We start from the raw sequence: 57671 nt of genomic DNA on the forward strand, positions 1-57671 counted from the left end.
TTTACCGTTCTAAATACAGCGCCAACATCATGACCTTATGCTTGGTATCTCCACACTCTCTTGATCAACAAGCACAATATGCGCAACATTTTTTTGCCAGCATTGTAAACCGTAACCTTACATCCAGTTATCCAGATACCGCATATTTAACTGATAATCAGCGACTTACCCATATCAACATTTCCCCGGTAAAAGACCAGAAAAGGCTGAACATCAGTTTTGCGCTACCCTCAATTGAGCAATTTTATAAGCGTAAACCACTCACTTTTATAAGTCATTTACTGGGTAATGAAAGCCCTGGAAGTTTGTTGTCATATTTAAAAGAGCAAGGTTTTGCTAATAACTTGTCTGCTGGAGGTGGCGTCAATGGCTATAACTTCAAAGATTACAGCATTAGTATCCAACTCACTGATAAAGGTTTAGAGCAACTCGATACCATTATCGAGTGCACGTTTGAATATATAAAACTAATCACTACTGATGGAATTGAATCATGGCGTTATCAAGAGCGAGCCAGCTTGTTAGCCACAGCATTTAAATATCAAGAACAAATCAAGGCGCTCGATCTGGCCAGTCATTTAAGCATCAATGTGCAGCACTATGACATCGAAGACGTCGTCTACGGCGATTATCGTATGGATGCAATGCATGCAGACGAGACTCTCGCGCTATTGGCATTGTTATCTCCTGACAACATGAGAACACAACTAGTTTCTAAAGAAGTGAGCACTAACCAGCAAGCACAATGGTACTTTACCCCCTACTCTGTTGAAAAAATTCCAGCAGAAAAAATTGCACAATGGGGACAAGTAACCCCAAGGAAAGCGCTAACGCTTCCCACTAAAAATCCATTCATAGTCGATAACCCAACATCAAGAGTAGAGCACAGTGAAAGTGATGTACCACTAGTGGTTGCAGAAGATGCAGGATACCGAATTTGGCACCGAAAGGACGATGAATTTAATGTCCCCAAAGGCCATATCTTTTTGTCATTAGATTCTGAAAATGCAAGCCCAACACCTAAACACGCAGCATTAACCAGACTTTATGTTGAAATGGTATTGGACTACATGACTGAGGCCACTTATCAAGCTGAGGTCGCAGGACTAAATTACAATATTTACCCTCACCAAGGAGGGATCACTCTACACTTAACAGGTTTCACCGGTAACCAAGAAACACTACTAGCATTGGTTATTGAAAAGGCTAGAGAAAGAAACTTCACACAAGATCGGTTTAAGCTAATTAAAAAACAACTACTCAGAAGCTGGACTAACGCCTCACAAGCTAAGCCGATAGCGCAATTATTTACCAGCTTAACGGTCACGTTACAAAAACGTTCCTATGAGCCTGCTCGCATGGCAGAGATGCTTGAGGACGTCACTCTCGATGAGCTTCACAACCATGTCAGCGCGTTTTACGAGAAAATATACGTAGAAGGTCTTGTTTACGGTGACTGGTTAGTTAACGAAGCCCAACAACTCGCTAAACGGTTAAAACAGGTATTGTCACTTGTCACTAAACCCAGCTCGGAATCGAGTAGAGAACTAATAAATATAGCAGGGCAAGGGACGTTATTACGTGAACTATCGGTTGAACATCAAGACAGTGCCATTATTGTTTATTACCAATCTAGTGACACTTCTGCTCATAAAGTAGGCTTATTTAGTTTGCTTAACCACACAATGTCGTCTACTTTTTTCCATGAGCTTCGTACAGAAAAGCAACTCGGTTATATGGTCGGAACGGGATATCTGCCACTCAATCGCCATCCAGGGATGATATTCTACATACAATCACCAACCACAGGTCCAAGAAACCTGCTTGAAGCCATTGATGAGTTTATTGCAGACTTTAATTATGCAGTGATGCAGATAACGAAAGAGCAATGGGAAGCGACAAAACTTGGCTTAATCAATCAAATACTTGAAAAAGATGCCAACTTAAAGAGCCGCAGCCAACGTTATTGGGTCTGCTTGGGCAATCGAGATTACGACTTTAAACAAAGGGAAAGAGTCGTTGAAGAGATTAAAAAGTTCACCCGAGCAGATCTCATCAAGTTTATTGTTACCAATATGCGCAGCAAGCATAGCGATAGATTAGTGATGTTCAATGCTGGAGAACAACATGATCATCTTGACCCCTTGCCTACAGCGACGAAAATTACTGACTTAAAAGGTTTTAAAGCGCAAGCAAATAAATTTGAGTTTTAGAGGGGCGACTGTCGAGCTTAAATTTTATTACAACTTTTACAAAGTATTTAAATCGACAGATAAAACAGCGAAAAAAACCGATTTTTAGCAGTAAAACAGTGATAATTGCGTAAAAGTTAAACGAGCAAGCACTTGCGTAGTATAAAAAAAGTACAACCGTAAAAAATATTTATTTTATTTACACTTACGATTTTTTGACAAAGTATTAACTTTCTGAAAAAGTGGAGTATTACCTTGAATAATTCTCGAATACAAAAGACAAAAGTATACTTTATATGCAATTACTAAGACGGTTGTTAATTTGTACAACTCTTTTAATCCAAAGCTTTTTGGGTTTAGCTTTGGCTGATTCAGGGACAAATTATGACCTTACACTCAGTACAGAAGTATACAATACTGAGGATGGCCTCTCTCAAGTAACAGTTACAAGTATTGCAGAAGATGCAGAAGGCTTTGTCTGGCTAGGGACTGTTAATGGTTTAAACAGGTTTGACGGCACAAATTTCAAACACTTTTTCGCTGAAGATTTGAATTCCAAATTGCCTAGCTCATTCATAAAAAGTCTCTTTATTGATAAGAATAACCGCCTAATAGTAGGTACTGATTCAGGCTTAGCATTGTACCGTGGAGATAAAGAAACATTCGAACCTGTTATTATTGATAACCAACCCATTACCCAATCAATATGGTCAATATCAGCCTTATCAAAAGGATTAGTCGTTGGTCTCGATAATAAGATAATTATACTTAATGAAGATTTAACTCGAGCCATGTGGGACTTCCAAAGTGAAGTTTTACAAGAAGTCAAAAAAGTAATAGAAGTTAATGGATCACTATATATTAGAAACTACAATGGTATCGTTTTTAAACTTGAAGAAGACCAACTTACAACAGTTGCCTTCGAATCTAATGATATTGGTATAATTTCTGATAAATTAATTATTTCCACTCAGGAAGGCCTGTTTAGTATCATTAATAACAAGAAGGAAAAAATTTCTGATGAAATTATGACCTACCTTGAGCCTTCAATATCAGGAAATGAACTAACATCAATTATTGACTCGGATATTGTTAGAATAAACTCTGAAAACGTGATCAAAAAAATTGGATTTATAGAGCAAGATGCAGCTAGAAAACGTCCATATATTAAAGAGACTAAATCTTCAATTTTCATTACTGATGTGAATTTAGGTGTTATTAAAATTGATCGTAATAGAAACTTAATTAAAAGCTCTAAATTCATAACAGACAATATTTGGGCAATAACACAAACTGAAGAAAATATATATTTAGCAACTGATTCTTTTGAAATCAGAGTTTTGGATAAATCACTTCAATATTCCCACTCTATTTCAATTAAAAATGCTTCAGGCCCAAAATCAATCAAGGTTCTCAACAAACATTTATATACTGGTAATATAACTGGTTTAACAATTACTGACCTCGAAACCTTAGAAACTAGCAAGATACTTGAGCGTCATATAAGTAATGTACAACTAAGTGAAGATAAAACTAAACTCTATGCCTCTACAATCAATGGGAAAATATTCGTCATTGAAGGTGATGAGGTTATTGAAACACTTACTACGGGTGAACGTTATCCAATTTTTGATCTCGTTGAGAGAGATAGTGCCCTATGGGTCGCAACTCAAGGTGGCCTATTTAAAATAACTAATGGGAATTCTGAAAAAATTTACTCAGAAAGCATGGTGACAACATTAAAATTTGACGAGAATTACCTTTATTTTGGTACAAGAAATTCATTATTACAGTTAGAAATAATATCAAACCAACTCAAAGAAATTTTCAAACATAATAAATTAGTTTACTCAATAGAGTTATTTAATAACTTTTTAGTTTCATCATCAGCAATGGAACTCAACATTACAAATAAAACAAACTTTAAAAATTTGAAATTGTCATCTAGAAATGGAGCTCAAGGTGACTACAACTCCCTAGCTTCAATTCGTTTGGATGATTACTCTTTATTTGGTGGTGCTAAGGGACTAAGTATTGTTAACCCCAATGAAATCTATAATGAAATACTTATTTCTGGAAGTACAGATGTTGCTTTAATAGATTTTTCATTATTTAACGTTTCTGAAAAAGTTGGCGGGGACATCCTGCAGCAACCGATTAATAAACAAGAAAATATTACTTTAAAATATTCTGACTACCCTTTCACATTTACTTTTGTAACTCCTGGTCAAGACTTAGATGAATTTGAGTTTTTCTATCAAATGCAAGGCCTAAACGATAGCTGGCTTCCATCTCAATATATTAACTCAGCAACTTATACCAACTTATCAGCTGGTGTTTATCAATTTAATGTTTATGCAATTAATAAACTTTCAGGTAAGCAAGGTAAAACGAAGTCTATAACAGTGACTGTTACACCACCGTGGTATTACTCTTTTGAAGCTAAACTAGCCTATACACTTCTGTTTTTACTATTTTTATTAGTCGTATCTAAAATTCTTTTACGTCGTCGAGAAATTCAAAAGCAGATAGCTCTCAGTGAAGAACGACTAAAACTGTCTCTGTGGGGAAGCGGCGATGAAATGTGGGATTGGGATATTGAAACGGGCGAAATCTACCGCTCTAACATTTGGGGAACCCTTGAGTTTCCGCAAGATGGTCGACGCTCAGGCAAACCCGGTGAAGAAAGTAATATCCACCCTCTTGATCAACATCGCGTCAAAACTGCGTTAAATGATCACTTCAAAGGGCTTACAGATCACTTCGAAGTCACTTACCGAGTTAAAAGTCGCGAAGATTTATGGATGTGGATCCTTGATAGAGCCAAGATTGTTGAAAGAGACCACAAAGAAAACCCTGTTCGAATGACAGGTACGATTAAAAACATCAATAATTTAAAACAAACCGAAGAACAATTACGTTTATTTGAGCGAGCCATTGAAAACATCTCCGAAGGCATGTTTATTCTTGATGAAAAGTACCGTTTTGTCGAAGTTAACGATGCCTGTTGTGTATTAACAGCACAGCCTCGAGAAGAGTTTATAGGCCAGCTATTTACCTTCGGTCGTTACCCAGAATCATACTCTAATCAAGTGCACGCCTCATTGTCCCAGCAAGGTTGCTGGAGTAATGAATTAGAAGCAGATAGAGGAGACGGTAGTCACTTCTTAATGGAGCTTACCGTTGATGCGATTTATAACGAGCAAGGTGAAACAACTCATTATGTTGGAGTGTTCTCTGATATTACTCGTCGTAAACAACAGGAAGAAGAGCTACGTAAATTAACCAATAGTGACTTACTAACTGGGTTGCCAAATCGTTCAAGCCTGCAAGTTACACTGAATAATTTGGTTAAGAAAGATATCCATCACACGTTAATGGTTTTAGATTTGGATAACTTTAAGCGAATAAACGACTCGTTAGGGCATCAGATCGGTGATGAGTTGTTAGTTGATGTCGCCAAGCGTATTCAAAACAATGTTCCTAAGCACGTTAGTCTTTATCGACTTGGTGGTGATGAATTTGCAATATTAGTTGATCAAAACCCTGATATCGGCTCTTGTGCTGCTATAGCATCAAGAATAATAGATTCATTAAAAGAAGAATTTAAAATTGATAGAGAGTCCTTAGTTGTTGGCCTCAGTATTGGTATTGTGCTGTATCCAGAAGATGAGCAAAATGAGCAAGCACTATTAAGAAAAGCCGATATTGCGATGTACCACGCGAAATCTGGCGGCGGCAATCGTTATCAGTTTTACTCAGAGTCTTTAAACCAAAATGCACTTCGTCAGTTAGAAGTTGAAAATCTCATTCGCGAAGGCTTAAAAGAAGACCTATTTGAGGTTTACTATCAACCCAAGGTCGATTTGAAAAATGATAACCTTGTTGGAATGGAAGCACTGGTTCGCTTAGTTCACCCAGACTTTGGCGTTATCTCTCCCAACGAATTTATTCCATTAGCAGAAGAAAATGGGTTGATTGTTGAGATTGGTGACTTAGTGCTCAGAAAAGCCTGCTTTGCAGCTCAAAAATGGCGTGAACAAGGCATCTTCACAGGCCGTGTCGCAATTAATCTATCTTCTAGGCAGTTTGCCCTACCAGATCTGCAACAACGCATTTCAACAGTATTACAGCTAACTAAATTACCCGCTTGTCATTTAGAGCTAGAGATCACTGAAAGCACCATTATCAAAAACCCTGAAAATGCTATCAAAGTCATGAATCAACTTTCTAAAATGGGCGTGACCTTGGCACTTGATGATTTTGGTACTGGTTATTCCTCTTTGTCTTATTTAAAACGATTCCCGATCCACTGTCTAAAAATTGACAAGTCATTTGTCGATGATATTAGTAAATCAGATCGCGATCTTAAAATGGTCGACAGTATTATTACCATTGCTCATAACATGGGGCTATCAGTCGTTGGTGAAGGTGTCGAGGACGATGCCCAACTCAATATACTCAAAGCACTCAAGTGTGAAGAGATACAAGGCTACATATTCAGTAAACCTGTTCCAGAAAAAGATTTTACTGAATTACTCAATATCAATTTCGATAAACAGGAATTAAAAGCACTACAAAGTTAACATTGGCACAACAAGTGCAACTAGCAGTTCAGACGTCAAATAAAAAACTTTTTTATTAACCCTGAACTGAGAGATTAATACAATGATTAACGGAATTATCATAGCTGCACTTTTAACTTCTACTTCTACTGCCGCTAATATGACAATGGAAGTTTCACAGTCAATTGAGTCAAATAACAATTACATTGTTGGTCTACCTAATATCAAGTTTATTGACACGCAAGTCGCTGGCCTACCGAATATTAAGTTTGTAGACACACAAGTTGCTGGTTTACCAAACATCAAGTTTGTTGATACCCAAGTTGCTGGTCTACCAAACATCAAGTTTGTTGATACCCAAGTTGCTGGTTTACCAAACATCAAGTTTGTTGATACCCAAGTCGCTGGTCTGCCAAACATCAAGTTTGTAGACACACAAGTCGCTGGCCTACCGAACATCAAGTTTGTAGATACACAAGTTGCTGGTTTACCAAACATTAAGTTTGTTGATACCCAAGTTGCTGGTTTACCAAACATCAAGTTTGTTGATACCCAAGTTGCTGGTCTACCAAACATCAAGTTTGTTGATACCCAAGTTGCTGGTTTACCAAACATCAAGTTTGTTGATACCCAAGTTGCTGGTCTACCAAACATCAAGTTTGTAGATACACAAGTTGCTGGTTTACCAAACATCAAGTTTGTTGATACCCAAGTTGCTGGTCTACCAAACATTAAGTTTGTTGATACACAAGTTGCTGGTCTACCAAACATCAAGTTTGTAGATACCCAAGTTGCTGGTTTACCAAACATCAAGTTTGTTGATACTCAAGTTGCTGGTCTACCAAACATCAAGTTTGTAGATACACAAGTCGCTGGCCTGCCAAACATCAAGCTTGTTGATAACCAAGTTGCTGGTCTACCAAACATCAAGTTTGTAGACACACAAGTCGCTGGCCTACCGAACATCAAGTTTACTGAAACACAAGTTGCTGGCCTGCCAAACATCAAGTTTGTAGACACACAAGTCGCTGGCCTACCGAACATCAAGTTTGTAGACACACAAGTTGCTGGTCTACCAAACATCAAGTTTGTAGACACACAAGTCGCTGGCCTACCAAATATCAAGTTTACTGAAACACAAGTCGCTGGCCTACCAAACATCAAGTTTACTGAAACACAAGTCGCTGGCCTGCCAAACATTAAGTTCAGCAACTCAAGCATCGCTTAGGAGATTCATTATGTTTAATTCTTTAAAGAAAGTACTTGGCATTGCGAAACCACAACGTAAAAGAGTTAAGTTGCCAGAAGGGCTAGAGCACTTAGAAGTGATTCCAGCAAAAGCTTGGTGGAGCTAATACTGCAATTAGCCACTTCATACAGACAATAAAAAAGGGAGCTTACGCTCCCTTTTTTTAGATCTACATCTATTTAAAATGAACGTTTATGTTCATTTGGGTTAGATATCTTCTTGGTTAATAAATACTTATGACTATTGAATAATGGATAAGCAAGCGGCCCCATAAGCATTCCAGCTACAGACCATCTTTTAACAGCCATCCCATTAACAAAAGCTTGATTACCTAGAAAATATCCTGATAAACACGAAATCAACAAGAGTAGAAATATCACTGAAACCTCAATAATTTATTCAGTTAACAACATTCCATTTTTTAATTCTTTATCAGCTATCTCACCCTGCCAATAACGGCGATATTATAACCAAGAACTAAGCTGTTAGCTATAAGAGTAGCAAATAAGACTATTATACTGGAAAGTAAAAAATAGACGTATAGGCTATTTATTAGGCTAAAATATGCCACTTTAGAATGAAAAAGCGGCAACATGTTGCCGCTTTGTTAATTTGAATCAGCCATAAAGTATGACTTACGACTAATAGAAAGTGCTGCCTGACTCAGCCATGTTGACCAACCTTTCACAAGGTTCAAATCTATCGCCATGTTGTTGTTGATACTGACGTAATTTTGACACTAAGTTAGCGATTCCCATACTGTCCATGTATTTAAATGGACCGCCTAAGAAAGGTGGGAATCCAATCCCGAAGATTGCGCCAATATCACCATCTCGAGCACTGGCAATAATACCCTCATCTAAACAGCGAACGGCCTCATTGAGCATTTGGACCACGCAGCGCATGGCAATATCACTACCCGAACCAGTAGATTGATTATTGACACCAAGTACCTGATAAACGGACTCATCAACCAATTTAGCTTTAGACTTCTTATTACCATATTGATAAAAGCCCTTGCCATTTTTACGACCTTTTCGATCGTCTGCTAACAACTTGTCAAACGCATCTGGGGCTTTGAACCTTTCACCTAACTCTTGGGTTAAGATCGGCGCAATTTTAGCTCCAACATCTATTCCGACTTCATCTAATAATGTAATGGGTCCCACTGGGAAACCAAATTTTACGAGGGCTTTATCTAAACTTTCTACTTTTTCGCCAGACAATAAAACTTGAGCGGCTTCATTCATGTATAAAGCAAGAATACGGTTCACATAGAAACCCGCACCGTCTTGAACAACAATCGGGGTTTTGCCTTGCTTACGCGCAAATGCAACCGTAGTTGCAATCGTCTCTGGTGATGTCGTTTTATGGGCAATCACCTCGACCAGCGGCATTTTTTCAACAGGTGAAAAATAATGAAGACCAATCACGTTTTCAGGACGGGAAGCTGCCTCTGCAATCTGTCCAATCGGTAACGAAGACGTATTTGAAGCGAAAATAGTATTTTCATGACATTCACGCTCAACATCTTTTACCATTTGGTGCTTAAGAGCTAAATCTTCAAAAACGGCTTCAACGACAATATCGGCATCCTTAACACCTTTATATTCAGTCGTTGTCGTCATCAATGCCATTAAATTATCTCTAACAGCTGGAGTCATATGACGACGCTTAACGCCTTTAGCCAATAATTTATAAGCATAAGCTAACGCGTTACTTAACCCTTTTTCATTAATGTCTTTCACACGTGCAGGGATTTTAGCTTTAGTCGTTGTCACAGAAGCAATACCGCCTCCCATCAAACCACCACCGATAACTAAGGCTTTATTAACCTTACGCGGCTCAGCTCCATCGGCACCTGTTTCTTTTTTCATTTCTGTCGTAGCAAAGAAAATGCTGCGAAGTGCTTCAGACTCTGATGACATGACTAATTCGGCAAAATGACTGGCTTCAACTTCAAGCCCTTTAATCATGCCTTTGTTCATGCCTTGTTTAACACAGTCAATAATTTTGGCTGGCGCTGGGTAATTACCTTGGGTCTTTTTAAGGACTTGTTTTGCAGCTTGATCAAAAATGATATCGCGAGTTGCGCTTGTTGATTCAAGCACCTTATTTAATGCACTTTTCTTAGCGACTTTTGCTGCGGACTTACCTTTTTTAGCCATTGAAATAGCAGTTTCTAATAAAATAGGCTCAGGTACTACGTCATCAACCAGTGCCATTTTAAGCGCTTGTTTAGGGCGAATTTGTTTGCCTGTTAGCATCATATCAAGTGCAGTGGTAATACCGACTTTTCTCGGTAAACGTTGTGTTCCCCCACCACCAGGCAGTAAACCAAGTTGCACTTCCGGCACACCCATGATGGTTTTTTTGTCATCAGTACAAACACGTAAATGACACGCTAACGCTAACTCTAAACCGCCACCTAGACATGCACCATTGATAGCTGCTACGACAGGAATCGATAAATTTTCAAGCTCATTGAATACAACATGCCCTTGCTGAGACAACTCTTTAGCAGCTGCAACGCTGGTGCATGCATCTAACATGCTGATATCTGCACCAGCAACAAATGAGTCAGCTTTACCCGAGATAACCACAAGCCCTTTCACACTGGCATCATGTTTGATTTCAGCTAGTATTTCGCTGATTTCAGGACCAAATTCTGCTTTTAAGGTGTTCATGGTTTCACCAGGAACATCCATTGTTAACACTGCAATTCCGTCTTCGCGGCGAGATAAATTAAATGTCTTTTCCATCAGAATTACTCCACTTCTACAATCATTGCTGCGCCAAGACCACCAGCAGCACATGCTGTAGCCAAACCAGTACCACCGCCACGACGTTTAAGTTCACGACATACTTGGGTAATTAAACGTGTTCCTGTTGCTGCAAATGGATGTCCATAAGCAAGAGAACCACCTAATACATTAAACTTGCTCATATCAATCTCACCAATGGCGCGATTTCTACCTAGCTTTTCTTCCGCAAATTTCTTAGAACCAAACATTTGCATATTGGCTAATGTTTGTGCTGCAAATGCTTCATGCATTTCAATTAATGTTAAATCTTCTAACTCCATGCCAGCACGCTTTAGTGCTAATGGTGTTGCGTATGAAGGTCCCATCAACATGTCTTGCCACACATCAATTGCAGTAAATGCATAACTTTTAATATAACCGATAGGCTCGTAACCCAATGCTTTAGCACGGCCTTCGCTCATTAGAATAACGGCAGAAGCGCCGTCGGTTAATGGTGTACTGTTTGCAGCTGTTACAGAGCCGTGTTTACGGTCAAAGGCTGGACGTAATTTGGCATAAGACTCTAATACTGAGTTTTCACGAATATTATTATCACGATCAATAAACTGCTTGTAAGGAGGAACATGGGCTGTCATTACCTCATCAGCAAGATTACCTGAATTCCATGTTTCAGTTGCAAGCGTATGAGAACGGTGTGCTAGCGCATCTTGATCAGCTCGGCTAATACCGTATGTTTTTGCCATTTGTTCAGCTGTTTGGCCCATTGATAACCCAGTTGAGTACTCAGCAACCGCCGGAGGTACTGGCATTAAGTCTTTTAAACCGAGTCGACGTGCAATGGCAAACTTTTGTTTAAAGGTACGTGCTTTATTTAAATCAACTAAGGCATGTGCCAGTTTTTTTGAAACGCCAATAGGTAAAACAGACGAAGAGTCTGCACCGCCAGCAATACCGATTTCAACATTACCAGTCATAATTGATTCAGCAACATTGACCGCTGATTGAAAACTTGTGGCACAAGCTCTAGTCACACTGTATGCATCTGTTGAGACATCCATACCCGTTCCCAGTACAATCTCACGTGCTATATTTGGCGCTGCAGGCATTTGAACAACCTGACCATATACCAGTTGCTCAATTGTTTTAGGGTCAAGTTCTGAGCGAGACAGCAATTCATTAACCACCATTTTGCCCATATCCAGTGCTGATACACCGTGAAAAGCAGTTGCTTGCTTTGCAAACGGGGTTCGAAGACCCGCCACAATAGCGATACGCTCCCCACGAGCGTTGGTTACTTGTTGTCTATCACTCATTGTTCACCCTCTTTTAATTGTTTAGCCTTATCTGGCTTGTCAGTGAATACTTAAATTATGTCAGACAGATCTGGTCTGACCATAAAAGTGTGATCTGATTCTAACTTTTAATTGCGAAGTTTTAAACATCCGTATGAAAAATAGCAGTAATTATCATCAAAATCACTGACCGAACCAATAAATAATCATTAATAATCATACAATTAAAATATAGAGCATTAACTTTAAAATATTCCTAATTTCGCTATATTTGCTCTTTCCCAATGAATAAATTCACAAAATATCACTCAGAATTAATTAAAAATGAAAATCTGTTAATGCTACTAGCCAAAGGCTAATGAAATTCATTAACATAGGTTTAATTAGATAAATTTCTGAAATTAATTGAGTATCATCATGCCTTTGAGTCGATTTCATTCTTTACGTGCCTATTTAGACAACGTCATTTTGGGACAACCTGTATTAACTGAAAACCTACTGATTGCATTGATTGCAGATGGACACTTATTAGTTGAGGGCCCGCCAGGTCTTGCAAAAACACGTGCTGTGAAAGCGTTATGTGATGGCGTTGAAGGTGATTTCCACCGTATTCAGTTTACTCCGGACTTATTACCTGCAGATTTAACCGGTACAGATATTTACCGTGCGCAAACAGCCACATTTGAATTTGAAGCAGGGCCTATATTCCATAACCTCATTTTGGCTGACGAAATTAACCGTGCGCCAGCAAAAGTGCAATCGGCGTTACTTGAGGCAATGGCAGAAGGCCAAGTTACGGTGGGTAAAAACAGTTACCCCCTACCAAATTTGTTTTTAGTCATGGCAACGCAAAACCCACTTGAAAACGAAGGGACTTACCCACTTCCTGAAGCACAACTTGATCGCTTCTTGATGCATTTAAATCTGGATTATCCAAGTGCCGATACTGAGCGTGAAATTTTAAGACAATCGCGCAAAGAAGCGATTACTCAAACATTACCGACTATTGAGCCTGTCGCCCAGTCAGATGTATTTGCCGCACGTGATCAAGCCATGGAGCTTTATCTAGCAGAGCCGCTAGAAAGTTACATTGTTGAGATAATTATGGCGACACGCCAACCTGAGCGCTACAGTCCAGAGCTAGCTAAATGGTTAGAATATGGTGTCAGCCCTCGTGCTTCAATATCATTAGAGCGATGTGCTCGAGCTAGAGCGTGGCTACAAGAACGTGATTATGTCTCACCGGAGGATATCCAAGCAGTTGCTCCGAATGTGCTAAGACACCGTTTATTATTAAGTTATCAAGCACAAGCTGAAGGAATTAATGCAGATCATGTCATTAGCCATATTTTAAGCCAAGTGGCTGTACCTTAAATCCGGACTGCAAAGATGCCATTTGAACAAGCACAAGTTTCCCCGTTACCGTTATTCAGTAATGGGGTCAATTTGACCGAGCAAGAGCTATTCAGCTGTCAAAGCACAGCTCGTGCAATGCCCGATAAACGCAGCCGTGCTAAAGCAAGTCAAGCAGGACACAGAAGTAGCTTGATAAAAGGTCGCGGAATGGAGTTTGCTGAAGTTCGTCATTATCAAAATGGCGATGACGTCAGAACCATTGACTGGCGAGTAACGGCAAGGACAGGAAAAGCGCACACAAAACTTTTTGTAGAAGAACGTGAACGCCCTATTATTCTCTTCATTGACCTTAGTCATAGCTTGTTTTTTGGTTCACGCCTATTAATGCAATCAGTACAAGCTGCACATGTCGCAGCAACACTAGGTTGGAATGCGATTAATCATGGCGATCGACTAGGTGCATTCATAGCCAGTGAAACTGAACATCTCGAGCTCAAGCCTCGAAGCCGTCGACAAGGTATATTGCAGTTAACATCAGCCTTAATGAAGGTACATGGTAATCAGTTAAATCATTTTGATGAGCTACCCCATGATCCTCAACACATACTCCGTGCTTGCCAACGCTTGCAACGTATCGCTAAACCAGGCTCATTAGTATGGATTATTACCGATGGCCAACATTTTACTCAAGAATGTTTAGCCGCATTAACTGAACTCAAACGCCATTGCGATGTCGGAGCATTTGTCATTAGTGATCCATTAAGGCAAGGCACGTTAGCACTTCCAAAGCGCTTTTCATTGCCAGTACGTGATGGAAAGCAGCAACTAACATTAACTCGTCATAGTTATGATACTTGGCTTGAAAACCAACTTAAAAATCAACAACAATTTATTGATTTAATGAAGATGATTAAAGTACCCACACGATTTATTGACGCAGGGAAACGATTAAGTGACCAATTGGAAGTACTACGCTAAATGAATTCAGCTCAAGCAAATCCAGCTTTAATGCAATTAGAAGATATCGTGCTGCCTCAGCAAATTTCTCAATGGCCAATGGCGCCAGGTTATTGGATACTTGCCGCACTCGTCATCGGTATCACCATAGCAATGGTGGTTAAGCTTAAACGAGATAAAAAGTACCATGCTCCAAGAAAAGCGGCCTTAGATGTATTAAACCAATTAGATATTGCCAGCCCACAGTATGCAACTGAAGTGAATAGCCTACTTAAACGAACAGCGATGAGTTATTTCCCACGACAAGATTTTGCCAAACTTGACGGCAACCACTGGTTTGCTTGGCTAGAGCTACGCTTACCAAAACAGCATCACGGTCAAATTGGATTATTGCTCAATAAACGATACCAATCGCAAGGCTTATCCCAAGCAGAAACGAAGCAATTGCAACGGCTTGCTCATGTGTTTCTTGCCAAATCAGCCCGCTTAACAGCGCTTAACCCTAACGAATTACCGCCATCTATGATAGCAAAGCAAAATGACAAGGAGGACTCATGTTCTCAATAACATGGCCTTGGTTGTTATTGCTTTTACCATTACCGTTTTTTATTAAATCTAAACAAGTTAGCAAGAATACTGGTGGTCATTTACAACTTCCAGGCATCAGTGAAGCTCAAATATCGGTATCTAGCACGCCTAAAAAACCTAATAGAAAAGCCTATTGGTTCATGTGGTTATGTTTAATTTGCGCATTAATTAGACCACAATGGCTCGGTGAGCCAATCGAGCTGCCCTCTGAAGGGCGAGATGTCATGCTGGCAGTGGACTTATCTGGCAGTATGCAGATTGAAGATATGGTGATTAATGGTAAAACAGTGGATCGACTCACCTTAATTAAACATGTTATTGGTGACTTTATTGAACGCCGTAATGGCGATCGACTCGGCCTCATTTTGTTTGCCGATCATGCATACTTACAAGCGCCGCTGACTCAAGATAGACGCTCTGTTGCACAATTCCTCGCTGACAGCGAAATTGGCCTCGTGGGCAAACAAACTGCCATTGGCGAATCAATTGCTTTAGCAGTAAGACGTTTTGATATGGTCAACGATAGTAACCGTGTGTTAATTCTCCTCACTGATGGTTCAAATAATGCTGGCAACATCGAACCTGAAGTCGCAGCGAGAATAGCGGCAAAACGAAACGTTACCATCTATACAGTCGGTGTCGGTGCTGAAGTATTAGAGCGTCGCAGCATTTTTGGCACCGAACGAGTTAATCCTTCACTTGATTTAGATGAAGAACAACTACAAAACTTAGCTGACATGACCAACGGCCACTACTTCCGCGCGAGAAATAGTGAAGAGCTGGCTCAGATTTATCAAAAAATTGATGAACTAGAACCCGTAAGCCGCGATCAACTCACCTATCGCCCTAAAAGTGAATTATTTTATTGGCCATTACTATTCGCTATTTTAATGAGTGTCGTAATAAGTATTCGCAGCCAATTCTCATTTAGCAAAATATCATCACGAGGGGGAAAATAATGGAATTACACTTCATTCGTCCTGAGTGATTACTATTACTTATCCCATTATTAGTGCTTGGGCTGCTCCTATGGCGTAGCCAAAAACAAAACCTAGCTTGGCAGCAATATATTGCGCCGCATTTGGCCAAAACACTGATTACAGAGGGTGCTCAGGTTAAAAAGCAGCCTAAGTGGGGATTAATTATCTGTTGGATAATTGCAGTCGTGGCACTTTCGGGGCCAGCTGTGAACAAACAGAGTTTACCTGTTTATAGTAATGAACAAGGCCGAGTATTAATCATGGATATGTCTTTATCCATGTATGCCACTGATCAAAAACCTAACCGCTTATCTCAAGCCAAATACCGTGCAACGGACTTTATTGGTAGTTTAACTGAAGGTGAAACAGGCTTAATCGCATTTGCTGGCGACGCATTTACCATTAGCCCGTTGACTCGTGATAATGCAACTTTACTCAACCTGCTACCGACACTTTCGCCAGATATCATGCCAGTGAGAGGCTCAGATTTATCTTCTGCACTCGCGTTAGCACAGCAATTACTAGCCCAGGGTGGGCATATCAGCGGCGATATTATTGTAATGACAGATGGGGTGAATCCTAGGCAATATGCCGATGCAGCTAATGCACTAGAAGGCAGTCGATATCGAGTTTCTGTGATGGCATTTGGTACTGCACAAGGTGCGGCAATTCAATTACCTGATGGTCAACTTTTACGAAATAATAGCGGTGACGTGGTTATCGACAAAACTGACTTTTCATTACTGGAAAAACTCGCTAAACCTACTGGTGGGATTATGATCCCTGCGACTGCAGATGGACGTTCGTTAACTCAGTTGCAAGATTGGTTAGCTAATGACGGCGATGCCAAAGCCACTGAGTTAAAAGGTGAAGCTTGGCAAGATTTAGGACCTTATATTGCAATATTGTTGCTTATCCCTGTGTTATTAAGCTTTAGGTTTACCCTATTACCCATTATGTCGTTTTTCACATTAGGTATGATGCTGCAACCGGCGCCAGCACAAGCTAATACTTGGGATGATTTATGGAAAACCTCAGATCAGCAAGCTAGCGAGCAATTTATGCAAGCGCAATCTGCAGAAGATTTTGCCCAAGCCGCTAAAAAGTTTAATCAGCCTCAATGGCAAGCCAGTGCCCAATATAAAGCTGGGGATTATGAAAACGCCCTCGCAGGGTTTGAGCAAGATAGCACAGCACAGGGGCTATATAATCAAGGCAATAGCCTGATGCAACTCAATCAACTAGATGAAGCTATTGCTCGCTATCAAAAAGCATTGACTCAACAACCGGACTTCCCACAAGCGCAGAAAAACCTGCAAATTGCTGAGCAAATGAAACAGCAGCAGGAGCAGCAAAATAGTAATAATGAAAATAATGATGACAGCCAGTCTGACAATAAATCAGATGGTTCTGATGCTAATAATCAACAGAATCAATCCAACAATTCTGAACAAAATCAGAGCGATGATAGTCAATCAAATGACCAATCACAGCAGAACTCAGACGACAGCGCATCAAAAGACCAGTCTTCACAAGAGCAGTCCCAAAATGAGCAAGATGGCCAAGATGCCGATTCATCTGAATCAGATCAGGCTCAATCAGACAACGCCCAAGAACAAGAAGATGCACAAAGCAATGCAACTGAGGATCCCAAGCAGTCTGCGAATAATGATGCAAAAATGGAGGCTAAATCGCCATCAGAGCCAGAACCGACTTCAGAAGATGCGTCAAATGAATCGACAAATAACGCTTCACAGCAAACGTCAACCACAACAGAACCTGAGCCTACTGATGATTCACCTAGTCAAGCTCAATCTGTTGCAGCCAGTGAGCTTACAGAAGAACCGTTACCAGCAGATTTAGAGAGAGCATTGCGTGCCGTTAGTGAAGATCCGCAAGTGCTTATCAGAAATAAAATGCTATTAGAATATCAAAAGCGTCGCCAAAGCGGCCAATTGCCTAAGGATACACAACAGTGGTAAACAGAATCGTTTTCGCCCTTCTTACTATTCTTTTTACGGGGCAAGTTTTTGCAGTCAGTCAAATTCAAGCAACAGTTGATAGAAACCCTGTCATGCAGGGCGAATATTTTGTTTTAAATGTCACTGCTGATGCTGATTTAAACGCAGGCTCATTAGATACGTCTGTGTTACTAAAAGACTTTGTTGTCGGCCGAACAAGCGTTGGCCGCAGTACAAAGATGGTTAATTTTGACACAACAAAAGAAACCCGCTGGCAAGTGTTATTGTCGGCTAAAAATGCAGGCACTGTGACCATTCCGCCATTTACAATGGAAGGTGTAAAATCTAATCCCATTACGTTAACCGTCGCCAAAGCGGGCAGCCAACCGCAACAAATGCGTAATTTGTTTATTGAAGGCGAATTAAGTACACAAGAAGCCTATGTCGGTCAACTTGTGACATACCAAGTAAAACTATTTTTAGCCGCTGAACTTCAACGAGGCGTCATCAGCTCACCTGAAATATCTGGCGCTGAAATAAAACAAATCGGTGAAGATAAAGATTCAGTTGAAATTGTTGATGGACGTCGATTTCGAGTTATCGAACGTACTTACTCAATCATTGCTGACACACCTGGTACTTTGGCTATAAAAGGTGCAGGGTTTTCAGGAGATATTTTAGTTGAAGCTCCAAGGCGTGGCGGGATGTTTGGTTTTAATGAAAGCCGCCCAATGCAAGCGAGTGCAGAAAACACTCAAATTGTCATTAACCCTATTCCTCAGCAATATCAAGGTGACTGGTTAGTCAGTGATTTATTAATTGCTAAAGAAGTATGGCCAGAAGAAAATGATAATAATGCGTTTGAAATTGGAACCCCAATCACCAGAACCATTAATATTGTCGCCTCTAATGCCGACAGTAACAGCTTACCAGATATAAAAATTACGATGCCAGAAGGCTTGAAAGCCTACCCAGAAAAACCAGTCAGACAAACCGTTGTACGTGAGAATCAAGTCATAGCTCAATACAGTTTAACCACTGCAATAGTGCCAACCCAACCTGGTACTTTTACCTTGCCTGAAATTTCAGTGCCGTGGTGGAATCCACACTTACGTCAGCAGCAGTATGCCACTATCCCCTCAAGAACTGTCACCATCACAGGTTCAGCCCCTATCACCCCTGTTCAACCTACGGTGGCAGAACAGCCACAAGCGACCTCCTCAACGGCAGGATTATGGCCTTGGTTAACCTTGTTATTTGCGACACTATGGCTAATAACCTTGGCACTTTGGTTAACAGCCAGACGTCAAAAGCCGTCCCAAATAGCCGATACCACCTCAGTACAAAGCGCTGTAAAAGCGGCAATTAGTTTACAAGATATAGAAGATGCTTGTGATAATAATGATGTATCGAAAGTGATTGCTTTACTACAGAAATGGTATGGAGCTCAGTTCAATAAACCGATAAATTTATCTGCTATAGCAAAATTATCGCCTGAGTTATCAGCGGCAATTGAACAATTGCAACAAGCCAAATATAGCCAAAACAGTGTCGTGATAGATAAACAGAAACTGATTAATGCGATAAAGCAAACTCAGTTAAATCAAACACAAAGCGATGTTTCACCTTTAAGTAGCTTGAACCCATAGCAGTAAATAAGCTTGCTATTCACAGCCAACCTTTTAAGCTATCGAACATAATATTTAACAATAAGTCATAAAATGTTCGATAGCTTGCGCAATAAAAAGTCCGAACCCACGGTCTTATCTGACATGCTAACTAAACAGCGACGATACGACAGCCTCGTCAGGGCACTTCATACTGATATCTACCGATATGCCTATTGGTTAATCGGCGATAAACATGTAGCTGAAGACGTCACTCAAGAAACGTTTCTACGCGCTTGGCGTGCTTTAGACTCTTTAAAGGATGATAAGGCCGCTAAAGCTTGGCTCATTACGATTTTACGCCGTGAAAATGCTCGCCGCTTTGAACGCAAGCAGTTTGATTACAGTGACGTAGAACAAGAGTTGCTAGAAGATGAAAAGTCTTCCACAACCGAAGAGCAAACCGAACAATATTGGTTACGCAAGCAAATAGGTCAATTAGAGGTTGAGTATCGAGAGCCACTATTACTGCAACTTATCGGTGGATTTAGTGGTGAAGAGATTGCTGATTTATTAGAGCTCAATAGAAACACAGTTATGACGCGATTATTTCGCGCCCGGAATCAATTAAAAGACGCCTTAGAGTCTCCTGAAGTTAGAGGTCAATCAAATGGATGATCTAAAATTTCGTCGCCATGCCTATGGTGACCCAAATAGCCAAGATGAAGAATTTTTGGCCCAGATTGAAGCGTCTGAGTCTGATGCTAAACTCGTCAACGACTTGAAAGCATTAGACAGTAAGCTTACCAGCGCACTGAATATCGATGTGCCTGATGATCTGGCAGAGAAACTGATTTTACGCCAACAATTAGGTAAACATCAGCAGCAGAAAAAGCAAACACGTTATTTAATGGCGATGGCAGCATCCGTTGCGCTCGTCATTGGCTTAAGTGTTAGCATGCTTAGATTTACGCCTGTTGCCTTAGCGGAACATGCATTAGAGCATGTATATCATGAACCTAAAGCATTATCAGTAGATCAAAATGTCGGCTTTGAAGACGTTAATTTTAAACTGGCAGGTATTAGCGGTTTAGAGAATGCGAAATTTATCCAACAACCAGGTAAAGTGTATTACACCTCTTACTGTGACTTCCAAGGCGTTAAAAGCTTACATTTAGTCATGGAAGGCGAACAAGGTAAGGTGACGCTCTTCATCGTCCCCGCTGAAAATCGTATGGTTACGGAAGAATCGTTCGCTGACAAAAACTATCAAGGTTTAGGTTTTCAAACTGCAGACACCTTCATGTTACTCGTTGGTGAACAGGATGCTGATTTGCAATTTGTGAAAAATGAAATCGAGCAAACTTTCATTTAATATTCACTCTTTTAAGTAACAAAACGGCTAGTGAATTTTCACTAGCCGGTCAATAACTCTTCACACTTCCTTTCAAAATTGTGCACTAGGTCAAACATCTGTTAGCATGTCGCACAATAATCAGAACAATACGGAAGTAGCATGGCAATTGAAGCTCCAATCCTCATTACCTTTATTGGTTATCTCGCCCTTATGATGGGCATAGGCTATTGGGCCTACCGCAAAACAGACACCGTTGACGATTATATTCTGGGCGGCCGAAAAATGGGTCCAGCAGTGACAGCATTAAGTGTCGGTGCATCAGATATGTCAGGCTGGTTGTTATTAGGTTTACCTGGGGCTGTTTATTTAGGTGGCTTAGGTGAAGCCTGGATTGGCATTGGTTTAGTTTTCGGTGCTTGGTTAAATTGGCTATTCGTCGCTCGACGTCTTCGTATCTATACTCAAGCAGCTGATAATGCACTTACCCTACCCGACTTTTTTGAAAAACGCTTTGAAGATAAAAAAGGCATTTTGAAATTAGTCTCTGCGTTTACTATCTTAATATTTTTCACCTTCTATACATCTTCAGGCATGGTCGGTGGTGCCATTTTATTTGAACAAATATTTGGCCTTGATTACACCATCGCCTTAATGATTGGTTCGATTATTATCGTGGCCTACACGTTTGTTGGTGGTTTTTTTGCTGTAAGTTGGACTGATTTTTTCCAGGGTTGTTTAATGTTACTTGCATTATTAATTGTCCCTGTCGCCATTTTCAGCAAACCAGATACACAAGTCGCATTAGAAACCTTAGACCCTAAAATGCTGTCGCTGCTACACAGCAACATGACCACTATAGGTTTAGTGTCATTGCTTGCGTGGGGCTTAGGTTACTTTGGTCAGCCACATATTCTGTCACGCTTTATGGCCATTGGTAGCCCTGATGACATTCCTTTGTCACGCCGAATCGCCATGAGTTGGATGCTAGTAGCATTAGTTGGTGCGTTAGCGACTGGTATTGCTGGCACTATCTATTTTGCTGATGCCCCTTTAGCTAATTCAGAAACCGTATTTATCCATTTAGCACAAGTGGCATTCAACCCTTGGATTGGTGGTATTTTAATTGCGGCAATTCTGTCAGCCATTATGAGTACTATCGATTCTCAATTACTTGTATGCTCAAGTGTTATTACAGAAGACTTCTATCGCAAATGGTTACGCCCCGAAGCATCGGATAAGGAGCTCATGTTAGTTGGTCGTTTTGGTGTTCTTGCCATTGCAATAATTGCTATCGTCATCGCCTTAAATCCTGACAGTAAAGTTCTCGATTTAGTCAGTTATGCTTGGGCTGGTTTCGGTGCGGCATTTGGACCGGTCGTATTGCTAGCATTATTCTGGAAAGGCTATAGCCGAAATGGCGCAATTGCGACAATCGTAGTCGGTGCGTTAACTGTTGTGATATGGAAGCAACTGTCAGGCGGATTGTTCGATTTATATGAAATTCTACCTGGATTCTTATTTGCTAGCATCGCTGGCTTTGTATTCAGTAAGTTGTCGCCTCCAACCGACAACATTAAGACTCAATTCGATAATTTCAAAGCTTCTCTTTAATCTTCAATAGACCCAATTATTGTGAGTTTTCAATAATTGGGTCTTTCAGCGTACATCTGTACCATTTTTTTAAAAATAATCTTGCTGCCCACTTGTTGCAAAATTAACCAGCTAGCAACATTTTAATTTATCAATAAAATCATAGAACCCATACAGTTCAGGCGTTATAGAGTATTTACTCAAATTCTATGAAATACTCGACTATGCACAATTAACCTAAAGTTAACAATAACTAGCAACTGGTCGGAGTTGCAGGGATGACAACTGTTACCTAATATGCCCGCATTATTAAAGTTGGTGTTAATTGGGGACTTAAACGGCAGCGTTTAGGAAATTAATAAACTGACGTACAACGATGAGAAAAAATGATGACTAAATTCAACAAGACCTTGCTTGCGATGGCAGTGACATTAGCTAGCACACAAACCATGGCAGCTGGATTCCAACTTAATAGCCAATCAGCTACAGGTATTGGCCGTGCAATGGCTGGTGATGCAATCATTGCAGATAATGCATCAGTTTTAGCACGTAACCCGGCAGCAATGGCATTGTTTGATGAGAAGACACTTTCAATTGGTGCTTCATACGCAGACGTTCAAGTTGAAGTGAGTGATGTTCAATATGGCGATAACCATATTGGAAGTATGGACAATGCTGCTGAGGCTAAGTTCATTCCTAACTTCTACTACATTAGCCCTATCAACGATAAATGGGCATACGGTGTTGCAGCCTTCTCAAACTACGGCACAGGTACTGATCTTTCATCACTAAATAGTGGTCACGACTTCAATACACCAATTGATTTATTGGGTAATACTGAAGTGACCACAATTAACTTCAACGCTAGCGTGTCATACCGTATTAATGATTCTTTAAGCTTAGGTTTAGGTCTTGATGCTGTATATGGTTCTGGAACATTAACGCGTAACGGTAATATTGATATCGGCCTTGGTGACATGCCGTTAAACCTTGTTGATGTTGAAGCTGACGGCTGGGCTGTTGGTGGTATTGTTGGATTAGCATATGAGTTTAACGAAAATAACAGAATTGGTTTGAGTTACCGCTATAGCCCACAAATGGAAGCTAGTGGTGACATCATGTATAACCCTTCTGTTTTGTTCCCTCAAAACTTTGACAGTATTGAAATTCCAATTGCTGATATCGCACAGCTTGCTGGTTTTCATCAGTTAACTGAAAAGTTTGCTATTCACTACACAGCCCAGTGGACCCAGTGGAGTTCATTTGACAACATCAGTGTTGTAGACGGTGATCTTGGCACTGCGAATGATGTTATCAAGCATTATAACTGGAAAGACTCTTGGTTTTTAAGCCTTGGTGCCACTTACGATATCAATGAAACTTGGACTGTTCGTGCAGGTATTGCAAGTGACCAAGGTGTGGTAGGTGAAGTTTCTTCTTTATCAATACCTGACTCAGACCGCATGTGGTATTCAGCAGGTTTCACTTATAATTTGAGTAATAAATCTAGTATTGATTTCGGCTACACTTTAGTTGCAGGTGAAAAGGTTCATGTTTTAGAGGAGAGTGCACTAGTCGGACAAGTGAGTGCTTATACCGAATCAGGCGCAAACTACTTCTCACTGCAATATAACCACACTTTCTAAATTTAACGATTCAATCGTTAACATGAATGCGATGAAAACGCCTAAGTTTACTTAGGCGTTTTTTTTTACGTTTAATTTGTAACATTGACACCTTCCATTAGATTTTTCTCATAAAGTGATTGCCACAGCATAAAAAGTCCATTAGAATTTTCTTATGGATAATTATTAATGGTGTCATCATGCTTTTAAAATGGGTTTTCTTTATTGGGCTATTTATAGGTAACGCTTCACTGTCCCCATCGCAAGCGAGCGACGATATCAGTTCAGAGCGCCATCCTAATCAATCCAGCATGCAGACATTAACAATAAGAACTGTTGAACAGGCTCAGCAGCTCTATTTTGATGGTCAAATTGAAGCGGTAAAAGCCGCAACAGTATCAGCTCAAACGGCAGGACGAATACTTGCGCTTCATTACGATATTAACGATTTAGTGCCTGCGGGTTCACCATTATTAGAAATCACCAGTAAAGAACAAGGCGCGAGTTTTGCTGCTGCTGAAGCTGAATTAGCAAGAGCGGAAGCTAAAAACATTGAAGCACAAGCTCAGTTCACTCGTTATCAGGCCCTTTTCCCCAAAGGAGCCATATCTAAAGGCGCAATGGATGAAGCCACCGCCAATGCTACTGCCAGCTTTCAAGCAGTTTCCGCAGCAAAAGCTCAATTAATTACCGCCAAAGAAACCTTAAATTACACCACTGTGAGCGCGCCATTTAGTGGACGAGTAACACAACGCTTTGTCGAGCAAGGGGAAACCGTTACTGTTGGTCAGCCACTTTATGCAGGCTACGCTATCGACGATATGCGCGCAGTATTTCAGCTTCCGCAGCAATATCAATCATATGTCACAACTGATACTAAGGTTACTATCGAGCTAGCTTCAGGCGTTATCATTCAATCAAGTGATATTATTCCATTCTCATTTTTGCAGTCGCCAAGTCAAACCTACCAGATCAGAGTAAATTTACCTGTTAGAGAAACAGAATACACAGCAGGTGAATGGGTAAAAATCGCGATTTCAGGCAAAAAGCAACCACACATTATCGTTCCAGAATCGGCCATCTTTAGACGGGGTGACTACACTGCAGTCTTTATGAAACAAGCTGACAACTTTGTGCAGACTCAAGTTAGGGTCAGAACTATGGCTAATAGCAGCGATAACCCAGGCGTAATTATTGATGCTGGATTGATGGATGGCGATATTATTCTTGCTCAAGCAAGCCAGTTCATACTCCAGTCTACCAACAACGATAAATAAGCTAGGAAGTAGCTATGACCAAATCACAGACTCTTGGTATTTCTGGAAAAATCGCTCAGGCTTTTCAGTCAAGCGCGATGACCCCATTAATTGCATTACTGGCAATATTACTGGGCTTATTCGCTATTGTTGTCACACCAAAAGAAGAAGAACCGCAGATTGATGTGACCTTTGCTGATGTCTACATTCCTTACCAAGGTGCCACTCCAGATGAAGTAGCAAGGCAAGTCACCTTACCGGCTGAAAAAATCATCTCTGAATTAAAAGGCATCGATACCCTTTACTCTTTTTCAATGAATGATGGCGCATTAATTATCGCTGTATTTGATGTCGGAGTACCTAGAGATCACGCTATTGTCAATTTATACAACCAGCTCCAATCAAACCAAGATAAGTTCAATCAAGCGGCAGGAATTGGTTCACCATTGATTAAACCGCGTGGAATCGATGATGTTCCGATTGTCGGATTAACGTTATGGTCGAAAGATGAAAATGTAACACCAGAATCTCTTACCATTGTGGCAACTGAGCTTGAAAATGAATTTAAGCGCATTAAAGGCACTCGCGAGATTTACTCAATGGGCCGCCAAGAGCTAGCAGTCAATGTCAGGCTTGATCCCATTAAAATGAATCATTATGGCATTAGCTTTTCCCAGTTAAGGCAAGTTATTACCAGCAATAATTATATTTCATCGCCAAGTGACTTAACCCAAAATAATCAACTTATTAAAGTACAAACGGGACAATTTTTACAAAGTGCTGACGATGTAAGAAATTTGGTTATTAAGGTGGCTAATCAAGAAGAGCATCAAAGCCCAGTGTATTTATCTGACATTGCCGAGGTTAACTTAGCAACTGATATTGCAACTCACCATGTCCTGCATCTAGATAAGTCAGGTGTTTACCCTGCAGTAACTATCGCTATCGGTAAACAAAGTGGCGAGAATGCCGTCGATATAACCGCTCAAGTTCTTGAACGTTTGAATAAAGTCGACAACCTGCTGATACCAAATAATGTCGAAGTCACGGTTTCAAGAAATTACGGAGAAACTGCAGGTAATAAAGCCAATACTCTGATACTGAAGTTAGTCTTTGCTACCTTAGCGGTTGTCATATTGGTGCTGATAACAATGGGAAGGCGTGAAGCAATGGTTGTCGGCATTGCTATTATTATCACCTTAGCCATGACCTTATTTGCTTCTTGGGCATGGGGGTTCACCCTCAATCGAATCTCGCTTTTTGCTTTAATTTTTTCTATCGGAATATTGGTCGATGACGCCATTGTCGTTGTTGAAAATATTCACCGTCATATGGCGTTAGGCAATAAAGACTTCAAAAACCTTATCCCTTTAGCTGTCGATGAGGTTGGCGGTCCGACGATTCTAGCAACGTTTACCGTAATAGCGGCACTTATGCCAATGGCGTTTGTTTCTGGCCTTATGGGGCCTTATATGAGCCCTATTCCGATAAATTCCAGTATGGGGATGCTTATTTCGTTAGTCGTTGCATTTGTTGTAACCCCTTGGCTGAGTTTAAAGCTATTAAGGCATGGAGCAAACCATCGCCAAAATCTAAGTGAAAACCTTAGCCCAAATAACAGTCATTCAGAGCCGAATAACCTTATTTCAGAACAGCCTGTGGCGAACAAGTTCGCAGACCAACAGCCGTTATCCACTAAAGGTAGTCAATTACAGCGTCTATTTACCTGGCTGATGACACCGTTTTTAATCGGCGAAAAAGCAAGGTTAGCCCGCTTAGGACTCACTGGTGCCATCATCTTTTTAATTGCTATAGCGGTTGCATTACCTGTTGGACAAGCAGTTATTTTGAAAATGCTGCCATTTGATAATAAATCAGAGTTTCAAGTCTTAGTCGATATGCCTGAAGGGACGCCTGTGGAACAAACACAGCGAGCACTAAAAGCATTGGGTGATCACTTGCTCACAGTTGATGAAGTTGACCACCTTCAGCTTTACGCTGGTACGCGTGCACCAATTAACTTTAACGGCCTTGTAAGGCATTACTTTATGCGCCAAAGCCAAGAGTTAGGTGATATTCAAGTCAACTTGGTCGATAAAGCTCATCGAACCCGAGATAGCCACCAAATTGCCACAGCCGTTCGCAGCCAATTACAACACATTGGTGCCCCTTACCAAGCCAATATCAAAATTGTTGAAGTCCCTCCAGGTCCACCAGTTTGGTCACCAATACTGGCTGAGGTTTACGCACCCACAACCGCACTGCGTGAACAAACTGCCAACAAGCTTAAACAGCGATTTGAACAAACTGAGCATGTGGTCGATGTGGATATTTACCTTCCTGCTCAAGCATCTCAATGGCGAGTGTATATTGACAGAAGTAAGGCGCAATTAATGGGATTACAGTATCAAGATATTGTAACCACACTTGCGAGTGCAATAGAAGGTGAGCATGTTAGTTACATTCGAAACCAAGACTTTCAGGTGCCCGTTCCCATTAAGCTGCAAGCTTCTGAGCAAGCTAAAATTAATTTACAACAGCTTCTTCAATTAACACTTAACAATAGTCACGGAGAACCTGTTCGCCTTAATGACGTAGTTAAGGTCGAGCACGGTAATATCAATACCCCTATTATCCATAAAAACATGCTGCCAATGATCATGGTCGTGGCTGATATGGCAGGCCCAACAGACAGCCCGCTATATGGCATGTTTTCTATGTATGCCGATATTGAAAAAGACAATCTAAGCGGCGTGAACCCTATCCCTGTACAGCAACATTTGATCAATCAACCAGATGGATTAGACACCGTAGCCATTTTGTGGGATGGCGAGTGGAAGATTACCTATGAAACCTTCAGAGACATGGGAATTGCCTATGCCATTGGCATGATTGCAATCTATTTGCTTGTTGTAGGACATTTTAAATCTTACTTAGTGCCTTTGGTCATCATGGCACCTATTCCACTGACCATCATAGGTGTTATGCCAGGGCATGCGCTGCTTGGTGCTCACTTCACAGCCCCATCGATGATAGGCATGATTGCACTTGCAGGCATTATTGTCCGTAACTCAATCCTATTAGTGGACTTTATCAAACTAGAAACGGCTAAAGGTGTACCACTTGAGCAAGCGGTTATTCAATCTGGTGCGGTCAGAGCAAAACCGATTATGCTCACCGCTTTTGCTGCGATGATTGGGGCTTTATTCATTATTGATGACCCCATTTTTAATGGATTAGCTATTAGCTTAATTTTTGGCATTTTTATATCCAGTTTACTCACGCTGATTGTTATTCCGATTTTGTATTACAGCGTAATGAAAAATCGACCATCAAACTAAGGAGATAAGCATGTCTTTGGAACGCATAATTATGGCTTTTGCAGGCTTTATGGTATTGCTATCAATGGCGTTAACGGCTTGGGTAAATCATAATTTTATCTGGCTAACGGTATTTGTTGGCGCTAATCTATTACAAAGTGCTTTTACTGGTTTTTGCCCTGCAGCAATATTATTTAAAAAACTCGGCGCTAAGCCTGCTGCAGAGTTGGCAATGACCGACAAACCATAGAGGATTCATTGTGCAACAACACCCTACACGCTTTTTAAATCAAGTCGCTTTACTCCTATTCGCTGGCTTAGCACTGGTGCTGTCGACAGTATCTATTGCTGATGAAATGCCTCCAGCGGTCGCTTGGGATAAAATTAATAATGGCGCCATTATCATTGACGTGCGTACAGAGCAAGAGTTTGCAGCTGGTCATTTAGATGGAGCGATTAACATTCCTTTTGAATTGGTACTAAAGCAATTAACCAAACAAAAGATTGATAAAGATACGGCGATTGTATTGTATTGCAGAAGTGGAAGAAGAAGCGGTATTGCCAATAACGACCTTGTGGAAGCGGGTTTTACCCAAACCTATAATGGCGGGGGCTTTGAACAGCTTATCGCACATCAGTAAAATAATAATATGGCCACAACAAAAAAAGCCTCACTAAGAGGCTTTTTTGTTTTGGGTTAATGATGAGTATACAGGCTGCTTCATAAGACTGTTTCATCACAGCGCTTCATCACAAGAGCGCTTTCGTCATAGGTAAGCAAGTTAATTCAATGCCTCTAGGCGAGTAAAAAATAGCCTCTCGCTGTCCTTCAAAACCGCAAGCACGATAAAAGTCGACAGCGTTGAGTGACGCATCCAAAGATAATTTTTTGCATTGTGCTTTGCGTGCTTGTAATTCAAGGTACTGAATCATCTGTTTTCCAAACCCTTGACCAATATACTCTGGCCGCACAAACATAGCATCGACCATACCTGTGGTTAGGTTTATCATCCCCACACCCACAATATTGTCATTCATAATGGATACATAGCCATTAGCGGCAAAGTCTGTCACAAAGTGTGCGGGAAGACTGCCTTCGGTCCACTTTTGTAAAGTTTCATCCTCATAGTGGCCTTTACATTGAGCTAAAATCGCAAGATTACGAATTTCAAATGCAACGGCAGCATCATCCTTGGTCGCTTTTCTAATGTGCATATATCATTTATTTAAAGGGCTTTATAATACGATATTATTTTTGCTCATTAAAAACAATACGTTGCTGATTAACTGGCAAGTTTAACTTTTTCAATGCTATCGAATATTTCCATAAAGCTTGGGTTTTGATTTACATCGATAGGAAGCTTGAGCTTTCTGACAATGTCATTTGCAGAAATAAGCCCTCTAATCACATTCAACTTATTATCAACCACCAAACAATGTTGATGTTGAGAGCGTTTCAGCGTCTCGATCACATCACTGATCCTCGCATTAAGAAGATCTTCAAAATGGATCGCTTTAAGCGCACTTTTGGGCAACATAAAGTCAGAAAGTAATAATTGCTCGCGCGGGAAGCCTTGAGCCACATGTTTTTGCATTTCTTGACTGTGGAGCATTTGTAAACTTACTAAGCCCATAAAGTGCCCTCTTTCATCGATAACAATTTTAAGCCTCACATGGGACTGCTTCATTAAGTGTTCAACATCTACTGCAGCAGTGTTTAACTTAATAACCAATGGTTTGAGTAATTTAAAATCAGTAAATACAGAGGTTGCTGCGGAAAATAAATTAATATGTTCTTAGACTTCTGGTTGGGCAAGAAGATCGATTTTATCGACCCCATGTAATGATAACGTCTTCATCGTCACTTCCTTAATAGACTGAACTAATACAAATTCCAATTCGTTATCGAGTCTTTTAGGTTGTTTCAATGTAAGTTGGCCTGAATCAGGTGATATAGATATGGTTGCAATATGCCTTTAATCAGTTAGTTAACGCTATCACAGTTATCATTAAACAATCACTTACTTCGATTGGTAGGCCATCGATTAATAATCCGAACTAACCTAGATTAAGATAAATCTAGGTTATTATTAAATCGGTGCTCGTCGTTTTACAAAGACTTGGTAACCTACAAATTATAGTCCAAATTTGCTGCGATATTATTTAAGCCGTTGTGGCAGGATCATCAGACTATTACTGTCATCAGATAGCCAAATTTCGCCATCACTGATACTGACTTGTAACTTCATATTGCGATTGACAAAAACTGCCATCGCTTTAACGGCTTCTTCGTCAATATTAAACACTGACAGATTTTTATAACGTTGTAATGCTTGCTCATTTTGCTGCCACCAAATCGGTACGCTGCGGCCAGCATAAGTAATTAACTGAACCTGTTTTGAGCGGCCACAAGCTTTACGCAGCCACTTTTCATCAGCCTGGCCAAACTCAATCCACAGGTTAATTTCATCAGATAAACTTTTTTCCCATAACTCAGGTTCATCATCAACACACAAACCTTTACTGAATTGAAGCGAGTCCGACGCATTCATAATAAAAGCCAAAATACGTACCATCATTCTGCTTTCAGTTTCAGAAGGGTGTTGTGCAATCGTCAACTGGTGGTCAGCATAATAATGTCTGTCCATATCAGCAATTTGAAGAGCGGCTTTATAAACGGTAGCTTTGGGCGCCATGGGGATTCCAATAAAATAAAAAAACCGAGTTTATACTGTTTAACTTCAGTATGAAACTCGGCTTGAACTTATCTCTGACTCGATCACCTAGCGTATTAACATGGTCAGTTATTGTCAGCGCTAAATAATTGGCAAGTTGTGATTAAAGAGCGCCTGGTTGCAGGTGTTTTGCCATAGGAAAATGTGCCTTTAATTTGTTTAACATACTGTCGTCGACCACCAGTAATACTTTATCACCATGATTATACTGTTCAGCTAATTGGCTTAAACTGGGAATGATTTCTCGACTTGCGTCTCGACGAACAAGCTCGTTAATTGTATTTGTCGACTCGTCTCGCTCTGCTTCGGTATAAAAAATGTCAATTTTTTGCAGTAATGGCATGGCCGCTATAGGCAGCAAATTGGCATCATCATGTTTATTGAACAGTAGAATTTCACCTTGATGAGATATTTGAGAAAACGCTTCTTGATAGTGACTTTCGGTGACGGTGTCATACCTGTCATTATTTTGCTGAAAAAAACGTTCCCAAAACAAGCGCCTCTCTTTACCTGATGTAATTCGCTGCTGTACTTCTACCCGCTTTGAGGCAACAAAATCAAATAAAGGGTTTAATGATTGCGGCAACATAGTTTCAAGGCGAGAACGAATGGTACGAGCAAATACAGGAGCAGCACCTGCAGTACTAATAGCAACGACTAATCGTCCTCTGTCGACAATCGATGGGGTGATAAAACGGCAATAGCTTGGATTATCAACAACATTTACCCAAATGCCTTTTTCACGGGCAATAACGGCATAATCCATATTCAGCTGCGCATTAGCTGTAGCCATGTAAAGTAAATCATAACCTGTCATATCATCCGTATTGACACTTCGCTGAAATAATGAAATTCGACCTCGCTTTTGATAGGCCTTTACTTCATCAGCAATTTCAGGGGCAATAACGTCAATATGGGCTTCGGTGCGTGATAGTAAATCTAATTTACGAGTAGCAACTTCACCAGCGCCAACCACTAACACTTTTAATTCTTTTGTATCCACAAACAATGGAAAGTATTGCATTTATCACTCTCAAAGAAATCACAATGACTGAAAACAGTCGTGAACAATATCACTCACTATCCCATTAACTGACTCAGTTGTCCTAGTCAATTTTGCTATCAAGAATAATGATTGATTATAGATTAATTATGAGGAGTACTTTGTGGGGAGCTGCATTGCCAGCATAATTCAAAACTGCCCTCATTCATTTCATGGCATTGTAAGCATTGCCATTGTGGACGTTCCATATCATGGGACTCTAATAAGTTACGAGCTTTTTCAACTTGATGTTGATTCACCCATAAATCGACAGTTTGCATTTCAGTTGGTAACTCACCAACACCACCGACAAGCGCTTCACCCGTGAGTTCTACCATAATGCCATGGGTCTCGAGTAAGCCTTTCCACGTATGGGCTTGAAGTAAGTTTCCACCGGTGAGTAATACTTTTCTATCTTCCATTATTATTCCTACAGCTATTGCTCTGCTGGCAAATTTTTAATCATCCTACTTGTAAATGGTTCTTAATGTCGAGCATTGATTAAACTTTATACTCAATATATGCTCAACAAGGTACTTAAAGGAGTGCACTCAAAGGAGATTGGTATGACACTTCATATATCAGGCATTTTTCAAATAACCAGTTGGGATGAAACCACTGATATTCAGCACCCAGATGGAGCAAAGCAGACATCAGCCAGTATAACCCAAATGTATTCTGGTGATCTTGAGGGCGTCAGTCAGCCCAAGTACATTATGTGTTATACAACCGATGCCCAAGCGGTATTTTGTGGCTATGAAAATGTCGAAGTCACTATCAACGGCAAGTCTGGTAGTTTCGTGTTGCAGCATAACGGTAAGTTTGAGCAAGGCGTCGCAATCAGTAGTTTTATCATCGTGCCGAATTCAGGACAAGGAGAGCTAGCGAATATTGACGGCAAAGGCAGCTTTACCTCTGGTGAAAAGGGGCAAGCTAACTACCAAATGGAAATAACCTCACTGTGATACCTTTCAATATCAGTCGATTGCACACAGAAGTCGGAATTGTGCAATTAAACGGACATTGGGTGCCAAACTCAGATTACGAACAAAAGTCTGCCTTACACATAAATCGTTTATCACAACTTTCAACAGACGGTTGGGTAGAACTTGATATCAACCACAACGGCAACATAAAATTCATTCAACAGCTACAGCCGTTTGTCGTGCAGCACTTAGTAGCGCAACAGCAGTGCTAATTGAGCGCTAATTGCAGAACATAAATGGCAAACAGCAACACACTTTAGCCATCAAAAACCTTAATTTATATACAAAAAAGCCACTCAATAGAGTGGCTTTTGTAGATTAATACCGTTTACGGCATCATTGAAGGTTGGTCAGCACCTTCTTTTTCAATCTCAACAGGCATCATGTGCTCACGACAGATACCCAGTTTAATTGCAAGGTAACTTGCCACATAGATTGAAGAATATGTACCAACGAAAATACCGCATAATAACGCTGTCGCAAATCCGTGGATCATACTACCGCCCTTTAGGAACAAGGCGATGACAACAACCAGCGTAGTACCTGTGGTGATAATGGTACGGCTCATTGTTTGGGTAATAGACGTATTTACCACTTCATTTGGTCCGCCTTTACGCATCTTAAGGAAGTTCTCACGGATACGGTCATAAACAACAATAGTATCGTTTAATGAGTAACCAACAACGGTCAATAAGCCAGCCAGAACTGTCAAATCAAACTCAAGTTGTAAAATTGAGAAAATACCTAATGTTACGATAACGTCATGGGCAAGTGCGGCTACAGAGCCCATTGCCAAACGCCATTCGAAACGGAAAGATACATAAATAAGAATACAGATTAATGCTACGATAACCGCAAGGCCACCCTGCTCTGCAAGCTCTTTACCCACTTGTGGACCAACAAACTCAACTCGCTTTTGAATAACACCAGCATCGATAGTTTGTGCGCCATCCATTACAGCTGCAACTTGAACTTCACTTTTCAGATCCTCAAGTACAGGTAAACGGATTAACACATCTCGGCTTGAACCAAAGTTTTGAACCACGGCACCACTTGCGGCATCAGTTTCGTACTGAGCACGAAGTTCAAGTAGATCAACAGGTTTCGAAAACTCAAGTTCTACGACAGTTCCGCCAGTAAAATCAAGTCCCCAGTTAATCCCTTTTACACCTAAAGAGGTTAAAGAGGCGATAACCAAAAACATTGAAAAAATACTGATGACTTTCGCATGCTTTAGGAAGTCGATCATTTTGGTAACTGAAAATATTTGTAACATGGTCAACTCCTCCCTTAGATAGATAGTTTCTTAACGCGTTTACCACCCCACATGAGATTCACAATTACGCGAGTTCCCACAATAGAAGTAAACATAGACGTTGCGATACCAATCATTAGAGTTACAGCGAAACCTTTTACAGCACCCGTACCCACAGCAAACAAAATCAAGGCTGTCATAAAGGTGGTAATGTTCGCATCAGCAATAGTAGAAAATGCGTTACCGTAACCTTCATGAATCGCTTGTTGCACACTACGGCCTGCCAGTAATTCTTCACGAATACGTTCGAAAATAAGGACGTTACCATCAACCGCCATACCGACAGTCAGTACCATACCAGCAATACCTGGAAGCGTTAGTACCGCTCCAGGAATCATTGACATCACACCAACAACCATCACTAAGTTAGCAGTAAGCGCTAAGTTAGCAATAACACCAAATGCACGGTAATAAACCAGCATGAAGATAAGTACGATTGCCATACCCCAAATCATTGCCATTTTACCGTTTTCGATGTTTTCAGCACCTAGACTTGGACCAATTGTACGTTCTTCAACAATCGTCACAGGCGCAATCAAGGCACCGGCACGTAACAATAATGCCAGGCTTTGTGCTTCGGCGTGATCAAGACCATTAATCACAAAGTTACGACCAAGACGCGCCTGAATCGTAGCAACAGAAATGACTTCTTCAATCTTAGTCATTTTTACCGTGCCGTCAGGATTACGTTGCCCGCTATCTTTATATTCAATGAACAACGTTGCCATTGGCTTGCCAATGTTATCTTTGGTCACGTTAGAGAAAATATTACCGCCTTTCGCATCTAAGTTAATAGACACTTGAGGACGACTGTATTCATCAAAAGAAGGTTGTGCACCGGTAATATGATCACCCGTTAACATGACTTCTTTTTTCAATACAGCAATACCGCCAGAGCGACGAGGGTATACTTCAGAAGAGGCTGGTACTCGACCATTTGCAGCTGCTGCTTGATCCGCATTTTCGTCAACCATACGAAATTCAATCGATGCTGTTGCACCAAGAATTTCTTTTGCACGAGCAGTATCTTGAACACCAGGAAGCTGTACAATGATGCGCTCAGCACCTTGACGCTGCACCACGGGCTCAGCTACACCTAGCTCATTAACACGGTTACGGATAGTCGTAATGTTTTGCTGAAGTGCTTCTTCCTTAATTTGCTTAAGGTATACATCACTCATATTTGCGTGAAGCATATAGTTTTCACCAACACTGTTGTCGGTAAATACCATATCGTTACTTAATGATTTTAAGTAGCGCTCAGCTTTTGCCAAGTTATCAGCGTCACGGAACTTAATTTCCAATCCTTTTGCTGTTTTTCTGACACCAGCATAACGAATCTTTTGCTCACGTAGTTGACTTCTAAAGTCAGCAATTTTGGCTTCTTCCATCTTGCGGATGGCTTCCCCCATGTCCACTTCCATTAAGAAGTGAACACCGCCACGTAAATCTAGACCTAGCTTCATTGGCGTTCCGCCAACAGCTTCAAGCCACTCTGGAGTAGCAGGCGCTAGATTTAACGCAACGGTATATTTATCACCTAAACTTTCAGCAATGGCTTCTCTTGCTAACAATTGCTGTTCAGCATTTTGAACACGGACAATTAATTGCCCGTCTTCGAGCTCAGCGCGCTTAACCGCAATGCCTTTACTCTCAAGTAATCCATTTACTGACGATAGTGTTGAAGCCGTGACTTCCGCGCCACGAGTCGCTACGACTTGTACCGCATGGTCCTCACCAAAAAGGTTTGGAATTGCATAGAAACCACCAATGGTGATGACAAGCAACACCATGATGTTTTTCCACATTGGGTATTTATTTAACACACCTGAGCCCTCTTGGCTTACAACGACTGGATAGAGCCTTTAGGCAATACCGCTGCAACATAATCCTTTTTAATAGTGATTTGGCTAGTTTCATTAATGCTTAATAAAACGTAATCACTGTCGTCACTGATTTTAGCAATCTTGCCTAAAATGCCGCCGCTTGTTAGCACTTCATCACCTTTACTTAATGCTGACATTAAGTTTTTGTGCTCTTTAACGCGCTTAGACTGAGGACGGAAAATCATGAAGTAGAAGATCAAGCCAAAAACTACTAGCATGAAAATCAGTTCCATAGTGCCGCCACCTTGTGGAGTGCCTGCTGCGTTTGCGTATGCATTTGAAATAAACATATTACTCTCTTCTTGTTTTCTAAATTAAAAATCAGTCTTTTAACTCTGGTACAGGTGGAACTTCACGACCTAACTTGGTGTAGAAATCTGTCACGAAGGCGTCTAATGTACCCGTCTGAATAGCACCACGCAAACCTTCCATCAAAATTTGATAGTAACGTAGGTTGTGAATGGTGTTTAAACGAGCACCTAGAATCTCATTACAGCGATCTAAGTGATACAGGTAAGCACGTGAGTAGTTCTTACAAGTATAACAATCACAGCTTTCATCTAATGGCGATGTATCATCACGATGGCGAGCGTTTCGAATTTTAATCACGCCTTCTGATGTGAATAAATGGCCATTACGGGCATTACGTGTAGGCATTACACAATCGAACATATCAACGCCACGACGAACACCTTCAACTAAATCTTCAGGTTTACCTACGCCCATTAAATAACGAGGTTTATCTTGTGGTAACTGAGGACATACATGCTCAAGGATGCGGTGCATATCTTCTTTAGGCTCACCAACGGCTAACCCACCAACAGCATAACCATCAAAGCCAATGTCAGTTAGCCCTTTAACGCTTTCATCACGTAAATCTTCGTAAACACCACCTTGAACGATGCCGAACAGCGAATTAGGGTTTTCTAAGCGATTAAACTCGTCACGTGAACGTTGTGCCCAGCGCAATGACATTTGCATCGATTTACGCGCTTCATCATGTGTTGCTGGGTAAGGAGTACATTCATCAAAAATCATCACAACATCACTGCCTAATGAGTTTTGAATTTGCATCGACTTTTCTGGATCTAAGAAAATCTTCTCACCATTAATTGGTGAACGAAAGTGCACACCTTCTTCGGTGATTTTACGAATATCACCCAAACTGAATACTTGAAACCCACCCGAGTCGGTTAAAATAGGACGTTGCCAATTCATAAAGTCATGTAAATCACCATGCTTACGCATGATTTCTTCACCAGGACGTAGCCACAAATGGAACGTGTTACCCAATAGAATATCAGCACCCGTTGCACGGACTTCTTCAGGTGTCATACCCTTTACAGTACCGTAAGTACCAACTGGCATAAATGCTGGGGTTTCAACCGTGCCACGTTCAAAAACTAAACGACCGCGACGTGCGCGTCCGTCTGTTGTATCAAGTTCAAAATTCATATTTCACCTTGCCAGATAAACAGTCTGACTCGTTGTTGTTGCATAAGACATGAGGGCATTAGCGATAACTTCAAGGTTAAAGCAAAAATTAACCCAAAAAAATACCCACCTCTGTGGGCGGGTATTTTAGATCAAAATCAAACGTTACGGGGCTTTTTTAGTTAAAAACATGGCATCGCCATAGCTAAAAAAGCGGTATTTTTGTTCGATCGCGTGTTGATAGGCATTCATCACATTGTCAAAACCCGAAAATGCACTAATTAACATAATCAACGTCGACTCGGGTAAATGGAAATTGGTCACCATTGCGTCAATCACTTTAAATTCGTAACCAGGAAAAATGAAGATATCCGTATCGCCTTTGAACGCGGCAAGAGGAGCCTCCCCACTTGCTTTAGCTGCGCTTTCAAGTGAACGAACCGAAGTGGTTCCTACGGCAATCACGCGATTACCCGCAGCTTTGGTTTCAGCGATTAAATCGACAACTTCTTGCGAGACTTCAGCCCACTCAGAATGCATCACATGCTCGTCAATCGAATCAACTCGAACTGGCTGAAAGGTGCCAGCACCGACATGCAAAGTAACAAAAGCAATGTTAACCCCTTTATCTTTTAACGCCGCAAGCATGGCATCATCAAAATGCAAGCCTGCAGTTGGCGCTGCGACTGCACCAGGGGTTTGATTATAAACCGTTTGATAGCGCTCTTTATCGGTATCTTCGTCAGGGCGGTCGATGTATGGCGGAAGCGGCATGTGGCCCACTTCTTCTAACACTTCTAAGATTGTTTTATCAGCGTCTAATTCAAGTTCGAATAATGCGTCATGACGCTTGAGCATTGTCATTTCATAACCGCCATCTAAGATAACGATTGAATCAACTTTTGGGGATTTTGAGCAACGCACATGGGCTAAAATACGCTTATCATCCAACATTCTTTCGACAAGTATTTCTAACTTTCCACCTGACGCTTTTTGGCCAAACAAACGTGCAGGAATAACGCGAGTGTTATTAAACACCATTAAATCGCCACGATTAACCTTTGATAATACGTCAGTAAATTGCTGATCCTCTAATGCACCGCTATTTCCATCAAGCGTTAGTAATCTTGATGCATTACGTTCTGCCATTGGGTAACGAGCAATAAGTTCATCAGGTAAATCAAAAGAAAAGTCAGCAACGCGCATATCTATACTCTATTCAAAGGACAATAAAAACGGGCGCTAGTCTAGGACTACCAGCCGTTAATATCAAGTTTATCGCAATAAATAGTGCTTGAAGAATACACAGTAAATCCGATGCCCGAATATTAATCATCGGCTTGAGTGAAAAGCGAGTAACAGCCAAAGCCGTTAATACAATGAAGTCTACTATCTATGAGTGAATCGTTATTTGGAATTAGGTGATTTAAATTGACTCACATTACTGTCTAAATCAGGGATACCGGAATGGGTTTTAATTGAATCGTTGTCTTCGGCAAGCGCTTGGGGTTCAGGGCGAAAGGATTGCTTTTCAAAGCGGAGATCAATTTCGATTTTTGTGCGTTTACGATTAGGTTGCTGTCCCAATACTGACATTATCCAGTTTTTCATCATCCGTGATCCTTAAACCGATTATTTATTATGTCGCAACGTCCCTTAGAAATAATAGCAATGACATTTGAGTAGAAATCTATATGATTGATTCTAGACTTATAAAAAATGCTAATTGATGGTTAATTTCTGTCTGCGTGGTTTAGCATCATACTGAAAAACTCAAAAATTAAAAGTACAAAATATGAACTTTCTTGCACACCTACATCTAGCCGATATTAGTGATACTCATTTGGCAGCCAATCTCGCTGGTGACTTTGCAAAAGGCGATATAAAACACTTCCCAAAACATCTTCAGCAAGGAATTTGGCTACATAGACAAATTGATAAAATTACCGATAGCCATGAAATAATTGTGGATTTAATTAAATTGTTCCCTAAATCCTCTAAAAGAGTTGCTCCCATCCTTATCGATTTAGCATTTGATCATTACTTGGCTTTTTATTGGGAAGAATACCATCAAGACTCACTTGCCGATTTTACTAAGAAGGCATATCACAGTTTAGACACCACAGAAGAGCTGCCTGAAAAGCTGCAACTTATTGCTCCTAGCATTATCGAACAAGACTGGTTATCCGCCTACCAAACTAAACAAGGGATGAATAAAGCCATCGAAGGGGTTAGCCGACGCATATCAAAGCCAGAACTCTTTAAAACGGCCATCAAAGATGTCGATAAGTTGTATGTTGATATTGAAATCGCATTTAGAACCTTCTACCCGCAGTTAATGGCATACAGCCGTATTTACAGCCGAAAAACACCAGAACAATACCTGCCATAAATACTCACCTCACCTCTAAGTTGCAATTATTACCCACATGCTGTGTGTTTAAGCGTTACTGCACAGCTAAAAGTTTGCTAAAATAGCCGATTATTCTTGTAAACCGACGCCACTTAATGCAAATTTTTGATTACCAACCTCCTAGTATCCCTTGGCTTGATATTCGCTACAAAGACCGCGATATCATTGTGATTAATAAGCCTGCTGGGTTACTTGCTAATCCGGGTAAAGCACTAGCAACCCACGATTGTGCTATCACACGTGTTCAAAAGCTGTTCCCCGAGGCTATTTTAGTACACCGCTTAGACTGCGATACTTCAGGCATTATGGTGTTTGCACGTAATAAAAAAGCTGAATCTCATTTAAAAACCCAATTCCAAGACCGTAAAACCAAGAAGGTCTACATCGCTGAGGTGAAAGGACGAATTGAAAATGATTCAGGTACGGTCGATTTAGCATTAGCTGCAGACAAAAGTAATCCGCCATTTCAGGTTGTTTCAGAAACTGGCAAGGCCGCAATTACCCATTACGAAGTCATTGAAAGGCATCCAGAACATACCCTAGTTAAATTAATACCGGAAACGGGCAGAACTCACCAGCTGCGTGTTCATATGCTTGCACTCAACCACGTGCTCCTTGGTGATGCGTTTTATGCAGATGAGCAGACTATCGCACTAAGGGATAGGTTAAGTTTGCATGCGCAAATGCTAACCATAACCCATCCGTACACCCAAAAGCAGCGCACCTTTTTCAGTAAGCACCCTTTTAGCGACTAAGTATATTCTTAGATGTACTAACTAAGCTGTAGAAAAACTGTAAACTCAAAAAAAACCGCTCATACGAGCGGTTTTTTAATGCTTACAATAAGCTTTAGCTGTTTTCTTTTGCTTCAGCAGCTTCACATGCCGCAGCAGTGAATACCACGTCAGTAGAACTATTAAGCGCGGTTTCAGCTGAGTCTTGAACCACACCAATAATGAAGCCCACTGCAACCACTTGCATTGCAACGTCGTTCGAGATACCGAATAAACCACATGCTAATGGGATCAGTAACAATGAACCACCTGCAACACCTGAAGCGCCACATGCAGAAACTGCCGCGACTACACTCAATAACACAGCAGTTAGAAAGTCTACTTGAATACCTAAGGTATTTGCAGCAGCTAACGTCAGCACTGTAATCGTGATTGCCGCACCGCCCATGTTAATGGTTGCACCTAACGGAATTGATACTGAATAAGTGTCTTTATGAAGCTTTAACTCTTCACATAAGGCCATGTTGACAGGAATGTTTGCCGCACTTGAACGAGTGAAGAATGCCGTCACACCACTTTCGCGTAAACACTTTAATACTAATGGGTAAGGATTACGGCGAATTTTCAGATACACAATAATTGGGTTAACAACTAATGCAATAAACAACATCGCGCCAACGAGTACGGCTAATAACTGTGCGTAACCTGCTAATGCATCAAATCCCGTTTCTGCGATAGTGCCTGATACTAAACCAAAAATACCAATTGGGGCGAAACGAATAACAAAGCGAACAATCTTAGTCACACCATCACTTAAATCCGACACGACTTTTTTAGTTGATTCACTAGCATGATGTAACGTGATCCCCAGACCCACTGCCCATGCCAAAATACCAATGTAGTTGCCTGTTAATAATGCATTGACTGGATTATCAACAATTTTAAATAACAAAGTATTTAACACTTCGGCAATGCCTTGTGGCGGATTAGAACCTTCAACACCGCCAGCCAACAGTAACGTTGTTGGAAATGCAAAACTAAATGCCACAGCCGTTAATGCCGCCGCTAAAGTACCGACTAAATATAAGCCAATAATAGGGCGCATATTAGTTTGGGTATTTTTCTTTTGATTTGCTATCGATGAAGCAACGAGAATAAAGACTAAAATAGGTGCAACCGCTTTCAGTGCTTCAACAAACAAACTTCCTAAAAAAGAAACTTGTGTGGCTGCTGAAGTCGAGAAAGTGGCTAAAATAACACCTAGAATAATACCGGCGAGAATTTGTAGCACTAAGCTACCGCTAGCGACCCGCGCTAACAGAGATGGATTTTGATTCATTGCTTGACCTATGATTATTATATTTATGGCTTTTAGTAAGCTCTAATATTTGTGCGGCTTTTAATAAGCTCTGATAGGTATATATCGGATGAATTGGCTAAAGTCTAGTCTAGAGAAGAAATGATGCGCTAATATTACTCGCTATTACCAAACAAACCACATTTAGCCAACATGTGACTAATTATGATGCAGTGGGTTAAATCATTTAAAAATTGTTATTTCGCCCCTCTTAGCATGGCTTCGATTAATTCATGGGCATCAAATTTGGTTAAGGCTTCGTTGGCGCCAACTTGATGTGCCTGACTCACACTTATCTCACTCGATAATGACGTGTGTAAAATGATATAGGCATCAGCCAAATCAGGATTGTTTTTAACTTCAAATGCCAACTCGTATCCATCAAGCCCCGGCATTTCAATGTCACTAACTAAGATATTAATTGGTTTTTGTTGGTTGGCCGCTTCTTGCATAATGGTCAATGCATCATGACCATCAGCGGTAACGTCATAAGCAATGTTGATTGAATCAAGGGCGTCAGATAATTGCTTTCTAGCGACTTTTGAGTCATCGACAAGCAAAATCCGCATTGGCTTTAATCGCTCACGCTGAACATCGGTGAGCATTGCGCGGCTTGTTGCTGGATCTTGTGGGAATAGTTTTGCCATAAGCAACTCAACATCCAGCAACTGCACTAGCTTATCATCCACTCGGGTTACCCCGGTTAAAAAAGCGGAATGACCTAAATTAGCCGCTGGCGCTTCAATATCACGCCAATTACATTCAATGATCTTATCAATGCCACGAACCAGAAAACCAATCACCATACGCTGACAATCAGTAATAATCACATAACACTTTTCTTGTTCAGATTTAGCGATCGGTTTAAACCCAATTGCACCTGCCATATCAATAATGGCAATGGTTTTACCACGCACAGTTAATGTGCCAAGAATATAAGGATGAGACCGAGGGATTTTCGATAACGCGCTAAAAGGCACTATTTCACGAATTTTTAAAGTACCGAGGGCAAACTGCTGCATTTGGGTTAAATGAAAAAGGAGTAACCCTTGTGACTGGCCTGCTTTGCTCTTCATATACCATCCAATAACAACTGTGCTAAGTTTACAGCAACACTAACATAATCATTCGCAGGTAGCTGATACAAAAAACGGGCGCTAATGAACAAGTATTCTGCTAAAAACAGTAACACTCAGCACCATGTCGAATTGAGTTAATCACAACCTAAATGGCATAGCAAATCACAGCTTAGGTTTATGATTGAGAAAAGTTAAAGTTGTGACTCTATTGGCAACAATGATAAAAAATCTGCCATAAATTTACGCCAAAAACCCGCACCAGGCTCAGCATAAATCACTTTATCATTGAGGTTATCAAGCCAGACTAAGTCACCTTCGTCAATACTGAGTTCGTAAGCTTTTTCATCTGCAGTAATGGCTATCCCATTTAATATATCTTGAGCGAATTGCGCGTTCTCGATAACTAAGCCCATTTCTGTATTAATTAAGGCCGAACGAGGGTCGAAATTAAACGAACCGACAAAAATTATCTCTTCATCTATGACAAAGGTTTTAGCATGTAAACTGGTTTTACTACTCCCTTTCCAGCTCGATTTTTTCTCAGTTGCATCGCCTCGAACTTCATAAATTTTAACGCCACCTTCTACTAATTTTTGACGATATTGTTGATAACCAGCATGAACAGCAAGGACATCGGTCGCTGCAAGGCTATTGGTGACAATGGTAATTTGTTTACCTTCTTTGACCGCACTAATTAGTCCATTTGTGGCTTCATCACCAGGAACAAAGTAAGGCGATACTATTAACAACTTATGCTGAGTTTGATTAAAAAAGAAAGCTAAATCATCAAGTAAAATGCCATCTTCACGGCCTTGTTCAAGCTTATTTGGCGGATCGAACACCACATGTGCTTTTCCCCAATACCAATCAAGCGTTTTATTTTTAAGCCTCTCAATCAAGCTACTGTTTTCAAGGCGTTTGACGTACTCACCTTGGGTTAATGTGGCTTCAAACTCAGCAGCCTTTACCTTTAGCATCTCAAGATCAGAATTAAGCTCATTTGCATCAGCAAGCTGCTGAATACTTTGCACCTGTTCAGAATTCCAATAGGTATCGAACTGATTTGAGACTTCATCAACAGCTTCGCCTACAGCCAGCACATCTAAGTCACCAAACTCAACATTCTCATTGGCGGAAAAGTACTCACCACCAATATTTCGACCACCAGCAATGGTTACGAGGTTATCAATGGTCAATGATTTGTTATGCATCCGATGGTTCATGCGGCCAAAATCACTTAAGAATGCTAAACCACGATACTGACGTTCGTATGAGGGATTAAATAACCTAATAGAAATATTAGGGTGATTTGCAACAGCCAATAACCCATCGTCATGGTTAGCAGTCGTCAGATCATCAAGAAGGATACGAACTCGAACTCCACGCTCAGCTGCATTATATAAAAACAAGGTAAGTATTTTCCCTGTTTCATCATTTCGATAAATGTAATATTGCAGATCAATACTCTTTTGCGCGCTATCTATCATCGCCAGCCTTGCGATAAAGGCATCAATACCATCTGATAAAGCTTTTATGCCTGTTAAGTTTGGCTTTTTCTGAGAGTTTATATAGTTAGCGAGGGATGTATCGGTAGGCGGGTTAAACTTATACTGCTTTTCAAGTGGGGCAAAATCGACCTTGGAGGCACAGCCGGACACAATAAAAGCAAACACATAGCAAAGCAGTAATATGTATTTATTTTTAAGCATCAAGTTTCCCTTTCTCGATTATTTTATATTCAATTTATAACGCTTCGAATAACAGCTGTTTATTGTTGAGGGCTATATTAACGTCAATTAGCCCTCACTTAATTTAATCTTGCAGCGCGTATAGCACATCAAACACCAGTTGGTCCCAGCCTTCAGCGCTAAATGCAATATCACGAACACTGCGAACTTGGCTGACGGCATGAACTGGCGCTGCGCCATTATCCATTAAATAATATGCCATCATTATCCCAGTTCTGTCTTTACCTGAGCGACAATGGATCATCACGGCGACATTGTCAGCTTCACATTGCCTGATAAACGCTAGCGCTTTTCTCGCTTGGCTAACACAAATCGCCACATCTCCCTCTTGTGGAGGAATATTGCGTGAAAAAGGAGTACACAAATAGCGTAAACCTTGTTTCTCAATCTCATCAGTATCAACATTATCCCCGTTATTGACCGATAAAACTGCGCCCACTCCGGCGGCTTTTAATTCTGCTAAATCCCATTCATCCTTATTAGGGCCACTACGACCGGCAATCACGCCGTCAACTAACCAAAATAACTGCTTCATATTTAATGGTTGCTCTTATTTCATAGGTAGGATGTAAAACCCTGACAGCCTCATTGAACAGATGCATCACGCATTCTGCCCATTAAGTCGCCAGTATTATTGTTTATCTTTTGCAGCTGAATGCCAAATATCAACATTCACTGGTACTTTGTTTTTTTTCTTCTTTTTGCCTGTTCCTGCAGGTTTTGCCATAGGCTTAGTAACGTCTTCATCTTCAGGCGCCTCTTCGTCAGGTTCAAATCCAACAAAGGTTTCACGTTCTAAACGAATTTTGTTTTTCTTTTCAATCACACTAAAGTGATGGAAGTCAGCGTGTGCAATTAACGAAATGGCCAAGCCGACTTCACCTGCACGACCACTTCGACCAATGCGATGCATGTAATCAGCAGGGCTTCGAGGTAAATCAAAATTAATGACCACTGGAAGTTTTTCGATATCGAGTCCACGAGCGGCAATATCGGTGGCAATTAACACTTCAATATCGCCCACTTTAAACCCATCAAGAACTCGATTACGTGCACCTTGGCCTTTATCCCCGTGGAACACTTCTGCTGTAATCCCCCGCTTAGAGAGTTTTTCAGCTAAGTGTTTACAACTGTTTTTAGCATTGACGAAAATCAGTGCTTGGCGCCATTGATTTTGTTTAATCAATTCTGCCAGTAATGCGGTTTTCTTTTCACGGTTTACGGCAAAAACACGCTGAACTAACGTGCTTGCGTCGGCGCTTTGTAATTGAATTTCTACTGGCGTGGTGAGCAAGCTATCTGTAAGGGTGCGCACTTCTTCAGGGAACGTTGCCGAAAACAATAACGTTTGTTTTTTATGAGGCATTAAGGCTAACAGAGCGGCTAACTCTTCAGTAAAGCCTAGACTCAGCATTCTATCTGCTTCATCAAGCACTAAGGTATCAACGTTATCGAGCTTGATAGCATTACTAGAAATCAAATCTAGCAATCGCCCTGGTGTTGCAACTAATACATCAGTGCCGCCACGCAATGACAGCATTTGAGTATTGGCTGATACGCCACCAAAAACTGCGGTTGATTTAATAGCACCATTAAAATACACAGCATAAGATTTAACGCTATCAGCGACTTGCTTAGCAAGCTCACGAGTAGGAACTAGTACTAATGCAGAAACAAAGTTGCCTTTGTCTTTTTTCGCCGTTTGTTGTGCTTGATGAATTTTTTGCAGAATGGGTAATACAAATGTGGCCGTTTTACCTGAGCCAGTGTTGGCACCCGCTAATAAATCTTTTCCTGCAATCACACTTGGAATAGCTTGCGCCTGGATCGGTGTTGGCGTTTTATATTCCATTTCCTTTAGACGATTGGTAATGGGTGCAATTAGGCCAAGTTCGGCAAAGTTGGCTGCACTGTTGTGTGAAGCTTCAGGAGAATGATTAGCTGATGTCATTAAATTAGGGTGCTCAAATATAAATATAAATCGAATAAAACAGTAAGGTTTATTTTAGCTTATTTGAGCCGGTTAAGTTAGCGATATTGCGCAACCTATGAGTAATTAATAACCTTAATCGGTATTAGAGAAAGGTATTTCCCATCAAAAAGCCGAACACCCAATTTAAACTCATATGCAAACAGTCTTGAGCGATAGCAGTGTACCAGTATCATCGGTGGTCAAATAAGCGGTTAAACGGCCACCAGTTTATCATTCGAAAAGTTTGACTGAATACCAATAGTTTAGCTCTAATTGAGAGCTAACGACTTTCAAGATTTAATAAAAATTGTTTCATCTCAAGTCCATAAGCATAACCAGTTAAGGTACCATTCTTACCGATAACTCGATGACAAGGCACGATAATAGCTATTGGGTTGGCCCCATTTGCAGCGCCAACAGCACGCACCGCTCTAGGGCGCTCAATTTTATTGGCAATATCACCATAACTGCAGACTTTGCCAAATGGTAAATCAACTAGCGCTTGCCAAACCTGTTGTTGAAACTCTGTCCCCTTGGCAGCAAGTGGCACATCAAAGTGAACTCTTTGGCCTGAAAAATACTCTTCGAGCTCGTGAATAGCTTGTTCAATCCATTGTTTAGCTTGGCTAATGTCTGCGCCAGTCGCTGCTTTTATTTCAGAGGAAAATGAATAATTTGCGGCAGATGAGTCTTTATCAATCACTTGCAAATGCGTTAAACCTGCCACTGAAGCTTGCAGCTTTAAATCGCCAACAGGACTTTTAAAAATAGATTGATGCAAAGGGGGTAACATATTAATTTTCATTTTGGCTCCACAATTGAAACGTGAGATAACTGCCCCATGGGCTAACTTGCTTAGCGAGGTTATTAACGAATGTTTGATACAACCTAGGGGTAAACTCAGCCTTATTTGCTATCGCAAACGGGTTGTTATCAGGCAAGTCACTTAAGGCAAGCAAGAGGGCTTTAATTCGATTTTTAATCACTAAGTCTCCGCCCAAAAACACATCAGGGTTACTCTCTCCTCGCATTTGAGCATAAGCAATAGTCCAAGGACCTATGCCTTTTATATCTATCCATTTACTAGGGCAAGCAAATGGATTTTTAGCAACAAAGTCACCAAGGCCATTTAGCGCACGTTTTCGAGATTCAGGCATTTTAAATTCATCTAAACTCGCTGCAGCGATGGACTCAGCGCTAGGAAAAAACTGCACATCCCTACCTCCAACTCGCTTAACGGCACCATAATTTTTAACGAGTATATTGAGAAGTTTACTGGCTTGAATCACACTAACTTGCTGGCCAAGTACTGCGCGACACCCCGCCTCAAATACTGAAGCAGTACCTGGAATTCTCAAGCCTTGTTTCACCTTCATCCCTAAGTTCTGCAGCGGCTCAAATGATTGTTCAATCACGTCCATATCCGCGTCTAAATCTAGTCGCTGCCTGATAAATCGCACGGTTTGATGTAAATACCGGATATGTTCAGTCTGTTCAAATTCAACTGTTAACGCTAATTGATTCTTGCCTTTGACAGGAACAACTTCATAGACACCTGTCACTGTTTGCTCATTGAATGAAAAAGCAAAACTTCTCCCATAAGCATAAGTTGTTTCATTCAGCCACTCCATACCATCTACTGCACGCAATTGATAAAACGACCAAATATCCTGCCATGAATACGGTGGCCGATAATCCAACAATAACTTAATACCTTGCGAGTTGGTTTCTGCAGACTTGTTTACTTTTTGGGTTTTGCGCAGCTGTGTTGGCGTCAGTAGTAGTTGTGATTTAAACACCTCATTAAAGCGTCTTATGCTATTGAAACCTGCCGCCATTGCGACGTCCGTTATCGATAAACTGGTTTGATGTAGTAATTGTTTCGCAAACATCAATTGCCTGTATAAGGCATATTTTTTAGGTGAAGTCCCGAGTTGTTGATTAAATAAACGTGACAAATAACGGGAGCTTATCCCTAATCTTGCTGATAATTCCGTTAAAGACTGCGCATTCTCACCAGAAAGGCTGCCACCTTCGATTAACGAAATAGCTCGCTGCAAACTAGTGCTTGAACCCTGCCATGCATTAGATTCTGGAGCACTGTCAGGTCGGCAGCGTAAACAAGGCCTCAGCCCAGCTTGAGAAGCCTTTATCGCCGAATCGAAATACACCACATTTTGCTCTTTAGGAGGAGAAGCAGGACAAATCGAACGGCAATAAATTCCTGTCGTTTTTACGCCAATGAAAAAGCGACCATCAAAGCGTGCGTCACGACTTAACCTCGCCTGTCTGCAAACATCATTCGGCAAATAACATGCAATTGAAGGTTCTAGCACCGGTTCGAGCTCGTTATCTGGATGTGGCTGGTTGTGTGTACTAGTCATCATATATCGATAAGTCAGTGATGGAGATAACGTCACTTTACCCAATGTTTACCTTCACAACTAGCGGAAAACGGAACTGAATGCTGATTAACTTCGCACAAGGATTGTCACAATCTATTCAACACTTGCATCATAAGTTACGGTATCCTAGCAATAACTAATATTCATTCGAGTTGTTGATGTTTAAATTTTTTGAATCTTTAACGAACCCTTTGCCTCAAGAAGAGCCCACTAAGGCACCTAAAGGCGTGTACGCGTTTTGTCGCCATTACACCCGAGGGTTTGAAAAACACCTGATTATTATGTCGATGTTGACTGCCACACTCGCCATTTTAGAAGTCTCGCTATTCGGGTTTATGGGTAAGTTAGTCGACTGGTTAGTCACTAAAAACCCTGAAACCCTATGGCAAGATGAAGGTAACACGTTAATTGGCATGTCTGTCATTGTGCTGGTAGTGATCCCGCTACTCGTATGGTTACACGCCTCTATCGTGCATCAAACTCTATTAGGCAATTATCCGATGGCAATACGCTGGCAAGCACATCGATATCTGCTTAAGCAAAGTATTTCATTTTACCAAGATGACTTTGCAGGTCGTATTGCCACTAAAGTCATGCAAACTTCTCTCGCAGTTCGTGAAACAGTGATGAAATTACTTGATGTATTGATGTACATCTTGATTTATTTCACCTCTATGCTGGTTATGATAGCCAGTGCTGATGTCCGTCTAATGTTGCCTATGCTTTTATGGTTATTTGCTTACATCGCCATCCAATGGAAGTTAGTACCAAAATTAAAAGCAATTTCAGCCAAGCAAGCTGATGCTCGCTCGACAATGACTGGCCGTATTGTTGACAGCTATACCAACATTTCGACTGTAAAATTATTCTCTCATACGAAACAAGAAGCCGATTATGCTCAAGACAGTATGATGGGCTTTTTGCACACCGTTTATGGTCAAATGCGCCTTGTCACGATTATTAATGTGCTGGTGCAAGGGATTAATTACTTACTGGCGTTTACCATTGCTGCTGTTTCGATTTGGCTTTGGGCTGATGATGCTATTACCGTTGGTGCTATCGCTATTGCGGTAAGTTTAGCATTACGGTTAAACGGGATGTCACAGTGGATCATGTGGGAAATCAGCTCACTTTTTGAAAACATCGGTACTGTCACTGACGGAATGAACACCTTATCTAAGCCTATTGAAATTGAAGATAAGCCTGATGCCAAAGATATTTGTGTCGACAACGGCAAAATTGACTTCAATGATGTTAGCTTTAACTATGGTGAAGACTCTGGGGTGATTAACGATTTAAATCTCAATATCAAAGCGGGTGAAAAAGTCGGCTTAGTTGGCCGTTCTGGTGCCGGTAAGTCAACATTAGTTAACTTACTCATGCGATTTCATGATGTCGAAAAAGGCCATGTTGCCATCGATGACCAAAAAATTACTGATGTTACCCAAGACTCATTACGTTCAATGATAGGGATGGTCACTCAAGACACCTCTTTACTCCATCGTTCGATTAGGGAAAATATACTCTACGGCGATCCAACTGCAACTGAAGCACAGCTAGAAGCTGCGATTTCGCAAGCACAGGCTACTGACTTTATTAAGGATTTATCAGATCCATTTGGTAATACCGGCTTAGATGCACAAGTGGGTGAGCGTGGTGTGAAATTGTCTGGTGGTCAGCGTCAACGTATCGCTATAGCCCGTGTTCTACTTAAAAATGCGCCGATCCTTTTACTTGATGAAGCGACATCGGCATTAGATTCAGAGGTTGAAGCTGCGATTCAAGAAAGTTTGTATGAGTTGATGCAAGGTAAAACGGTAATTGCTATTGCTCATCGCTTATCAACTATCGCTGCAATGGACAGATTGATCGTATTAGACAAAGGCAAAATAGTTGAGCAAGGTACGCATCAAGAATTAATTAAATCGGGTGGGATCTACGCACAGCTTTGGGCACATCAAACAGGTGGGTTCTTAGGGATCGATTAAGCTTAAATTGAGTTTATAAAGTACAAAGCCGTTCAATGTAATCACTGAGCGGCTTTTTATGGCTCAACAATATGCAGAGTGGATATAGACTAGCTTTCTCGTTAAATACTCTGGTTTATTAAGATTTGCACATGCTTTGCAAAAAACGAGTAATAGGCTTTGAAAACAAAAAGTGTGAACACAATTAAATTGAATAGAACATCAAACAGAAAACAATGAACTGTTGGTGTTTAAATCAAACTTGAGAATTTAATGAGGTAAAGCAGATGAAATGGTGGTCGATACTGGGCTCGAACCAGTGACCCCCTCCTTGTAAGGGAGGTGCTCTCCCAGCTGAGCTAATCGACCTGGGATTTCATAATGTTTTAATTCTTTACAAAAAGAATGGTGGTCGATACTGGGCTCGAACCAGTGACCCCCTCCTTGTAAGGGAGGTGCTCTCCCAGCTGAGCTAATCGACCTGGGATTTCGTAATGTTTTAATTCTTTACAAAAAGAATGGTGGTCGATACTGGGCTCGAACCAGTGACCCCCTCCTTGTAAGGGAGGTGCTCTCCCAGCTGAGCTAATCGACCTGGGATTTCGTAATGTTTTAATTCTTTACAAAAAGAATGGTGGTCGATACTGGGCTCGAACCAGTGACCCCCTCCTTGTAAGGGAGGTGCTCTCCCAGCTGAGCTAATCGACCTGGGATTTCGTAATGTTTTAATTCTTTACAAAAAGAATGGTGGTCGATACTGGGCTCGAACCAGTGACCCCCTCCTTGTAAGGGAGGTGCTCTCCCAGCTGAGCTAATCGACCTGGGATTTCGTAATGTTTTAATTCTTTACAAAAAGAATGGTGGTCGATACTGGGCTCGAACCAGTGACCCCCTCCTTGTAAGGGAGGTGCTCTCCCAGCTGAGCTAATCGACCTGGGATTTACACAATGATTTAATTCTTAAAAAAGAATGGTGGTCGATACTGGGCTCGAACCAGTGACCCCCTCCTTGTAAGGGAGGTGCTCTCCCAGCTGAGCTAATCGACCTCGCTGTGTGGGGCCGTATTATAGGGAGCAACAAAATACTGTCAACGACTTTTTCACGAAACAAAGCTTAGCAGCGCTAAAAACGTGCACACTGCTGAATTGTTAAACGCTTTAAACCCATTACAGACATGAACACTTAACCTTTTGATGCATTATTAAGCAAGTGCTTAGGGTCATAAGCTTTCATGTCTTTTCTTTTTCTTACTTTCGTCATTAACCTTGTATCAAGAATTTAAGCTTTAGCATTAATTTTAATCGCCGAACTTTATCCAGATTAAATCTATCTTGTGCAATCAAGAACTCATTCAGTAATTAGTAAGCTTCAAGCAGCAAGACATTCGCTTGTTAGCTATAGTTTTTCTTCACAAGAACAATATCACTTAAGTAAAGCGACCCAGCTTATATAATCAAAAGTGAAACTCGCATAATAAGGTAGTTTAGGTATAGAATATCGGCCACTTTATTATATCTGTCTTTATATAGACGTTTTTGAAATAGGTTAGTGTCCCATTATGACAACTAAGACGCGTTTTGCTCCTAGCCCAACAGGCTTTTTACATGTAGGTGGTGCTCGAACAGCACTTTATTCTTGGCTTTATGCCCGCGCAAACCAAGGCGAGTTTGTTTTACGTGTAGAAGATACTGATATTGAACGTTCAACACCTGAAGCATGTGCAGCCATTCTTGAAGGAATGGAATGGTTAGGACTAACTTGGGATGAAGGTCCATATTACCAAACTAAACGTTTCGATCGTTATAACGAAATCATTACGCAGATGCTAGAAGAAGGTACTGCTTATAAGTGCTATTGTTCCCGTGAGCGTATTGAAGCAATGCGTGAAGAACAAGCTGCGAATGGTGAGTCACAAAAATATGATGGTCACTGTCGTGATCTTGAGCCTCGTGATACTGATGAACCATTTGTCATCCGTTTTAAGAACCCGACAGAAGGCAGTGTGGTATTTGATGATCATGTACGTGGTCGTATCGAATTTGCTAATGACACTTTAGATGACTTAATTATCGCCCGTACAGAAGGTACGCCGACTTATAACTTCTGTGTAGTTGTAGATGATTGGGATATGGGTATCACTTGCGTTGTACGTGGTGAAGACCACATCAACAACACCCCTCGTCAAATTAACATCCTTAAAGCATTAGGTGCACCAGTACCTGAATATGCTCATGTATCGATGATTTTAGGTGATGACGGTGCAAAATTGTCAAAACGTCATGGTGCTGTTGGTGTAATGCAATATCGTGATGATGGTTACTTACCAGAAGCACTCCTTAACTATCTTGTACGTTTAGGTTGGTCACATGGCGACCAAGAAGTGTTTTCGATGGAAGAAATGATTTCGCTATTCAAACTAGACGATATCAATAAAGCCGCTTCTGCCTTTAATACTGAAAAGCTAAATTGGTTAAACCAACATTATATTAAAGAGCTTGCTCCAGAATATGTTGCAACACATCTTCAATGGCATATGGATGATCAAAAGATTAATACAGCAAATGGCCCAGCATTAGCTGAAGTTGTTACTGCATTATCTGAAAGAGCAAAAACCTTGAAAGAGTTAGCAGCTTCTAGCCGCTACTTTTACGAAGACTTCGACGCTTTTGACGAAAATGCCGCTAAAAAGCATTTACGTGGCGTAGCCATGGAGCCGTTAAAGCTAATTCAGCAAAAAATTTCTGCACTTCCAGAATGGACTGTTGAAGCAATACATCAAGCAATTGAAGATACTGCTGCAGAACTTGAAGTGGGAATGGGTAAAGTCGGAATGCCTTTACGTGTAGCCGTTACAGGCGCTGGTATGTCACCTGCTGTAGATTTAACCTTATTTTTAGTTGGAAAGGCTCGTTGCGAACAAAGAATATCCAAAGCGATTGAATTTGTAGCAGATAGAATAAATTCTTAAAAAACGAGTTGACACTTTTGGCGAGGCTGCATAGAATGCGCCTCGCAGTTGAGACACAACGTGATTATTTATCGCAGCATGTCCAAATGTATTAAGTATAGTTGAGGGGCTATAGCTCAGCTGGGAGAGCGCTTCGCTGGCAGCGAAGAGGTCCACGGTTCGATCCCGTGTAGCTCCACTAATTATATTTAAATCAAAGCATTAAGTTTTAGCCTACAGAGCTTAATGAGTTATTCACTCTTTGCAGAGTCTAATGCAGTCCGGGTCCCCTTCGTCTAGAGGCCTAGGACACCGCCCTTTCACGGCGGTAACAGGGGTTCGAATCCCCTAGGGGATACCACTATTTATTTTTTCTTGATGAACTTCGAGAAAATAAAAAAGCATTAAGTTTTAGCCTACAGAACTTAATGAGTTATTCACTCTTTGCAGAGTCTAATGCAGTCCGGGTCCCCTTCGATTAAAAGAAGAGAGAGTCTAGGACACCGCGCTATTTTATTAAGAGCACGGCGGTTTCACTTTAACAGCCTTCTAAAGTGTTACTTATAGGTCTTCGTTATATTGGAAGTAAAACAATATGTCCGGGTCCCCTTCGTCTAGAGGCCTAGGACACCGCCCTTTCACGGCGGTAACAGGGGTTCGAATCCCCTAGGGGATACCACTATTTATTTTTTCTTGATGAACTTCGAGAAAATAAAAAAGCGTTAAGTTTTAGCCTACAGAACTTAATGAGTTATTCACTCTTTGGTAGAGTATAACGCCAGTCCGGGTCCCCTTCGATTAAAGAAGAGAGAGCCTAGGACACCGCGCCTGTTATTACAAGAGCACGGCGGTTTCACTTTAATAGCCTTCTAAAGTGTTACATATAGGTCTTCGTTATATTGGAAGTAAAACAATATGTCCGGGTCCCCTTCGTCTAGAGGCCTAGGACACCGCCCTTTCACGGCGGTAACAGGGGTTCGAATCCCCTAGGGGATACCACTATTTGTTTTTCTTGATGAACTTCGAGAAAATAAAAAAGCGTTAAGTTTTAGCCTACAGAACTTAATGAGTTATTCACTCTTTGGTAGAGTATAACGCCAGTCCGGGTCCCCTTCGTCTAGAGGCCTAGGACACCGCGCTGTTATTACAAGAGCACGGCGGTTTCACTTTAATAGCCTTCTAAAGTGTTACTTATAGGTCTTCGTTATATTGGAAGTAAAACAATATGTCCGGGTCCCCTTCGTCTAGAGGCCTAGGACACCGCCCTTTCACGGCGGTAACAGGGGTTCGAATCCCCTAGGGGATACCACTATTTGTTTTTCTTGATGAACTTCGAGAAAATAAAAAGCGTTAAGTTTTAGCCTACAGAACTTAATGAGTTATTCACTCTTTGGTAGAGTATAACGCCAGTCCGGGTCCCCTTCGATTAAAGAAGAGAGAGCCTAGGACACCGCGCTGTTATTACAAGAGCACGGCGGTTTCACTTTAATAGCCTTCTAAAGTGTTACTTATAGGTCTTCGTTATATTGGAAGTAAAACAATATGTCCGGGTCCCCTTCGTCTAGAGGCCTAGGACACCGCCCTTTCACGGCGGTAACAGGGGTTCGAATCCCCTAGGGGATACCACTATTTGTTTTTCTTGATGAACTTCGAGAAAATAAAAAGCGTTAAGTTTTAGCCTACAGAACTTAATGAGTTATTCACTCTTTGGTAGAGTATAACGCCAGTCCGGGTCCCCTTCGATTAAAGAAGAGAGAGCCTAGGACACCGCGCTGTTATTACAAGAGCACGGCGGTTTCACTTTAATAGCCTTCTAAAGTGTTACTTATAGGTCTTCGTTATATTGGAAGTAAAACAATATGTCCGGGTCCCCTTCGTCTAGAGGCCTAGGACACCGCCCTTTCACGGCGGTAACAGGGGTTCGAATCCCCTAGGGGATACCACTATTTATTTTTTCTTGATGAATTTCGAGAAAATAAAAAAAGCGTTAAGTTTTAGCCTACAGAACTTAATGAGTTATTCACTCTTTGGTAGAGTATAACGCCAGTCCGGGTCCCCTTCGTCTAGAGGCCTAGGACACCGCCCTTTCACGGCGGTAACAGGGGTTCGAATCCCCTAGGGGATACCACTTTCTTAACTCTGAGTTATCAAACTGAGTTTTAAGTAATATCAAAGCCACTTAATTGTGTTTTTTTTATGTCTGAAATTTATCGCTAACTCAAAAAGACCTCTCTAAATGAATACCTATACGTAACGACTATAATGTCAACGCCTAAAGTGTTAGTTAGTAACGCCAATCAAATCAAGATGAACTCTTAATAATTACATAATCTATCTAGGATACTTAGTGAGTTGAGGCTTTAGCTATTCTTTAAAGTTCGCTCTAAAATGAGTGCTGAACAATTAAAATCAAACATTACGTATTGTATTTGTACATGAGGTACAAAGTGAATGTAATAACTGGAAACTAATTTTGTTTCAATAGACAACTCAGTTTTGAACGTCGAGCAGGCTTAGCGCAAGAACAAACAACAAAAAAGAGGCCTTTAGGCCTCTAATTCAAAGGTAGAAAACTTATCTATGTCGTTACTATGTTTGCGTATTAAGCTCTTGTTCAACTGCCTTAGATTGATGATGCGTCAACCTTAAAATAGCCACTAATAACAGAGACAATAACCCTACCGAACCAATAACAACACCTTGCCACTCTGATTGATGCCAAAATATCATCAAATAAGGGCCTCCAAGGGACGCTCCTAGATAATAACTGCAAAGGTATAGGGAAGTCGCCTTAGCTCTATGAGTCGATGCTCTTATCGCCACAAACGAATTACAACAACTATGAGTTAAGAAAAAACCACTCGCAGTCAGTAAAAAACCAATTGTAATGCAAAGTAGATTATCCATTAAGGTCAATAACGTGCCAAGCAGCATCACAACCAATGCGCCTTTGAATAATCGTTGAGCGCCAAATTTAACCACCCACTTGGC

Annotated in this window: 45 protein-coding genes and 15 tRNA genes (2 of these 60 cut by a window edge); 31 read left to right on the forward strand and 29 right to left on the reverse strand. The window is 40.9% G+C overall.

Annotated features, from left to right (window positions below):
* From SJ2017_RS14050 to SJ2017_RS21595, 3 genes are all read left to right on the forward strand, one after another.
* A protein-coding gene (locus SJ2017_RS14050) for an insulinase family protein (protein WP_244899699.1) crosses the window boundary here: on the forward strand, window positions 1–2213 show its 3' portion. It extends 601 nt beyond the left edge of the window; the window shows 2213 of its 2814 coding nt (coding positions 602–2814); its start codon lies beyond the left edge, outside the window; it ends in the stop codon at window positions 2211–2213.
* Between the two features lie 275 nt (window positions 2214–2488).
* Window positions 2489–6778 carry an EAL domain-containing protein gene (locus tag SJ2017_RS14055; protein WP_080916163.1) on the forward strand — a complete coding sequence of 1430 codons (4290 nt, stop codon included), beginning with the start codon at window positions 2489–2491 and terminating at the stop codon, window positions 6776–6778.
* Between the two features lie 82 nt (window positions 6779–6860).
* Window positions 6861–7985: a hypothetical protein gene (locus tag SJ2017_RS21595; RefSeq protein WP_080916164.1), complete on the forward strand. Its 1125-nt coding sequence runs from the start codon at window positions 6861–6863 to the stop codon at window positions 7983–7985.
* A gap of 662 nt (window positions 7986–8647) precedes the next feature.
* On the opposite strand, the gene fadJ is transcribed toward SJ2017_RS21595, so the two are convergent.
* Together fadJ and fadI are read right to left on the reverse strand one after the other, a co-directional pair.
* Complete coding sequence (gene fadJ, locus SJ2017_RS14070; RefSeq protein ID WP_080916165.1) at window positions 8648–10768, reverse strand: fatty acid oxidation complex subunit alpha FadJ; 2121 nt, start codon at window positions 10766–10768, stop codon at window positions 8648–8650.
* Between the two features lie 5 nt (window positions 10769–10773).
* Window positions 10774–12084 carry an acetyl-CoA C-acyltransferase FadI gene (fadI, locus tag SJ2017_RS14075; protein WP_065110659.1) on the reverse strand — a complete coding sequence of 437 codons (1311 nt, stop codon included), beginning with the start codon at window positions 12082–12084 and terminating at the stop codon, window positions 10774–10776.
* Window positions 12085–12480: 396 nt separating this feature from the next.
* Between fadI and SJ2017_RS14080 the strand changes: the two genes are divergently transcribed.
* The 14 genes from SJ2017_RS14080 to SJ2017_RS14145 all read left to right on the forward strand — a co-directional run bounded on the left by SJ2017_RS14080 (window position 12481) and on the right by SJ2017_RS14145 (window position 29301).
* The gene (locus tag SJ2017_RS14080; protein WP_055026198.1) at window positions 12481–13437 is read left to right on the forward strand and encodes an AAA family ATPase; all 957 of its coding nucleotides are present in this window, start codon (window positions 12481–12483) and stop codon (window positions 13435–13437) included.
* Between the two features lie 15 nt (window positions 13438–13452).
* Entirely contained in the window at window positions 13453–14397 is a 945-nt protein-coding gene (locus SJ2017_RS14085; RefSeq protein WP_080916166.1) for a DUF58 domain-containing protein, read from the forward strand.
* A complete protein-coding gene (locus SJ2017_RS14090) occupies window positions 14398–14943 on the forward strand; it encodes a DUF4381 domain-containing protein (RefSeq protein ID WP_080916167.1) in 546 nt (181 codons plus the stop codon).
* On the forward strand, window positions 14931–15923 hold the full coding sequence (locus SJ2017_RS14095) for a vWA domain-containing protein (protein WP_055026196.1): 993 nt from the start codon (window positions 14931–14933) through the stop codon (window positions 15921–15923). The genes SJ2017_RS14090 and SJ2017_RS14095 overlap by 13 nt, the downstream gene beginning before the upstream one ends.
* 53 nt (window positions 15924–15976) lie before the next feature.
* Entirely contained in the window at window positions 15977–17926 is a 1950-nt protein-coding gene (locus SJ2017_RS14100) for a VWA domain-containing protein (RefSeq protein WP_338057671.1), read from the forward strand.
* Window positions 17920–19554: a BatD family protein gene (locus tag SJ2017_RS14105; protein ID WP_080916168.1), complete on the forward strand. Its 1635-nt coding sequence runs from the start codon at window positions 17920–17922 to the stop codon at window positions 19552–19554. Before SJ2017_RS14100 ends, SJ2017_RS14105 begins: the two co-directional genes overlap by 7 nt.
* Window positions 19555–19626: 72 nt before the next feature.
* The gene (locus tag SJ2017_RS14110) at window positions 19627–20190 is read left to right on the forward strand and encodes a sigma-70 family RNA polymerase sigma factor (RefSeq protein ID WP_055026193.1); all 564 of its coding nucleotides are present in this window, start codon (window positions 19627–19629) and stop codon (window positions 20188–20190) included.
* Complete coding sequence (locus tag SJ2017_RS14115; RefSeq protein ID WP_055026192.1) at window positions 20183–20887, forward strand: DUF3379 domain-containing protein; 705 nt, start codon at window positions 20183–20185, stop codon at window positions 20885–20887. The genes SJ2017_RS14110 and SJ2017_RS14115 overlap by 8 nt, the downstream gene beginning before the upstream one ends.
* A gap of 141 nt (window positions 20888–21028) precedes the next feature.
* The gene (gene putP, locus SJ2017_RS14120; RefSeq protein ID WP_055026191.1) at window positions 21029–22480 is read left to right on the forward strand and encodes a sodium/proline symporter PutP; all 1452 of its coding nucleotides are present in this window, start codon (window positions 21029–21031) and stop codon (window positions 22478–22480) included.
* A gap of 368 nt (window positions 22481–22848) precedes the next feature.
* Window positions 22849–24105, forward strand: coding sequence for an OmpP1/FadL family transporter (locus tag SJ2017_RS14125; protein ID WP_080917488.1), 1257 nt, complete (start codon window positions 22849–22851; stop codon window positions 24103–24105).
* A 179-nt stretch (window positions 24106–24284) separates the two neighbouring features.
* Entirely contained in the window at window positions 24285–25361 is a 1077-nt protein-coding gene (locus tag SJ2017_RS14130; protein ID WP_080916169.1) for an efflux RND transporter periplasmic adaptor subunit, read from the forward strand.
* A 14-nt stretch (window positions 25362–25375) separates the two neighbouring features.
* A complete protein-coding gene (locus tag SJ2017_RS14135) occupies window positions 25376–28681 on the forward strand; it encodes an efflux RND transporter permease subunit (RefSeq protein ID WP_080916170.1) in 3306 nt (1101 codons plus the stop codon).
* A 10-nt stretch (window positions 28682–28691) separates the two neighbouring features.
* Window positions 28692–28910, forward strand: coding sequence for a YgaP family membrane protein (locus SJ2017_RS14140; protein WP_055026188.1), 219 nt, complete (start codon window positions 28692–28694; stop codon window positions 28908–28910).
* Between the two features lie 10 nt (window positions 28911–28920).
* Window positions 28921–29301, forward strand: coding sequence for a rhodanese-like domain-containing protein (locus SJ2017_RS14145; protein WP_244899700.1), 381 nt, complete (start codon window positions 28921–28923; stop codon window positions 29299–29301).
* Between the two features lie 109 nt (window positions 29302–29410).
* On the opposite strand, the gene SJ2017_RS14150 is transcribed toward SJ2017_RS14145, so the two are convergent.
* The 6 genes from SJ2017_RS14150 to SJ2017_RS14170 form a co-directional block, all read right to left on the reverse strand.
* Window positions 29411–29875 (reverse strand): GNAT family N-acetyltransferase, encoded by a 465-nt coding sequence (locus SJ2017_RS14150; RefSeq protein ID WP_055026186.1) that lies wholly within the window; start codon window positions 29873–29875, stop codon window positions 29411–29413.
* 68 nt (window positions 29876–29943) lie between these two features.
* Complete coding sequence (locus SJ2017_RS14155; RefSeq protein ID WP_167692927.1) at window positions 29944–30393, reverse strand: CBS domain-containing protein; 450 nt, start codon at window positions 30391–30393, stop codon at window positions 29944–29946.
* Between the two features lie 63 nt (window positions 30394–30456).
* Window positions 30457–30588: a hypothetical protein gene (locus SJ2017_RS21875; protein WP_276328882.1), complete on the reverse strand. Its 132-nt coding sequence runs from the start codon at window positions 30586–30588 to the stop codon at window positions 30457–30459.
* 231 nt (window positions 30589–30819) lie between these two features.
* Entirely contained in the window at window positions 30820–31356 is a 537-nt protein-coding gene (locus tag SJ2017_RS14160) for a YaeQ family protein (protein WP_055026185.1), read from the reverse strand.
* A gap of 142 nt (window positions 31357–31498) precedes the next feature.
* Window positions 31499–32419: a precorrin-2 dehydrogenase/sirohydrochlorin ferrochelatase family protein gene (locus SJ2017_RS14165; RefSeq protein ID WP_055026184.1), complete on the reverse strand. Its 921-nt coding sequence runs from the start codon at window positions 32417–32419 to the stop codon at window positions 31499–31501.
* A 122-nt stretch (window positions 32420–32541) separates the two neighbouring features.
* Entirely contained in the window at window positions 32542–32859 is a 318-nt protein-coding gene (locus SJ2017_RS14170; RefSeq protein ID WP_055026183.1) for a putative signal transducing protein, read from the reverse strand.
* 144 nt (window positions 32860–33003) lie between these two features.
* Between SJ2017_RS14170 and SJ2017_RS14175 the strand changes: the two genes are divergently transcribed.
* Window positions 33004–33402, forward strand: coding sequence for a DUF3224 domain-containing protein (locus SJ2017_RS14175; RefSeq protein ID WP_065110672.1), 399 nt, complete (start codon window positions 33004–33006; stop codon window positions 33400–33402).
* Window positions 33399–33635 (forward strand): hypothetical protein, encoded by a 237-nt coding sequence (locus SJ2017_RS14180; RefSeq protein WP_080916172.1) that lies wholly within the window; start codon window positions 33399–33401, stop codon window positions 33633–33635. Before SJ2017_RS14175 ends, SJ2017_RS14180 begins: the two co-directional genes overlap by 4 nt.
* Before the next feature lie 116 nt (window positions 33636–33751).
* Here the strand turns inward: SJ2017_RS14180 and secF are convergent, their stop codons facing one another.
* The 6 genes from secF to SJ2017_RS14210 form a co-directional block, all read right to left on the reverse strand.
* Entirely contained in the window at window positions 33752–34699 is a 948-nt protein-coding gene (gene secF / locus SJ2017_RS14185) for a protein translocase subunit SecF (protein WP_055026180.1), read from the reverse strand.
* 14 nt (window positions 34700–34713) lie between these two features.
* The gene (secD, locus tag SJ2017_RS14190; protein ID WP_055026179.1) at window positions 34714–36564 is read right to left on the reverse strand and encodes a protein translocase subunit SecD; all 1851 of its coding nucleotides are present in this window, start codon (window positions 36562–36564) and stop codon (window positions 34714–34716) included.
* Window positions 36565–36581: 17 nt separating this feature from the next.
* Window positions 36582–36914 (reverse strand): preprotein translocase subunit YajC, encoded by a 333-nt coding sequence (gene yajC, locus SJ2017_RS14195; RefSeq protein WP_055026178.1) that lies wholly within the window; start codon window positions 36912–36914, stop codon window positions 36582–36584.
* Window positions 36915–36945: 31 nt separating this feature from the next.
* Window positions 36946–38079 carry a tRNA guanosine(34) transglycosylase Tgt gene (gene tgt / locus SJ2017_RS14200; RefSeq protein WP_055026177.1) on the reverse strand — a complete coding sequence of 378 codons (1134 nt, stop codon included), beginning with the start codon at window positions 38077–38079 and terminating at the stop codon, window positions 36946–36948.
* Between the two features lie 144 nt (window positions 38080–38223).
* Window positions 38224–39264 (reverse strand): tRNA preQ1(34) S-adenosylmethionine ribosyltransferase-isomerase QueA, encoded by a 1041-nt coding sequence (queA, locus tag SJ2017_RS14205; protein WP_080916173.1) that lies wholly within the window; start codon window positions 39262–39264, stop codon window positions 38224–38226.
* Window positions 39265–39465: 201 nt separating this feature from the next.
* Window positions 39466–39672: a hypothetical protein gene (locus SJ2017_RS14210; RefSeq protein WP_080916174.1), complete on the reverse strand. Its 207-nt coding sequence runs from the start codon at window positions 39670–39672 to the stop codon at window positions 39466–39468.
* A 181-nt stretch (window positions 39673–39853) separates the two neighbouring features.
* Between SJ2017_RS14210 and SJ2017_RS14215 the strand changes: the two genes are divergently transcribed.
* Entirely contained in the window at window positions 39854–40450 is a 597-nt protein-coding gene (locus SJ2017_RS14215) for an acyl carrier protein phosphodiesterase (protein WP_065110676.1), read from the forward strand.
* A 116-nt stretch (window positions 40451–40566) separates the two neighbouring features.
* Complete coding sequence (locus tag SJ2017_RS14220) at window positions 40567–41226, forward strand: RluA family pseudouridine synthase (protein ID WP_080916175.1); 660 nt, start codon at window positions 40567–40569, stop codon at window positions 41224–41226.
* Between the two features lie 94 nt (window positions 41227–41320).
* On the opposite strand, the gene sstT is transcribed toward SJ2017_RS14220, so the two are convergent.
* From sstT to SJ2017_RS14255, 7 genes are all read right to left on the reverse strand, one after another.
* On the reverse strand, window positions 41321–42544 hold the full coding sequence (gene sstT, locus SJ2017_RS14225) for a serine/threonine transporter SstT (protein ID WP_055026172.1): 1224 nt from the start codon (window positions 42542–42544) through the stop codon (window positions 41321–41323).
* A 215-nt stretch (window positions 42545–42759) separates the two neighbouring features.
* Window positions 42760–43638: a chemotaxis protein CheV gene (locus SJ2017_RS14230; RefSeq protein WP_080916176.1), complete on the reverse strand. Its 879-nt coding sequence runs from the start codon at window positions 43636–43638 to the stop codon at window positions 42760–42762.
* Window positions 43639–43832: 194 nt separating this feature from the next.
* Complete coding sequence (locus SJ2017_RS14235; RefSeq protein ID WP_080916177.1) at window positions 43833–45350, reverse strand: phospholipase D family protein; 1518 nt, start codon at window positions 45348–45350, stop codon at window positions 43833–43835.
* A 103-nt stretch (window positions 45351–45453) separates the two neighbouring features.
* A complete protein-coding gene (locus SJ2017_RS14240) occupies window positions 45454–45924 on the reverse strand; it encodes a phosphatase domain-containing protein (RefSeq protein ID WP_055026170.1) in 471 nt (156 codons plus the stop codon).
* 96 nt (window positions 45925–46020) lie between these two features.
* On the reverse strand, window positions 46021–47340 hold the full coding sequence (locus SJ2017_RS14245) for a DEAD/DEAH box helicase (RefSeq protein WP_080916178.1): 1320 nt from the start codon (window positions 47338–47340) through the stop codon (window positions 46021–46023).
* Window positions 47341–47641: 301 nt separating this feature from the next.
* Window positions 47642–48166 carry a methylated-DNA--[protein]-cysteine S-methyltransferase gene (locus tag SJ2017_RS14250; RefSeq protein ID WP_080916179.1) on the reverse strand — a complete coding sequence of 175 codons (525 nt, stop codon included), beginning with the start codon at window positions 48164–48166 and terminating at the stop codon, window positions 47642–47644.
* Entirely contained in the window at window positions 48156–49745 is a 1590-nt protein-coding gene (locus tag SJ2017_RS14255; RefSeq protein WP_244899701.1) for a DNA-3-methyladenine glycosylase 2 family protein, read from the reverse strand. Before SJ2017_RS14255 ends, SJ2017_RS14250 begins: the two co-directional genes overlap by 11 nt.
* Window positions 49746–49924: 179 nt before the next feature.
* On the opposite strand from SJ2017_RS14255, the gene SJ2017_RS14260 reads away from it, so the two are divergent.
* Window positions 49925–51754: an ABC transporter ATP-binding protein gene (locus tag SJ2017_RS14260; protein WP_080916180.1), complete on the forward strand. Its 1830-nt coding sequence runs from the start codon at window positions 49925–49927 to the stop codon at window positions 51752–51754.
* Between the two features lie 272 nt (window positions 51755–52026).
* Here the strand turns inward: SJ2017_RS14260 and SJ2017_RS14265 are convergent.
* The 7 genes from SJ2017_RS14265 to SJ2017_RS14295 all read right to left on the reverse strand — a co-directional run bounded on the left by SJ2017_RS14265 (window position 52027) and on the right by SJ2017_RS14295 (window position 52779).
* A tRNA-Val gene (locus SJ2017_RS14265) sits at window positions 52027–52102 on the reverse strand.
* A gap of 37 nt (window positions 52103–52139) precedes the next feature.
* A tRNA-Val gene (locus SJ2017_RS14270) sits at window positions 52140–52215 on the reverse strand.
* A gap of 37 nt (window positions 52216–52252) precedes the next feature.
* A tRNA-Val gene (locus SJ2017_RS14275) sits at window positions 52253–52328 on the reverse strand.
* 37 nt (window positions 52329–52365) lie between these two features.
* Window positions 52366–52441, reverse strand: a tRNA-Val gene (locus SJ2017_RS14280).
* Between the two features lie 37 nt (window positions 52442–52478).
* Window positions 52479–52554, reverse strand: a tRNA-Val gene (locus SJ2017_RS14285).
* A 37-nt stretch (window positions 52555–52591) separates the two neighbouring features.
* A tRNA-Val gene (locus SJ2017_RS14290) sits at window positions 52592–52667 on the reverse strand.
* 36 nt (window positions 52668–52703) lie between these two features.
* Window positions 52704–52779: transfer RNA gene (locus tag SJ2017_RS14295), tRNA-Val, on the reverse strand.
* Between the two features lie 512 nt (window positions 52780–53291).
* On the opposite strand from SJ2017_RS14295, the gene gltX reads away from it, so the two are divergent.
* The 9 genes from gltX (at window position 53292) to SJ2017_RS14340 (ending at window position 56808) form a co-directional block, all read left to right on the forward strand.
* On the forward strand, window positions 53292–54701 hold the full coding sequence (gene gltX, locus SJ2017_RS14300) for a glutamate--tRNA ligase (RefSeq protein WP_080916181.1): 1410 nt from the start codon (window positions 53292–53294) through the stop codon (window positions 54699–54701).
* A gap of 105 nt (window positions 54702–54806) precedes the next feature.
* Window positions 54807–54879, forward strand: a tRNA-Ala gene (locus SJ2017_RS14305).
* Window positions 54880–54965: 86 nt separating this feature from the next.
* Window positions 54966–55041 (forward strand) — tRNA-Glu (locus tag SJ2017_RS14310).
* Window positions 55042–55283: 242 nt separating this feature from the next.
* Window positions 55284–55359: transfer RNA gene (locus tag SJ2017_RS14315), tRNA-Glu, on the forward strand.
* Between the two features lie 244 nt (window positions 55360–55603).
* A tRNA-Glu gene (locus SJ2017_RS14320) sits at window positions 55604–55679 on the forward strand.
* 234 nt (window positions 55680–55913) lie between these two features.
* A tRNA-Glu gene (locus SJ2017_RS14325) sits at window positions 55914–55989 on the forward strand.
* Between the two features lie 241 nt (window positions 55990–56230).
* Window positions 56231–56306: transfer RNA gene (locus tag SJ2017_RS14330), tRNA-Glu, on the forward strand.
* Window positions 56307–56547: 241 nt separating this feature from the next.
* Window positions 56548–56623: transfer RNA gene (locus SJ2017_RS14335), tRNA-Glu, on the forward strand.
* 109 nt (window positions 56624–56732) lie between these two features.
* A tRNA-Glu gene (locus SJ2017_RS14340) sits at window positions 56733–56808 on the forward strand.
* Window positions 56809–57269: 461 nt separating this feature from the next.
* Here SJ2017_RS14340 and SJ2017_RS14345 read toward each other — a convergent pair.
* Window positions 57270–57671: the 3' portion of an MFS transporter gene (locus SJ2017_RS14345; RefSeq protein WP_080916182.1), read on the reverse strand. Its footprint extends 852 nt past the window's final position; only the last 402 of its 1254 coding nucleotides appear in the window; the start codon falls outside the window, past its right edge — the gene reads right to left on this strand; it ends in the stop codon at window positions 57270–57272.

The sequence above is a fragment of the Shewanella japonica genome (assembly GCF_002075795.1).
GTDB lineage: Bacteria > Pseudomonadota > Gammaproteobacteria > Enterobacterales > Shewanellaceae > Shewanella > Shewanella japonica.

Excerpts from the sequence above, each read along its gene's own strand:
- SJ2017_RS14055 (WP_080916163.1), top strand. The coding sequence starts at position 2,489 with ATGCAATTACTAAGACGGTTGTTAATTTGTACAACTCTTTTAATCCAA.
- SJ2017_RS21595 (WP_080916164.1), top strand. The coding sequence starts at position 6,861 with ATGATTAACGGAATTATCATAGCTGCACTTTTAACTTCTACTTCTACT.
- fadJ (WP_080916165.1), bottom strand. The coding sequence starts at position 10,768 with ATGGAAAAGACATTTAATTTATCTCGCCGCGAAGACGGAATTGCAGTG.
- fadI (WP_065110659.1), bottom strand. The coding sequence starts at position 12,084 with ATGAGTGATAGACAACAAGTAACCAACGCTCGTGGGGAGCGTATCGCT.
- SJ2017_RS14080 (WP_055026198.1), top strand. The coding sequence starts at position 12,481 with ATGCCTTTGAGTCGATTTCATTCTTTACGTGCCTATTTAGACAACGTC.
- SJ2017_RS14085 (WP_080916166.1), top strand. The coding sequence starts at position 13,453 with ATGCCATTTGAACAAGCACAAGTTTCCCCGTTACCGTTATTCAGTAAT.
- SJ2017_RS14090 (WP_080916167.1), top strand. The coding sequence starts at position 14,398 with ATGAATTCAGCTCAAGCAAATCCAGCTTTAATGCAATTAGAAGATATC.
- SJ2017_RS14095 (WP_055026196.1), top strand. The coding sequence starts at position 14,931 with ATGTTCTCAATAACATGGCCTTGGTTGTTATTGCTTTTACCATTACCG.
- SJ2017_RS14110 (WP_055026193.1), top strand. The coding sequence starts at position 19,627 with ATGTTCGATAGCTTGCGCAATAAAAAGTCCGAACCCACGGTCTTATCT.
- SJ2017_RS14115 (WP_055026192.1), top strand. The coding sequence starts at position 20,183 with ATGGATGATCTAAAATTTCGTCGCCATGCCTATGGTGACCCAAATAGC.
- putP (WP_055026191.1), top strand. The coding sequence starts at position 21,029 with ATGGCAATTGAAGCTCCAATCCTCATTACCTTTATTGGTTATCTCGCC.
- SJ2017_RS14125 (WP_080917488.1), top strand. The coding sequence starts at position 22,849 with ATGACTAAATTCAACAAGACCTTGCTTGCGATGGCAGTGACATTAGCT.
- SJ2017_RS14130 (WP_080916169.1), top strand. The coding sequence starts at position 24,285 with ATGCTTTTAAAATGGGTTTTCTTTATTGGGCTATTTATAGGTAACGCT.
- SJ2017_RS14135 (WP_080916170.1), top strand. The coding sequence starts at position 25,376 with ATGACCAAATCACAGACTCTTGGTATTTCTGGAAAAATCGCTCAGGCT.
- SJ2017_RS14140 (WP_055026188.1), top strand. The coding sequence starts at position 28,692 with ATGTCTTTGGAACGCATAATTATGGCTTTTGCAGGCTTTATGGTATTG.
- SJ2017_RS14150 (WP_055026186.1), bottom strand. The coding sequence starts at position 29,875 with ATGCACATTAGAAAAGCGACCAAGGATGATGCTGCCGTTGCATTTGAA.
- SJ2017_RS14160 (WP_055026185.1), bottom strand. The coding sequence starts at position 31,356 with ATGGCGCCCAAAGCTACCGTTTATAAAGCCGCTCTTCAAATTGCTGAT.
- SJ2017_RS14165 (WP_055026184.1), bottom strand. The coding sequence starts at position 32,419 with ATGCAATACTTTCCATTGTTTGTGGATACAAAAGAATTAAAAGTGTTA.
- SJ2017_RS14170 (WP_055026183.1), bottom strand. The coding sequence starts at position 32,859 with ATGGAAGATAGAAAAGTATTACTCACCGGTGGAAACTTACTTCAAGCC.
- SJ2017_RS14175 (WP_065110672.1), top strand. The coding sequence starts at position 33,004 with ATGACACTTCATATATCAGGCATTTTTCAAATAACCAGTTGGGATGAA.
- secF (WP_055026180.1), bottom strand. The coding sequence starts at position 34,699 with ATGTTACAAATATTTTCAGTTACCAAAATGATCGACTTCCTAAAGCAT.
- yajC (WP_055026178.1), bottom strand. The coding sequence starts at position 36,914 with ATGTTTATTTCAAATGCATACGCAAACGCAGCAGGCACTCCACAAGGT.
- tgt (WP_055026177.1), bottom strand. The coding sequence starts at position 38,079 with ATGAATTTTGAACTTGATACAACAGACGGACGCGCACGTCGCGGTCGT.
- queA (WP_080916173.1), bottom strand. The coding sequence starts at position 39,264 with ATGCGCGTTGCTGACTTTTCTTTTGATTTACCTGATGAACTTATTGCT.
- SJ2017_RS14210 (WP_080916174.1), bottom strand. The coding sequence starts at position 39,672 with ATGATGAAAAACTGGATAATGTCAGTATTGGGACAGCAACCTAATCGT.
- SJ2017_RS14215 (WP_065110676.1), top strand. The coding sequence starts at position 39,854 with ATGAACTTTCTTGCACACCTACATCTAGCCGATATTAGTGATACTCAT.
- SJ2017_RS14220 (WP_080916175.1), top strand. The coding sequence starts at position 40,567 with ATGCAAATTTTTGATTACCAACCTCCTAGTATCCCTTGGCTTGATATT.
- sstT (WP_055026172.1), bottom strand. The coding sequence starts at position 42,544 with ATGAATCAAAATCCATCTCTGTTAGCGCGGGTCGCTAGCGGTAGCTTA.
- SJ2017_RS14230 (WP_080916176.1), bottom strand. The coding sequence starts at position 43,638 with ATGAAGAGCAAAGCAGGCCAGTCACAAGGGTTACTCCTTTTTCATTTA.
- SJ2017_RS14235 (WP_080916177.1), bottom strand. The coding sequence starts at position 45,350 with ATGCTTAAAAATAAATACATATTACTGCTTTGCTATGTGTTTGCTTTT.
- SJ2017_RS14240 (WP_055026170.1), bottom strand. The coding sequence starts at position 45,924 with ATGAAGCAGTTATTTTGGTTAGTTGACGGCGTGATTGCCGGTCGTAGT.
- SJ2017_RS14245 (WP_080916178.1), bottom strand. The coding sequence starts at position 47,340 with ATGACATCAGCTAATCATTCTCCTGAAGCTTCACACAACAGTGCAGCC.
- SJ2017_RS14250 (WP_080916179.1), bottom strand. The coding sequence starts at position 48,166 with ATGAAAATTAATATGTTACCCCCTTTGCATCAATCTATTTTTAAAAGT.
- SJ2017_RS14255 (WP_244899701.1), bottom strand. The coding sequence starts at position 49,745 with ATGACTAGTACACACAACCAGCCACATCCAGATAACGAGCTCGAACCG.
- SJ2017_RS14260 (WP_080916180.1), top strand. The coding sequence starts at position 49,925 with ATGTTTAAATTTTTTGAATCTTTAACGAACCCTTTGCCTCAAGAAGAG.
- gltX (WP_080916181.1), top strand. The coding sequence starts at position 53,292 with ATGACAACTAAGACGCGTTTTGCTCCTAGCCCAACAGGCTTTTTACAT.